The 57671-nt window shown below is 61.1% G+C and carries 51 protein-coding genes, 1 tRNA gene, 2 rRNA genes and 1 pseudogene (2 of these 55 cut by a window edge); 28 read left to right on the top strand and 27 right to left on the bottom strand.

All coding sequences use genetic code 11. The annotated features are described in order from the left end of the window. The 5 genes from QEO92_RS24160 to fhuB all read left to right on the top strand — a co-directional run. Window positions 1-253, top strand: partial view of an SDR family oxidoreductase gene (locus QEO92_RS24160; RefSeq protein WP_037152045.1) — the final stretch only. Its footprint begins 476 nt before the window's first position; only the last 253 of its 729 coding nucleotides appear in the window; the start codon falls outside the window, past its left edge; its stop codon occupies window positions 251-253. A 2-nt stretch (window positions 254-255) separates the two neighbouring features. Beyond that, window positions 256-1887 carry an FGGY-family carbohydrate kinase gene (locus tag QEO92_RS24155; RefSeq protein ID WP_227704700.1) on the top strand — a complete coding sequence of 544 codons (1632 nt, stop codon included), beginning with the start codon at window positions 256-258 and terminating at the stop codon, window positions 1885-1887. Window positions 1888-2004: 117 nt separating this feature from the next. Next, window positions 2005-2823, top strand: a complete 819-nt coding sequence (locus QEO92_RS24150; protein WP_407722166.1) for an ATP-binding cassette domain-containing protein — start codon at window positions 2005-2007, stop codon at window positions 2821-2823. Next, window positions 2813-3733, top strand: coding sequence for an ABC transporter substrate-binding protein (locus QEO92_RS24145; protein ID WP_227704699.1), 921 nt, complete (start codon window positions 2813-2815; stop codon window positions 3731-3733). Before QEO92_RS24150 ends, QEO92_RS24145 begins: the two co-directional genes overlap by 11 nt. After that, on the top strand, window positions 3730-5715 hold the full coding sequence (fhuB, locus tag QEO92_RS24140; RefSeq protein WP_227704698.1) for a Fe(3+)-hydroxamate ABC transporter permease FhuB: 1986 nt from the start codon (window positions 3730-3732) through the stop codon (window positions 5713-5715). The genes QEO92_RS24145 and fhuB overlap by 4 nt, the downstream gene beginning before the upstream one ends. A gap of 25 nt (window positions 5716-5740) precedes the next feature. Here the strand turns inward: fhuB and fhuF are convergent, their stop codons facing one another. After that, window positions 5741-6547 (bottom strand): siderophore-iron reductase FhuF, encoded by an 807-nt coding sequence (gene fhuF / locus QEO92_RS24135; protein ID WP_227704697.1) that lies wholly within the window; start codon window positions 6545-6547, stop codon window positions 5741-5743. A 4-nt stretch (window positions 6548-6551) separates the two neighbouring features. Further along, window positions 6552-8636: a TonB-dependent siderophore receptor gene (locus QEO92_RS24130; protein WP_227704696.1), complete on the bottom strand. Its 2085-nt coding sequence runs from the start codon at window positions 8634-8636 to the stop codon at window positions 6552-6554. Between the two features lie 440 nt (window positions 8637-9076). On the opposite strand from QEO92_RS24130, the gene QEO92_RS24125 reads away from it, so the two are divergent. The 9 genes from QEO92_RS24125 to QEO92_RS24085 all read left to right on the top strand — a co-directional run bounded on the left by QEO92_RS24125 (window position 9077) and on the right by QEO92_RS24085 (window position 17690). Further along, window positions 9077-9337 carry an acylphosphatase gene (locus QEO92_RS24125; RefSeq protein WP_037152036.1) on the top strand — a complete coding sequence of 87 codons (261 nt, stop codon included), beginning with the start codon at window positions 9077-9079 and terminating at the stop codon, window positions 9335-9337. A 167-nt stretch (window positions 9338-9504) separates the two neighbouring features. Continuing rightward, complete coding sequence (locus QEO92_RS24120; RefSeq protein WP_037152034.1) at window positions 9505-10158, top strand: Rieske (2Fe-2S) protein; 654 nt, start codon at window positions 9505-9507, stop codon at window positions 10156-10158. Further along, complete coding sequence (locus tag QEO92_RS24115) at window positions 10155-11000, top strand: aromatic ring-hydroxylating oxygenase subunit alpha (RefSeq protein ID WP_037152032.1); 846 nt, start codon at window positions 10155-10157, stop codon at window positions 10998-11000. The genes QEO92_RS24120 and QEO92_RS24115 overlap by 4 nt, the downstream gene beginning before the upstream one ends. Next, complete coding sequence (locus QEO92_RS24110; protein WP_227704695.1) at window positions 10997-11656, top strand: glutathione S-transferase family protein; 660 nt, start codon at window positions 10997-10999, stop codon at window positions 11654-11656. The genes QEO92_RS24115 and QEO92_RS24110 overlap by 4 nt, the downstream gene beginning before the upstream one ends. A 1-nt stretch (window position 11657) precedes the next feature. After that, on the top strand, window positions 11658-13037 hold the full coding sequence (locus QEO92_RS24105) for an amidohydrolase (protein ID WP_227704694.1): 1380 nt from the start codon (window positions 11658-11660) through the stop codon (window positions 13035-13037). A 20-nt stretch (window positions 13038-13057) separates the two neighbouring features. Next, window positions 13058-14158, top strand: a complete 1101-nt coding sequence (locus QEO92_RS24100) for a BMP family ABC transporter substrate-binding protein (protein WP_227704693.1) — start codon at window positions 13058-13060, stop codon at window positions 14156-14158. Window positions 14159-14161: 3 nt separating this feature from the next. Continuing rightward, on the top strand, window positions 14162-15685 hold the full coding sequence (locus QEO92_RS24095; protein ID WP_227704692.1) for an ABC transporter ATP-binding protein: 1524 nt from the start codon (window positions 14162-14164) through the stop codon (window positions 15683-15685). Further along, window positions 15682-16782 carry an ABC transporter permease gene (locus tag QEO92_RS24090; RefSeq protein WP_227704691.1) on the top strand — a complete coding sequence of 367 codons (1101 nt, stop codon included), beginning with the start codon at window positions 15682-15684 and terminating at the stop codon, window positions 16780-16782. The genes QEO92_RS24095 and QEO92_RS24090 overlap by 4 nt, the downstream gene beginning before the upstream one ends. Next, a complete protein-coding gene (locus QEO92_RS24085) occupies window positions 16779-17690 on the top strand; it encodes an ABC transporter permease (RefSeq protein ID WP_227704690.1) in 912 nt (303 codons plus the stop codon). The genes QEO92_RS24090 and QEO92_RS24085 overlap by 4 nt, the downstream gene beginning before the upstream one ends. Here QEO92_RS24085 and QEO92_RS24080 read toward each other — a convergent pair. The 8 genes from QEO92_RS24080 to QEO92_RS24045 form a co-directional block, all read right to left on the bottom strand. Continuing rightward, a complete protein-coding gene (locus QEO92_RS24080; protein ID WP_227704689.1) occupies window positions 17687-18976 on the bottom strand; it encodes an amidohydrolase family protein in 1290 nt (429 codons plus the stop codon). The genes QEO92_RS24085 and QEO92_RS24080 overlap by 4 nt on opposite strands. Window positions 18977-18997: 21 nt before the next feature. Next, window positions 18998-19942 carry an ABC transporter permease gene (locus tag QEO92_RS24075; protein WP_227704688.1) on the bottom strand — a complete coding sequence of 315 codons (945 nt, stop codon included), beginning with the start codon at window positions 19940-19942 and terminating at the stop codon, window positions 18998-19000. Next, the gene (locus QEO92_RS24070; RefSeq protein WP_227704687.1) at window positions 19939-20988 is read right to left on the bottom strand and encodes an ABC transporter permease; all 1050 of its coding nucleotides are present in this window, start codon (window positions 20986-20988) and stop codon (window positions 19939-19941) included. Before QEO92_RS24070 ends, QEO92_RS24075 begins: the two co-directional genes overlap by 4 nt. Further along, window positions 20978-22501: an ABC transporter ATP-binding protein gene (locus QEO92_RS24065; protein ID WP_227704686.1), complete on the bottom strand. Its 1524-nt coding sequence runs from the start codon at window positions 22499-22501 to the stop codon at window positions 20978-20980. Before QEO92_RS24065 ends, QEO92_RS24070 begins: the two co-directional genes overlap by 11 nt. Beyond that, on the bottom strand, window positions 22498-23913 hold the full coding sequence (locus QEO92_RS24060; protein ID WP_227704685.1) for an amidase: 1416 nt from the start codon (window positions 23911-23913) through the stop codon (window positions 22498-22500). Before QEO92_RS24060 ends, QEO92_RS24065 begins: the two co-directional genes overlap by 4 nt. Before the next feature lie 11 nt (window positions 23914-23924). Then, a complete protein-coding gene (locus QEO92_RS24055) occupies window positions 23925-24911 on the bottom strand; it encodes a BMP family protein (RefSeq protein ID WP_227704684.1) in 987 nt (328 codons plus the stop codon). A 98-nt stretch (window positions 24912-25009) separates the two neighbouring features. Beyond that, a complete protein-coding gene (locus QEO92_RS24050) occupies window positions 25010-25261 on the bottom strand; it encodes an enolase C-terminal domain-like protein (protein ID WP_280107478.1) in 252 nt (83 codons plus the stop codon). Window positions 25262-25337: 76 nt separating this feature from the next. Continuing rightward, window positions 25338-26093 (bottom strand): helix-turn-helix domain-containing protein, encoded by a 756-nt coding sequence (locus QEO92_RS24045; protein ID WP_227704682.1) that lies wholly within the window; start codon window positions 26091-26093, stop codon window positions 25338-25340. 122 nt (window positions 26094-26215) lie between these two features. On the opposite strand from QEO92_RS24045, the gene QEO92_RS24040 reads away from it, so the two are divergent. After that, entirely contained in the window at window positions 26216-27163 is a 948-nt protein-coding gene (locus tag QEO92_RS24040; protein ID WP_227704681.1) for a DUF6282 family protein, read from the top strand. Between the two features lie 25 nt (window positions 27164-27188). Beyond that, window positions 27189-28211 carry an NAD(P)H-quinone oxidoreductase gene (locus QEO92_RS24035; protein WP_227704680.1) on the top strand — a complete coding sequence of 341 codons (1023 nt, stop codon included), beginning with the start codon at window positions 27189-27191 and terminating at the stop codon, window positions 28209-28211. 52 nt (window positions 28212-28263) lie between these two features. Here the strand turns inward: QEO92_RS24035 and QEO92_RS24030 are convergent, their stop codons facing one another. Together QEO92_RS24030 and QEO92_RS24025 are read right to left on the bottom strand one after the other, a co-directional pair. Beyond that, entirely contained in the window at window positions 28264-29175 is a 912-nt protein-coding gene (locus QEO92_RS24030) for a cupin domain-containing protein (protein ID WP_227704679.1), read from the bottom strand. Window positions 29176-29260: 85 nt separating this feature from the next. After that, window positions 29261-30154, bottom strand: coding sequence for a beta-keto acid cleavage family enzyme (locus QEO92_RS24025; protein ID WP_227704678.1), 894 nt, complete (start codon window positions 30152-30154; stop codon window positions 29261-29263). A 219-nt stretch (window positions 30155-30373) separates the two neighbouring features. Between QEO92_RS24025 and QEO92_RS24020 the strand changes: the two genes are divergently transcribed. From QEO92_RS24020 to QEO92_RS23980, 9 genes are all read left to right on the top strand, one after another. Then, window positions 30374-31147 (top strand): HpcH/HpaI aldolase family protein, encoded by a 774-nt coding sequence (locus tag QEO92_RS24020; RefSeq protein WP_227704677.1) that lies wholly within the window; start codon window positions 30374-30376, stop codon window positions 31145-31147. A 174-nt stretch (window positions 31148-31321) separates the two neighbouring features. Further along, entirely contained in the window at window positions 31322-32083 is a 762-nt protein-coding gene (locus tag QEO92_RS24015) for an SDR family NAD(P)-dependent oxidoreductase (protein WP_227704676.1), read from the top strand. 245 nt (window positions 32084-32328) lie between these two features. Continuing rightward, complete coding sequence (locus QEO92_RS24010; protein ID WP_227704675.1) at window positions 32329-32790, top strand: tripartite tricarboxylate transporter TctB family protein; 462 nt, start codon at window positions 32329-32331, stop codon at window positions 32788-32790. A gap of 18 nt (window positions 32791-32808) precedes the next feature. Then, complete coding sequence (locus QEO92_RS24005) at window positions 32809-34314, top strand: tripartite tricarboxylate transporter permease (RefSeq protein WP_227704674.1); 1506 nt, start codon at window positions 32809-32811, stop codon at window positions 34312-34314. Between the two features lie 87 nt (window positions 34315-34401). After that, window positions 34402-35025 (top strand): nuclear transport factor 2 family protein, encoded by a 624-nt coding sequence (locus QEO92_RS24000; protein ID WP_227704673.1) that lies wholly within the window; start codon window positions 34402-34404, stop codon window positions 35023-35025. A gap of 136 nt (window positions 35026-35161) precedes the next feature. Continuing rightward, complete coding sequence (locus QEO92_RS23995; RefSeq protein WP_227704672.1) at window positions 35162-36136, top strand: Bug family tripartite tricarboxylate transporter substrate binding protein; 975 nt, start codon at window positions 35162-35164, stop codon at window positions 36134-36136. Between the two features lie 107 nt (window positions 36137-36243). Further along, window positions 36244-36723, top strand: a complete 480-nt coding sequence (locus QEO92_RS23990; RefSeq protein WP_227704671.1) for a (2Fe-2S)-binding protein — start codon at window positions 36244-36246, stop codon at window positions 36721-36723. Further along, complete coding sequence (locus QEO92_RS23985) at window positions 36723-38828, top strand: xanthine dehydrogenase family protein molybdopterin-binding subunit (protein WP_227704670.1); 2106 nt, start codon at window positions 36723-36725, stop codon at window positions 38826-38828. Before QEO92_RS23990 ends, QEO92_RS23985 begins: the two co-directional genes overlap by 1 nt. Before the next feature lie 78 nt (window positions 38829-38906). Continuing rightward, the gene (locus tag QEO92_RS23980) at window positions 38907-39587 is read left to right on the top strand and encodes a glutathione S-transferase family protein (RefSeq protein WP_052182878.1); all 681 of its coding nucleotides are present in this window, start codon (window positions 38907-38909) and stop codon (window positions 39585-39587) included. 77 nt (window positions 39588-39664) lie between these two features. Here the strand turns inward: QEO92_RS23980 and QEO92_RS23975 are convergent, their stop codons facing one another. The 4 genes from QEO92_RS23975 to QEO92_RS23960 form a co-directional block, all read right to left on the bottom strand. Then, on the bottom strand, window positions 39665-40600 hold the full coding sequence (locus QEO92_RS23975) for a pirin family protein (RefSeq protein WP_037151976.1): 936 nt from the start codon (window positions 40598-40600) through the stop codon (window positions 39665-39667). 171 nt (window positions 40601-40771) lie between these two features. After that, a complete protein-coding gene (locus QEO92_RS23970; RefSeq protein ID WP_227704669.1) occupies window positions 40772-41647 on the bottom strand; it encodes a LysR family transcriptional regulator in 876 nt (291 codons plus the stop codon). Between the two features lie 4 nt (window positions 41648-41651). Next, window positions 41652-42683, bottom strand: a complete 1032-nt coding sequence (locus QEO92_RS23965) for an LLM class flavin-dependent oxidoreductase (protein ID WP_037151970.1) — start codon at window positions 42681-42683, stop codon at window positions 41652-41654. Window positions 42684-42863: 180 nt separating this feature from the next. Continuing rightward, window positions 42864-43523, bottom strand: coding sequence for a hydrolase (locus QEO92_RS23960; protein WP_227704668.1), 660 nt, complete (start codon window positions 43521-43523; stop codon window positions 42864-42866). Window positions 43524-43676: 153 nt separating this feature from the next. Between QEO92_RS23960 and QEO92_RS23955 the strand changes: the two genes are divergently transcribed. Continuing rightward, window positions 43677-44561: a LysR family transcriptional regulator gene (locus tag QEO92_RS23955; RefSeq protein ID WP_227704667.1), complete on the top strand. Its 885-nt coding sequence runs from the start codon at window positions 43677-43679 to the stop codon at window positions 44559-44561. A gap of 58 nt (window positions 44562-44619) precedes the next feature. Here the strand turns inward: QEO92_RS23955 and QEO92_RS23950 are convergent, their stop codons facing one another. The 4 genes and pseudogenes from QEO92_RS23950 to istA all read right to left on the bottom strand — a co-directional run bounded on the left by QEO92_RS23950 (window position 44620) and on the right by istA (window position 50053). Next, window positions 44620-45576, bottom strand: coding sequence for a quinone oxidoreductase family protein (locus QEO92_RS23950; RefSeq protein ID WP_037151962.1), 957 nt, complete (start codon window positions 45574-45576; stop codon window positions 44620-44622). A 176-nt stretch (window positions 45577-45752) separates the two neighbouring features. Next, window positions 45753-47514 (bottom strand): annotated as a pseudogene (locus QEO92_RS23945) (monovalent cation:proton antiporter-2 (CPA2) family protein). Between the two features lie 190 nt (window positions 47515-47704). Beyond that, on the bottom strand, window positions 47705-48481 hold the full coding sequence (istB, locus tag QEO92_RS23940) for an IS21-like element helper ATPase IstB (RefSeq protein ID WP_227704226.1): 777 nt from the start codon (window positions 48479-48481) through the stop codon (window positions 47705-47707). Between the two features lie 18 nt (window positions 48482-48499). Further along, complete coding sequence (gene istA, locus QEO92_RS23935; RefSeq protein ID WP_227704227.1) at window positions 48500-50053, bottom strand: IS21 family transposase; 1554 nt, start codon at window positions 50051-50053, stop codon at window positions 48500-48502. 861 nt (window positions 50054-50914) lie between these two features. On the opposite strand from istA, the gene QEO92_RS23930 reads away from it, so the two are divergent. Both QEO92_RS23930 and QEO92_RS23925 read left to right on the top strand, forming a co-directional pair. Then, window positions 50915-51901: an alpha/beta fold hydrolase gene (locus tag QEO92_RS23930; protein ID WP_227704666.1), complete on the top strand. Its 987-nt coding sequence runs from the start codon at window positions 50915-50917 to the stop codon at window positions 51899-51901. 131 nt (window positions 51902-52032) lie between these two features. Continuing rightward, window positions 52033-52383 (top strand): ethanolamine utilization protein, encoded by a 351-nt coding sequence (locus tag QEO92_RS23925; protein WP_037151957.1) that lies wholly within the window; start codon window positions 52033-52035, stop codon window positions 52381-52383. 221 nt (window positions 52384-52604) lie between these two features. On the opposite strand, the gene QEO92_RS23920 is transcribed toward QEO92_RS23925, so the two are convergent. From QEO92_RS23920 to QEO92_RS23890, 7 genes are all read right to left on the bottom strand, one after another. After that, the gene (locus QEO92_RS23920) at window positions 52605-52742 is read right to left on the bottom strand and encodes a hypothetical protein (RefSeq protein WP_227704665.1); all 138 of its coding nucleotides are present in this window, start codon (window positions 52740-52742) and stop codon (window positions 52605-52607) included. 481 nt (window positions 52743-53223) lie between these two features. Next, a complete protein-coding gene (gene tnpC / locus QEO92_RS23915) occupies window positions 53224-54843 on the bottom strand; it encodes an IS66 family transposase (RefSeq protein WP_227703531.1) in 1620 nt (539 codons plus the stop codon). 75 nt (window positions 54844-54918) lie between these two features. After that, the gene (tnpB, locus tag QEO92_RS23910) at window positions 54919-55263 is read right to left on the bottom strand and encodes an IS66 family insertion sequence element accessory protein TnpB (RefSeq protein WP_227704663.1); all 345 of its coding nucleotides are present in this window, start codon (window positions 55261-55263) and stop codon (window positions 54919-54921) included. Beyond that, window positions 55260-55646: a transposase gene (locus QEO92_RS33275; protein ID WP_407721842.1), complete on the bottom strand. Its 387-nt coding sequence runs from the start codon at window positions 55644-55646 to the stop codon at window positions 55260-55262. Before QEO92_RS33275 ends, tnpB begins: the two co-directional genes overlap by 4 nt. A 183-nt stretch (window positions 55647-55829) precedes the next feature. After that, a tRNA-Met gene (locus QEO92_RS23900) sits at window positions 55830-55906 on the bottom strand. Between the two features lie 263 nt (window positions 55907-56169). Continuing rightward, a 5S ribosomal RNA gene (gene rrf, locus QEO92_RS23895) occupies window positions 56170-56284 on the bottom strand. A 274-nt stretch (window positions 56285-56558) separates the two neighbouring features. Further along, window positions 56559-57671 (bottom strand): 23S ribosomal RNA (locus QEO92_RS23890); it runs 1837 nt beyond the window's last position.

Genomic DNA, 57671 nt, shown 5'->3' with positions numbered 1-57671 from the left:
GGTGCAGGCGTTCGTTCACACGGTACGACGCCAGGTGGCCAGGCACGGTATTCGCGTTGGAGCCGTGGCGCCTGGACCGGTCATCACGGCGTTGATCAGCGATTGGCCTCAGGCGAAGCTCGATGAGGCAATTGCCGCGGGCGGATTGATGGAGGCGACCGAAGTGGCCGAAGCAGTCATGTTCATGCTGACCCGGCCCCGCAACATCACCATTCGCGATCTGGTAATCCTCCCACTCAGCACGGATCTCTGACCATGACCCGGTTTTTCGTCGGCATCGATGTGGGAACAGGCAGCGCCCGCGCCGGCCTGTTCGATGAGAATGGCAATCTGAAGGCGTCGGCAAAGCGCCCGATCACCATCTGGCATGAGGCCGGCAATATCGTTGAACAATCGAGCGAACAGATATGGAAAGCGGTCTGTGAGAGTGCTCGGGAAGCCGTCAGTGCGGCCGGAATCCCGCCCTCGGCCGTTGCTGGAATCGGCTTCGACGCAACCTGCTCGCTGGTTGTCGTAGCCCCTGACGGTGCACCGGTCGCGGTCGGCCCGTCGGGTGATGCTCAACGCAATGTCATCGTCTGGATGGATCACCGCGCCGCTGGCGAAGCCTCGGAAATCAATAGCGGGGCACACGAGGTTTTGCGGTATGTCGGCGGGCGTATCTCGCCGGAAATGGAAACACCGAAGCTTCTCTGGCTGAAGCGTAACCTGCCCGGCTCGTTCACTGGTGCAGGGCATTTTTTCGATCTCGCCGACTATCTGAGCTGGCGCGCGACGGGATCGCTTGCACGCTCGGCGTGCACGGTCACCTGCAAATGGACTTATCTGGCGCACGAGAAGCGATGGGATGCGCAGTATTTTCAAGCCATCGGCCTTAAGGAGCTTGCAGATGAAGGCTTTAAGCGGATCGGCACAGATATCGTCGATCCCGGAACGCCCCTGGCAAACGGTCTGACGGAAAAGGCAGCGGTCGATCTTGGCCTGCCTGCAGGAATACCTGTCGGGGCAGGCCTCATCGACGCACATGCGGGTGGCGTCGGGACGCTGGGCGGCAGGGACGCGCGCGGCAGCACAGATGTTCGCAACAGGCTGGCCTATATTTTCGGAACCTCCGCATGCTCGATGGTATCCAGCAACGATCCGGTATTCGTCGACGGTGTCTGGGGTCCCTATCATTCGTCAATGGTCCCCGGGCTGTGGCTGACCGAAGGCGGCCAATCGGCAGCGGGCGCGGCCCTCGATCATCTTGCCACAATGCATCCAGCCTCCGGGGAGGCGCGGGTGAAGGCGGAGGCCGCCGGCCTTTCACTGGTTGCCTGGCTCGATCGAGAAGTCACGAGGTTGTGCCCGGACCTTTCGCATTCCGTGGAGCTTGCTGGCTCGATACACGTCGTGCCCGAGTTCATGGGTAACCGGTCGCCACATGCTGACCCCGACGCGCGGGCGATCATTGCCGGTCTGGGACTGGAAGCCGACATTCGCAGCCTGATTTCCCTCTACGTCGCAGGACTTTGCGGTATCGGCTATGGTCTCCGGCAACTCCTGGAAAAACTGTCCCAGAACGGCATCGTGCCCGACACGATCGTTGCGAGCGGCGGCGCGGTCCAAAGCAATCTCGTGCGACAGGTACTGGCGGACACCACCAATCTGCCTGTGGCCGTTGCTGACAGCGAGGAGCCGGTTCTGCTGGGGGCTGCAATGCTTGGGGCTGTCGCTGCCGGCAGATATCAATCATTGACTGAAGCCATGGGAGCGATGTCGCGCCTGTCGAAGCAATATGAACCCCAAGGAGGTGCAACCCGCGAATTGCACACGCATCGATACCTGGCCTTCGGACTTCTTCAAGCGGCCGGCAGACAGATCCGATCAGTTATCCCGAAGAGCTAGCGCTGACTGAGAGGCTCGCCCGCTCGCTCATTCGATGATCTTGCAAAATATTATTGACTAAAAGTGTCATGTTAATTTATTGGCCCACCTATCCCTTCTCCCAAGGCATGGGGCGCTATCGTGTATTCTTTGAAAGCAGAGGTCGAGCAGACGAGCGGGGCAGCCAAGGCATTCACCCTCTCGGGGATCTCCTTTTCCGTCGAACACCGCGATCTGCTCAAGAACGTGAACATTGCTTTCGGCGCCGGTGAGATCTCGGCCCTGGTCGGTCACAACGGCTCGGGAAAATCGACGCTGCTCAAGCTGCTGGCCCGTCAGATGATCCCGTCGTCGGGCGAGATCCGATTCGGGGGCCATAAACTCAGCGAATTTGACCAACGCACCTTCGCCCGCTCCGTCGCCTATCTCCCGCAGGAGGTTTCCGCGGCCCCTGGCATGACGGTCCGGGAACTGGTGGCATGCGGACGTTATCCTTGGCACGGCGCGCTTGGCCGCTTCACGGCAGGCGACAGCGCAAAGGTCGAAGAGGCGCTGGCGCTCACCCATGTCGAAAGTTTTGCCGATCGGCTCGTGGAGACCCTTTCGGGCGGGGAACGTCAGCGCGCCTGGATCGCCATGCTGATGGCGCAGGATGCCGAATACCTTTTGCTCGACGAACCGACGTCTGCCCTCGACATCGCCCATCAGATCGAATTGCTCAGCCTCATCCAGCGTCTTTCCCGGGAAAAGGGGTTGAGCGTCGTAATCGTGCTGCACGACATCAACATGGCGGCACGCTTCTGCGACCGCATCTACGCCTTGAAAGCCGGCGCCGTCGTGGCGGAGGGCCGCGCCGCCGACATCCTTCGATGCGAGGTGCTGGAACGCATGTATGGCGTCAGGATGGAGGTGATGCCGCATCCGCATCTCGGAATTCCGCTCGCTTATGTCTGCTAAATCCGAAAACATGCGGGTCAAGGGCCTGAGCCGCCGCTCTCTTCTGTCTGCGGCCGCAGTGGCGCCGTTCGGTCTTGCCGCCCCGGCCCGCGCCGCATCCCCGGCGCCCGTGCCAAAGGTCGCAAGCCTGGATTACGGCCTCGCATCCACGCTGATGAACCTCGGAATCACACCGACTGCGATTGTCTCCCTCGCAGATTGGGACAAATGGGTCATCGAACCGGAAATCCCTGCGGGCGTTGCCGATCTCGGCAATGGTTGGGAAATCAATTTCGAAGTCCTGGCGATGCTCAAGCCCGATCTGATTCTGACCACTCCTTATCTCGACGCATTGAAGCCAAGGCTAGAAACCATGGGCAAGGTACTTCGCCTTGAAATTTACGATGCCAGCGGCGGCGCCGTTCTGTCCAAAGCCTATGCGGCCACGCGTGCGCTGGCACAGGCCGTCGACCGGGTGGCGGAAGGCGATGCCTTTCTCGCGCGGGCGGACATCTTCTTCGACGATTGCCGGAAAAGGCTGGCGCTGATCGGCGCCCCGCCGGTTGTCCTCATGGGTTTCCTGGACGCCCGCCATGCGCGGGTCTACGCAACCCCCGGCCTCTATGACAATGTGCTTTCCCGTATCGGCGTCGAGAACGCCTGGAAGGGCCAGGGAAACTACTGGGGGTTCGAAACCATCGGCATCGAGGATCTGGCACGTGTCACCGACCCACGTGCTCGTCTGATCGCCTTCGAGCCCGTACCGGGCGACGTCCTGCCGAAGCTTGCCGAAAGCCCGCTGTGGAAGGCGCTGCCGATATCGCAGCCAGGCCGTTTCTCGGTGATCCCCGGTGCCCTGATGTTCGGTATGGTCAACGACGCAATGCGTTTCGCGCGTCTCCTGACCGAGCACCTGGAGAATACGGCATGACTGCGACTGCCGCCGCGCACGGCCGCCTTGCCGGCCCGCTCCTCGTCGCGATCATCATCGCCCTTGCTGCAGCCGCATTCGCCGTCCTCCGGCTGGAGCCGGAACTTGCTGCCATCGGCCAGCAGGCCCCCGGCTACGATATCCGGCAAGTCGTGCTCCTGTATTCGACCCTGCCGCGGATGGCTACGGCGCTTCTGGCGGGGGCGGCGCTCGGCCTTTCGGGCGCGCTGTTCCAACAGGTGCTGCGCAATCCTCTGGCTTCACCGACGACGCTCGGCGTCTCGGCCGGAGCCAACCTCGCGCTGGCGCTCGCGACGCTTTACGTACCGGATCTCCTGGGCTTCGGGCGGGATCTGGTGGCGCTTGCCGGCAGCGCAATCGCGGCCGGACTTGTGTTTCTGCTCGGAGCCAGACGCGGTTTTTCACCCTTTTCGCTCGTGCTGTCGGGCCTGGTCATCAGTCTGTGGTGCGGTGCGCTCTCGGCCGTCCTTGTCATGCTGAATGACCGTTGGCTGGCAAGCCTCTTCATCTGGGGCGCGGGTTCGCTTTCACAGCAAAGCTGGGTCATCCCGCTTTCGCTGTTGCCCAAGGTGGCAATCGCCGGGCTTCTCGCCTGGCTGATCGTCAGGCCGCTCGCGCTGGTCGAGCTCGGGGAGGCGGGTGCGACCGCACTCGGCGTCGACACATCGCGACTGCGGCTGCTTGCCATCGTTGTCGCTGTCGCGCTCGCCGCCTTCATGACGAGCGCCGTCGGCGTCATCGGCTTCATCGGCCTCGTCGCGCCTATCATCGTGCGACTTTCCGGCGCACGCCGGGCCGGTTCCGTGCTCCTATGGTCCGCTCTTATCGGGGCAGCGCTGCTGTGGCTCGCCGACGGCGTCGTCCAATATCTCGCCGGCGCATTTTCCGACTTCCTCCCGACCGGCGCGGTGACTGCGGTTTTTGGTTCTCCATTGCTCCTCCTGCTTCTGCACCGGCTCAAAGTGCGCCACCGCGTCATGCCTGAACAAGGCAGGATATTCAGCAGGCGGCTTCAGGCATCCCCTGGCCTCACACTTGCGGCGATCGCAGGGCTTGCCCTGCTGGTCGCTGCAGCGCTTCTTGTGGGACGCACGGCCAACGGCGATTGGGCTCTTCTTCACCCCGATCTTTACATCGACATTCTGCCCCTTCGGTTTCCGCGGGTTCTGGGGGCACTTTCGGCGGGCGCCATGCTGGCAATAGCGGGTACGATCCTTCAACGCCTGACCGGAAACGAGATGGCGAGCCCTGAAGTGCTTGGTATAGGCGCCGGTGCCACGATCGGCGTGACGGTGACGATCTTCATCGTTGCCGCGCCGGGATTTGGCCTGCAGATCACTTCGGCGGCGGCCGGCGCGCTCGCGGTGCTGGGGCTTGTCGTCGGATTTTCTTTGCGCGGCGGGCTTCTGCCTGAACGGGTGCTGCTTGCGGGCATAGCGCTCAGCGCAATGGTCGATGCCGTGGTGGGCGTCCTGTCCTCGACGGGCGATCCCCGGGCCATGTTTCTCTTGCGCTGGATGAGCGGCTCCACCTATGGCGTGGAAACGTCCACCGCCCTTGCGGTTGCGGCTGCGGCCGTCATGCTCGTGACAGCAGCGGCATCGATGCATCGTTGGCTTGATATTCTACCGCTCGGCCCCGCGCCCGCCGCCGGCCTGGGCCTCTCGCTCCCTCGTTCGCGGCTGCTTCTCTTCGCGCTTGCGGGGCTTGCCTCGGCGGTGGCAACGCTCTGCGTGGGACCGTTGAGCTTCATAGGACTGATGGGGCCGCATCTGGCGCGGGAATGCGGGCTCGTGAGGGCACGGCCGCAAATTCTTGGCGCGGCGCTGCTTGGTGGCGGGCTGATGGTCGTCGCCGATTGGCTCGGCCGCACGATCATCTTCCCCTACCAGATTCCGGCGGGGCTGGTGTCGGCCCTCGTCGGCGCACCGTTCCTGATGCTCTTGATGCGGCGGAAGTGAAGACCGGAAGCGCTCAAGAGCGCGCCTACTGCCGTCCTTCCGGCAGAGGGCAACTCTGGCCGCAACCTCCAATCGCCGGCAGGCAGTAACGCAGGCAGCACACCTTGCGACGCTTGAACGCGACGCCATTCTCGTCGGTCATGGCCCGGAGCGTGCCGCAGAGAGGGTTTTTCGCACCGTCGGGAAATACCGCATCTTGAAACAGGGGGGCTCCTTCCGCAGCCAGCGCCGGATGGCTCTGGCGCCCCGCCTCCTCGACGATCCAGTCGAGATATCCGGCGGCATTTCCCCATAGCAGCTTGGTGCTGATACGCGTGTGGGCGGAGATCGCGCTGGCCAAAGGCTCGATATGCTGCCGCAGGAGGGGGTGCATCGCTTCATGGATGCCGAGTTCCCGCCGCTGGCCGAGACTGCGGACAAGGAAGGCCATGGGCACGCCTGTTTCCCGATCGAGACATACCGAGGTTTCATCAAGCGAGATCGGCAGGAGGCGCCGCAATTCCAGCCATGCGAGAGCGGTGTTGATGGTCAGGGTACTGAAATAATAGAGCGTCCAGAGCGACACGACGGCGCGACGGTCCGCATTCGGGAAAGCAGCTCCGTATCGATCGACAATGCGGTTGAAACAATCGGCCTCGCAGAGTGCGGAACACGGCACCGTCTCGCACCCGGCCGGCACATCGAGGACGAACTTTCCCCTGCAGAAAGCGTATTTCTCGCCGCCGCGCTGTATCAACAGCTCGCCGAGATCGCGACAGCCGCCCACATCGTCTGATGCGGGCGGCTCCGCTCCCTTTTCCGGAGAGGCGTGACTGGACGCGGTAGAGATCAAGCGATCACCATGTGAATTTCAGCGTTCCGACGATCTTGCGGCGATCGCCGTAATATTCGGTCCCGTAATAGCTGCTCGCCACATATTTCCGGTCGAACAGATTGGTCGCGTTCACCGAGAGCTTGACGTTCTCCGTCACCTTGTAGCTTACAGCGGCGTCGAAGACCGTATAGCTCGGCACCTTGACCGTGTTGGCGTCGTCGCCATAGGTCTCCCCGATGTAACGCACGCCTCCTCCGATCGTCAGGTCACCGCGCTGGCCGTCCCCCGGAATGGTGTAGTCAAGCCAGGCAGATGCGAGATGCTTGGGCACGCGCTGCGGTCGGTTGCCCTCGTTGGCACCTGCGTTCTCACGAATCTCGGCGTCCCAATAGGAATAGGCGAGCGTCATGTTCAGCCGGTCGTTGATCGCCGCCTTGCCTTCAAGCTCGATGCCGCGAACACCGATCTTGCCGACCTGCTCCTGAACCAAGGGGCTGACATAGGTCGGAACATTCGTCTGGGTCAGGTCGAAGAGCGCGAGCGTGAACAGGCCGTCGAAATCTTCGGGACGGTATTTCAGGCCGACTTCATACTGCTCACCCTCCTGCGGCTTCAGAGAGCCACTCAGCGCGTAGCCGTTCGCGCTCGGCGTCACCAAAGGCTGGAAGCTTTCCGAATAATTGGCATAGGCCGCAAGGTTGGGCGTGAACTTATAGGTGAGCCCGACGCGGGTGGTGAAAGCGCTGGCTGTATTGTCGTCCCTGGTACCGGTGTCGACATAGTCAGCCGTGGTATGCACATGATCCCAGCGCCCACCAAGCGTAATGACCCAGCGGTCATCAAAAGTCAGTTGCTCCTGGGCATAGATGCCGACCGCCTGCTGCTTGACACGCCAGTTTACATATGGATCGAGATCAATGCACGAGAGCCCGCAATAGACGGGGTCGTAGATATCGATCGGTTCCGCAGTGCCATACTTGATGTCTTCGCGCGTGTTGTCGCTGGTGTAGTCGACGCCGACCAGGGTCTTCGATTCAAAATTGTCCCAGCTTGTGTCGTATTGAAGCTGATTGTCGAAGGCCCAGCGGTTCGAAAGGCCATCAACGGAAAAAGCAGCGCGGTCGGCTGTCGGGTCGAGAGAAGCCCCGTAGACTTCCGCGTAATCCAGGCTGAGATGCGTGTAGCGGGCGTTGGACCGGAACGTCAGGCCGTCGGTGATTTCATGCTCGAACTGATAGCCGATATCGGTCTGACGCGTATTGAAGCGATTGAAGTCCGGCTCTCCGAGAAAGGTATCGATGTCGATATCGGCGCCGGTGGGAAAGCCACGGGCACCCGTGCCATCGCGCTTGTAGTAATCGGCAAGGATGGTGAGCGACGTGCCTTCTTCCGGCTTGATGGTCAAGGCCGGCGCGATATAGAAGCGGTCGTCGTTGGAATAATCCCAACCATTGTTTCCGTCCTTTCCAAGCGCGGTCAAACGATAGGTCCATACGCCTTCAGCATCGATCGGGCCGCCGAAATCCGTGCCGATCTCCTTGGTACCATCACCGTAGGAGGTGTAGATTTCTCCGTGCTTTTCGTCCAATGGACGCTTGGTGATAGCGTTGACGAGGCCACCGGGGGCGTTGAGGCCGAACAGGGTCGAGGTCGAGCCCTTCAGCACCTCCACACGCTGCAGGCCATAGGGTTCGAGCCGGCTTGCCGTGTACCAGGCGGGAATGCGGGCGGCGAGCCCGTCGCGATAGGTGCCGAGCGCCGTCTGATCGAAGCCGCGGATGCGAATATAGTCGTAGCGGTCGTCGTTGCCGAACTCATCGGAGAAAACGCCGGCGGTATAGGCGATGGCCTGCTGCAGGTTGTCCACATGGCGTTCTTCGAGTTCCTTTTCGGTGACGACCGAAACGGAAGCCGGAATGTCGATGATGGGCGTATCGGTTTTGGTGCCGGTGGCCGTGTCCTTCGCGACGATCGTCCTGTCGGGGCCTACCGCGCGGCTCGTCTTGCCGGTCAAAACGATCGTCGGCAGTTCGGTCGATATCTCTTGCGCAAAAATCGTCGTCGTCAGCGTCGAGGAAGAAAACAATACCAGGGCGCTGCTTGCCATCAGCCGCCTTACGGCAATACGCCGACTTGCGCACCTCAAGGACGTGCGTGATCCCGCCTGCCGGATGGCCTCCATGGCAAAGCATCTCCTGTCGTGTCATTTCAATTCCGCGCTATGCGTTGCTTTCAATTCGTCCCCGAAAGCGATGCTGCGCCGCCGGAAAATATAAACATAACAAAAATAGTCAACTTAAAATTCTGAAATAGATGCGACAAAAAACACCAAGGACCGGAACCATGGAAGTGTGCGCAATCCTGGCAGGCATCAGGTCGAGCGCGGGATAAAAGCTCCGGCACCTTTATCAGCAATCGCCATCTATCCACGTCCCTGCTGCAGCACCTAGATGCGCATGACACGAGACTTCTGCTACAGTCATCCTTCCGGGCGGCCGCTCATGCGCCATACCGGGCGACTGATGCGAAGGAATGGGAATTTCAACGATGCGGCAGCCACCTCAGATCCGGCTCAGGGAACGGATGACAATCCTCGGCAATCTGGATGCTTCCTCCTTCGTGCCCTGGATCCGGCGCCACGCAGCCAAACTCGGGCTTTCGCAAGACATAGCTCATACCGGGCCGGACCGTATTGAACTCGAGGTCGCCGGACCTGAAGAGTTGATCGACATGATGGAGATGGGATGTTCGCTGGGCCCGATTGATGTCTGGGTCGACACGATCGAACGCAGGCCCATCGACGACTGAAACAGGGTACCTTGAGCAACCTGCGCACCCGGCCGTGCACTTTATTTGGTCATCATTGCCAATGAGGAATATTTATGCAAACGTGCTGTCGCCGGGCAGCGGGCCGAGGGACGAACATGCCTCGCGTGCGTCCTGCAAGTTATTGATGACGCTCAGAAAGTCTACCCATGCACTCCGATACGACAGGCTCCTGGATGCCAGTCGCTCTTTCCGGTGACCTGCCTGCGGGAACCGTCATGCCGGCGCGCATTCCTGCCGGATCAGTTGCCCTCTGGCGCAGCGCATCCGGGCGCCCGGCAGCCTCGGCGGACCGCTGTCCCCATCGCGGAATGCGCCTCTCGCACGGTTTCGTGCGCGGCGAAGCCCTTTCCTGCATCTATCACGGCTGGAGTTATGGCCAGGCCGGAAACTGTCTCCGCATTCCGGCCCATCCGCGGCTTGCGCCTCCGGAGACAATCCGCGTCACAACGCATCGGGTTGAAGAATCCGACGGGCTGATCTGGATTGCCGTGGGCAACCCTCTCTCCCAGCCGCCGCGGCTAACTGATTTTGTTCCCCTACGTTCCTTGACCGTACTGGCGGGTGTCGCTGCCATTGAAGCTGCTGCCGGCGCAAAGGCTAACCTTGAGGGTCTTCTTGAGGTGGGCGAAGACGCCGGGAACATCTGTCTCCTGCTTTCTCCCCGGGACGACGAGGAGACGCTGACCCATGTCCTGATCAAAGGCGAGGCCGGCCCGGCGGAATGCACCGCCGCCTCGCGTACCGCAGAGAGCCTGCGCCGCAAGGCGGAGGGTCTTCAGAAAAAGGAGATCACGCAATGACCGTGAAAGCGATGATCGACGAATGGTACCCGGTCGGCCTCCTCAGCCAGCTCGACCTAAAGGGGCGAAAGACCGCGCTGATGGACGAGCCGATCGACGTGGCGCTTGATGCCGACGGCAGCGCCAGGGTGACGGGCGGAAACGGGCGGACATTACCCGTACGCGTACGCTATGGCCATGTCTGGGCATCTCTCGGAGAGCCGAAGAAGGAACTCTTCGACATTCCAGAGGCCGATCAGGCGGGGCGACGCTTCGTCGATGTCGGCGTGGTGCGTGTGCGCTGCTCCCCGCTCCGCGCCGTCGAAAACTTCCTTGACATCGCTCATTTTCCCTTCGTGCATACGGATATTCTGGGCGCCGAACCCCACACGGAAGTCCAGAACTACAAGGTCGAGATTCGCGAGGAAGAAGACGAAGTCTGGGCGACACAGGTGAAATTCTACCAACCCCAGGCGGCCAAATCGGCAAGCGGCGGCATCACGACGGAATATATGTACCGCGTGCCGGCGCCGACCTGTTCGATCCTCTACAAGACCTGCCCGCCCCGCCCGGGAGAATGGGATGTCATCACCCTCTTCGTGCAGCCGCTTGCCGAGGATCTATGCGACGTCTGGCCGTGGATGGCGCTCTTCGACGAAGAAAGCTCCATGACTGACCTTATCCATTTCCAGCAAACGATCTTCCTTCAGGACCGATCGATCCTGGAAAACCAGATCCCTCGGCTCTTGCCGCTCGATCCGGGCATGGAGATCCCGACCCGTGCCGATCTCACCTCGGTTGCATACCGGCGCTGGCTGAAACGCCACAATTATACCTATGGCGCACAGTTGGTGGCGCAATGAAGCTCTATGACTACATCCTCTCACCCAGCTGCTACAAAGTGCGCCTGATGGCATCGCTGATGGGTGTGAAGCTCGATATCCGCCCTGTGGATTTCCACCCCGGCAACGAACATCGCAGCCCCGAACTCCTGGCGCTCAATCCGGCAGGCTCGATCCCGATCCTGGAGGACGGCGAGCTGATCCTGACTGAATCCTCTGCCATGCTCGTCTATCTCGCCGCCAAGGCTGCCCCGGGATGGCTCGCCAGCAACAAACCAGAAGAAGCGGCGCGCGTGCAGCAATGGCTGTCCTTCTCGGGCCGACTAACCGCCAGTCTCGGCGGTGCGCGGCTTCATGAAATGCTGCTGCGCCCCGGCGACATCCGTGCGCTGCAAACTCAAGGCGTTGCCGCTCTGCGTGAGCTGGAGGCCGGCCTCTTCGAACAGAGCCTGCGCGGCATGCGCTTCCTCGCCGCCGACCGGCCGACGATCGCCGATATCGCCTGTTTCCCCTATGTGGCGCTCGCAGCCGACGGAGGCGTCTCGCTTGATCCATATCCCACGATACGGCTCTGGTCCCGTGCCATCCGCTCGCTCGATCAATTCCTTGAGATGCCGGGCATTCACCGGCTCCACGAGTTGAAGCCCGAGCCCCACGTCGAAGGGAGCGAGGCGTGACATGGCAGGTTACCTCCTGAAGAACTGCGCAGCGGTCATCGTCGACGAGGGCAAGGGGCCGACCGTCTATCGCGATGTCGACGTTCTCACGAACGGCCCCGCAATCCAGTCGATCGGCGAAAATCTTGGCGCAGGCGACCTGCTCAATGGCACGATCACACAGGATGCCACCGGCTGGTTCGTCTATCCCGGCCTCATCAACACCCACCATCACTTTTTTCAATGCTTCGTGCGCAACCGCGCGGACCTCGATTGGACGAAACTCTCGGTCATCGAGTGGCTGGACCGCATCTATCCGATCTTCTCGCGGCTTAACGAGGATTGCTTCTATCACTCCTCGCTCACGGCCATGGCCGAGCTGATCAAGCATGGCTGCACCACGGCCTTCGACCACCAGTACAATTTTCCCCGGCACGCCGGAAAGCGGCTGATCGACCGTCAATTCGAGGCGGCCGATCTTCTCGGCATGCGCTTCCATGCCGGCCGCGGCGGAAATACGCTGCCGAAATCGGAAGGCTCGACCATTCCGGACGAAATGCTGGAAACGACGGACGAATTCATCGACGATTGCGCACGCCTGATCGACACCTATCACGACGCCGGCGAATTCAGCATGCGCCAAGTCGTGGTCGCACCGTGCCAACCTGTCAATTGCTACAGGGAAACCTTCGTCGAAGCCGTCGCGCTGGCGCGAGATCGCCGTGTCATGATGCATACCCATGTCGGCGAGGGCGAAAGCCCCGTCGTCGAAGCCCGACACGGGATGCGCACGGTCGACTATCTCGATAAACTCGGCTTTGCCGGCCCAGACGCCTTCTACGCCCATTGCTGGGAGCTGACTCACGACGAGCTCAGGAATATGGCGGCCAGCGGCACCGGCGTTTCGCACTGCCCGGAACCCGTCTATCTGGTCGGCGCCGAAGTGACCGACATTCCCGCCATGTCGGCCTTCGGCCTGCGCGTCGGCCTCGGCTGCGATGGTGCTGCCTCCAACGACAATTCGAACCTCATGCACTGCCTGCACTCGGCCTATATGCTGCAGTGCCTCGCTTCATCCACCCGCGTCCATCCGGTACCACCTCCAGCCGATTTCCTCGGTTATGCCACGACCGGCGGCGCGAGCCTGCTCGGTCGGCAGGACATCGGCCGGCTTGCGCCCGGAATGGCGGCCGACCTGTTTGCCATCGACACCCGCCGCATGGACTATGTCGGCACCCGGCACGACCCGTTGAGCCTGATCGCCCGTGTCGGCATCGGCATGCCGACCGACATGACCATGATCAATGGCCGGATCGTCTGGCAAAAAGGCGAGTTCATCGGCCTGGACGAAGCGCAATTGTTCGCCGAGGCCGAGGAGGCACTCGCCACTGTGGAATTCTAGAACCAAAAGAGGGAACCTATATGCTCGATAACCTGACCCGCAGAACATTGATGAAAGGCCTTGCGGCCACCGGCCTTGCCGGCGCACTCGGCAGCCGCCTTGCCGTCGCGGCGGACGAACCCCTCGGTATTACCCTCGTCGTACCCTCGCCGGTCGGCGATGTCGGCTGGGCCCACGCGCTCGCCGCTGGTCTCGATCCGATCAAGGCCGCCTACGGCGATAAGGTGAAGGTCACCGTCATCGAGAACATCCCCGAAGGCCCGGATGCCGACCGCATCATGAACAAGACGGTCGCCGACGGAAACAAGTTCCTGATCGCCGGCTCCTTCGGTTACCAGAATGGCGCTCTGCAGATCGCCCGTCGAGATCCGAGCGTCACCGTGCTGCATGCTTCCGGATTTCAGGTTGCCCCCAATTTTTCGCCTTTCGCCGCAAAATACTTCCAGGGCACCTATCTGCTCGGCATGGCGGCCGCCGCCCTTTCCACGACCGGCAAGCTCGGCTCCGTCTCAGCCTTCGCGATTCCCGAACTGATCACCTCCATCAATGCCTTCGCGCTTGGCGCTCAGGCCGTGAAACCTGATATCGAGGTCTCGGTCGTCTGGGTGAATTCCTGGTTCGATCCGGCCAAGGAACAGGAGGCGGCAAAGGCTCTCGTCGCCCAGAAGTGCGACGTGATTTTCTCCAACGCACAGGATACGCCCTCCGTCATCGCAGCCTGCGAGGAAGCCGGCATCTATGCCTTCAACCTCAATTCGTCGATGAAGAAATACGCACCGAAGACCTATCTGGGCTGCGTGGCAACCGACTGGTCTCCCTTCTTCAAAGCCTCAGTGGACGCCCATCTCGCCGGCACGTTCAAGGGCGCCAACACCTTCCTGGGCGTTTCCGACAAGGTCGTGGAAGTGGTCGACTGGAATCCCGACGTCCCGGCAGACACGATGGCCAGGATCAAGGAGATCGGCGCCAAGATCGCCGACGGCAGCTTCTCGCCCTTCACCGGGCCCATCACCAAGGCCGACGGCAGCGAGAGCGTCGCTTCCGGCAAGACCATGGCCGATGCCGAGATCGTCGCCATGAACTGGCACGTCAAGGGCGTGACCACGCCGCTGCCGAAGTAAGCCATGTTGCAACCCCTCCTGTCTCTCCGCGGCATCTCCAAAAACTACGGTGCAATCAGGGCCAACCAGGAGATCAACCTGGACGTGGCTCCGCAGTCGATCCACGCGATCCTCGGAGAGAACGGGGCTGGCAAGTCCACGCTGATGAAGCTCATCTACGGCGTCGAACAGCCAGATGATGGGACCGCTGCCTGGGAAGGAGAACCTTTGAGCCTGGCCTCGCCTGCCGAAGCCAGGCACAGGGGAATCGGCATGGTCTTCCAGCACTTCTCGCTGTTCGAAACCCTGACGGTCGTTGAAAACATCCAGCTCGTCGTGCCAGGCCGGAAGGCCGAGCTGACCGAACGCATCCGCACGCTCGGGCGGGATTTCGGCCTCGAAGTCGACCCCCTTGCCCATGTGCATGCGCTGTCCGTAGGCGAACGGCAGAGGGTCGAAATTATCCGCTGCCTGATGACCAATCCGAAGCTTCTGATCCTCGACGAGCCGACGTCCGTGTTGCCGCCGCAGCTCGTCAACAAGCTCTTCGACACGCTGCGGCGCCTGCGCGATGGCGGCGTCTCCATCCTCTTCATTTCCCACAAGCTGGAGGAGATCCGGGCGATCTGCGACCGGGCAACCATCCTGCGTGGCGGGCGCGTCACCGGCAATGTCGATCCTCGCGAACACGATGCCCACGATCTTGCCCGCATGATGATCGGCCGCGACATGCCGGAGCCTATTCCGGCGCTGCCGCTATCGGGTGGCGAGAGACGGCTCGAAATCATTGGGCTCGACTACACGCCGGACGACCCATTCGCCGTGCCGCTTTCCAGCATCAGCCTGACGGTGCGGGCCGGCGAGATACTGGGCATCGCCGGCATTTCGGGCAACGGCCAGAGCGAGCTTTCGGCACTGATTTCCGGCGAAACGGTGCTGAAGCGCGAGCAGGCGGACCGCATCTTCATGATGGGCAGGGACGTGGGCACGCTCGATCCCGCCGCCCGCCGTGAACTGGGCTTCGCCTTCGTGCCCGAAGACCGGCTCGGCCGTGGCGCGGTACCCGAAATGTCGCTCCTGCTCAACAGCCTGCTGACCGCCCATCCGCTGAAGCTCCTGAAACACGGCCTTATCAACAGAGCACGAGCAGCCGCCTTCACCAATGACTGTATCCGCCAATACGATGTACGAACGCGCGGCCCGGATGCCGAAGCGGGTTCGCTTTCCGGCGGAAATCTTCAGAAATTCATCGTCGGGCGCGAGATCATGCTGGCGCCCAAGCTCCTCTTCGTCGCCCAGCCTACCTGGGGAGTCGATGTCGGTGCGGCTTCGGCAATCCGCCAGCGGCTCATCGCGCTGCGCAATGCCGGCATGGCAATCCTCGTCATCTCCGAGGAGCTGGAGGAACTGTTCGAGCTCAGCGATTTCATCCAGGTCCTGCATCACGGCACCTTGAGCCCTCCGCTCCTGGCCCTGAACACGAAGCCGGAGGAGATCGGCCGATACATGATAGGGGCGGAACCTGCAGGCGAGAAGGCCTCCGCATGAACCGCCCCGCCCCCGCCCTCCTGCCTACTCTCGTACGTCGGGACCGCGCTTCTCTCACGGCGACCCTGTTTGCTCCGCCCGTGGCGCTGGTGGCGGCCCTTATCCTCAATCTGGGCCTCTATGTGCTCCTGGGTCGCGACCCCGTCGCCGTCGTCCATGCGATGCTCCTCGAACCCTTCCTCTCATGGGCATCATTTTCGGAAGTGCTGCTGAAGACCGGACCGCTGCTCCTCATCGCCCAGGGACTGGCGATCGGCTTCCGTGCCAAGGTCTTCAACATCGGTGCGGAGGGCCAATTCATCCTCGGAGCGATCTTCGCTTCCGCCATCCCGATCTGGTTTCCGCAGGCGACCGGGGCGTGGATCTGGCCGGCCATGCTGTTGCTCGGCGCGATCGGCGGCGCGCTTTGGGCGTCGATCACTGCCTTCTGGCGCGTCAGGCTCAATGCCAACGAGATCCTGGTATCGTTGATGCTGAGCCTGGTGGCGGCGCAATTGCTCTACTACCTGCTGCTCGGACCCTGGAAGGATCCGAACGGCTTCAATTTCCCCCAGTCGGTCATGTTCCAGTACGACGCGATGGTGCCGACCCTGATCCCCGGAACGCGCGTGAACGCCTCACTTCTCATTGCTCTCGCCCTCTCCGCCGCAGCGTGGATCTTCATGCAGAAGAGCTTCATGGGCTACAAGCTGCAGGTCGGTGGACTTGCGCCGCGCGCCGCCGGCTATGCCGGCTTCAACCAGGGCCGGGCAATCTGGCTCTCGCTGCTGATCGGTGGTTTCGCCGCAGGCCTTGCGGGTGCTGCCGAAGTGGCGGGACCGCTCGGCCAGCTGCAGCGGTCGATCTCCACCGGTTACGGCTATGCCGCCATCATTGTCGCCTATCTCGGCGGCCTGCATCCGATCGGCATCGTCGTCTCCGCCTTTTTCATGGCGGCGCTTTATATTGGCGGGGACAATGCCATGGTCTCGGCCAACCTGCCGATCGCCGCCGTGCGCGTCTTCCAGGGCAGCCTCCTGCTCGCCTATCTCGTCGCCATTACCTTCGTGCGCTACCGCCTCGAGTGGCGTCATGCCGGCCATCGGAGCACATCATGAACGCCATCCAGTTCATCCTTGCGGGCATGCTCGCGGCCGCGACGCCTTTTCTGCTCGCCGCACTCGGCGAACTGGTGGTCGAACGCGCCGGCGTACTCAATCTCGGGGTCGAGGGCTTGATGGCACTGGGCGCGGTCATCGCCTTCATCATTGTCTATCACGGCGGTGGGCATCTGATCGGCTTCGTCGCTGCAGGCATCTGCAGCGCACTGTTTTCGCTCGTCTTCGCCATCATCGCACTGGTTTTCCGAGCCAATCAGGTGGCGGTGGGCCTTGCGATCGGCATCCTCGGCCAGGGTCTTTCGGCGCTATTCGGCAAAACCTATGAAAGCCTGACGGTCAAGGGCCTGCCGAAGCTCGCCCTGCCCTGGTTTTCAGAGCTGCCGGTCATCGGTGGTCTCTTCACCCAGGATATCGTCGTCTGGTTTTCGCTCGCCGCCACGCTCGCCATCTGGGCAATCTTTACCTTCACCAAGACCGGCCTTGTTATCCGCGCCGTTGGCGAAAATCCAAAGGCTGCGCACGCTATCGGCTATCCGGTAATCCTCGTCCGCATCGCTGCCGTCGCCTTCGGGGGAATGATGGCCGGCTTTGCCGGCGCGTATGCCGCGGTAGTCTATACCCCGCTGTGGGCCGATGGCATGATTGCCGGCCGCGGCTGGATTGCGATCGCGCTCGTGGTTTTCGGCACCTGGCTTACCGGCCGCATCTTCCTCGGCGCCTGCCTCTTCGGCGCGGTTTCCCTCATGGGGCCTGCCGCCCAGGCGACAGGGTTAGACGTACCATCTCAACTGCTTTCCAGCCTGCCATATATCGTCACGATCATCGTGCTCGGGATCATCTCCGCCGATCGCCGCCTTTTAAAGCTCAACGGTGTCGCTTCGCTCGGCGAACCCTTCGAGCGCTAACGACGAGCCGTGGGGTTGTATCCCGCATCGATACGTTCCGGTCGTCCCTCGATCTGCAGTTCGGTGATCTTCGGCACCGTGCGGGCGATGACCTTTCCCCGCCGCAGGACGGCAAGTCTGGTCGGCTTCATGCGCAGGGCCTCGAGCACATCCTCGGCCTGCAATATCACGAGGTCGGCATGGCATCCGACATCGAGGCCATAGTTTTCGAGACCGAGCGCCCGTGCAGAATTGACCGTCAGGGCATCGAAGATTTTCTTCTTGTCCTCCAAACCCGACATCTGCGCGACATGGATCGCCATGTGCCCGACTTCCAGCATGTCGCCCGAGCCCATCGAGTACCAGGGGTCCATCACGCAGTCGTGGCCAAAGGAGACGTTCAGTCCTGCCGCCATCAGTTCGCGGACCCGCGTCATCCCGCGCCGCTTCGGATAGGTGTCGTGACGACCCTGCAGCATGATGTTAATCAGCGGGTTGGGAATGACATTGATCTCCGCCTCCGCCATGAGCGGAATGAGCTTGGAGACATAGTAGTTGTCCATCGAATGCATCGACGTAAGGTGCGAGCCTGCAACGCGTCCCTTGAGCCCGAAGCGGACGGTTTCAGCCGCCAGCGTTTCGATATGCCGGGACATGGGATCGTCGGTCTCGTCGCAGTGCATGTCGACCGGCAGGCCGCGATCGGCAGCGATCCGGCACAGCGCCTCCACCGACATTGCCCCCTCCTGCATCGTCCGCTCGAAATGCGGAATGCCACCGACGATATCGACCCCCATGTCGAGCGCGCGCTCCAGCGATTCCACGCCTTCCGAGGCGCGGTAATAGCCGTCCTGCGGGAAGGCAACGAGCTGCAGGTCGATGTAGGGTGCCACGCGCTCCTTTACCTCCAGCATGGCCTCCACGGTGACGAGACGCGGATCGGAGGTGTCGACATGGGTGCGGATATGCAGAAGCCCCTGGCCGACGGCGAGATCGCAATAAGCCAGCGCACGTTCGACGAGCGCCTCCCGGGTCAGCAACGGACGCAGCTCGCCCCAGAGCGCAATCCCTTCCAGAAGCGTGCCAGAAACGTTCATGCGCGGCAGGCCGAGGGAAAGCGTCGCATCCATGTGGAAATGCGGATCGACAAAGGACGGGCTGATCAGGCGGTTCGTCGCGTCAATGACCTCGCGCGCCTCCCCCGGCAGTCCCGCCTCCACGGCAGCGATCTTTTCGCCCGCAATACCGATATCGATGCCCCTGCGCCCGTCCGGGAGGTTGGCATTGCGAATGATCAGGTCGAACATGGAGAACTCCTCGGGCCTCGGTCAGCGCTCGCCGCGCCGATAGGGTTGCATCAATGCCTGCGGAACCCTTGCACGCCGCGCCATCGCGGCAAGCGCCGCGATCGACAGCAGATAAGGGATCATCAGGAAGATTTGATAGGGCACCACGCCGCTCAGCACCGTCTGAAGACGCAGCTGAAAGGCATCGAAGAAGGCAAAAAGCAGCGCACCGAATAGAGCTCGCTCCGGACGCCACGAAGCAAATACGACGAGCGCGATGCAGATCCAGCCGCGCCCCTGCACCATGGTCGGGAAGAAGCTGTTGAAGGCTGACAGCGTCAGGAAGGCACCGCCGACGCCCATCAGCGCGCTGCCGGCAATGACGGCGCCGTAGCGGATCGCCATGGGATTGATGCCTTGGGCTTCCGCCGCATGCGGGTTCTCACCCGTCATGCGGATGGCAAGCCCAACCGGAGTACGCGAGATGAGATAGGCCAAGACGACAGCAAGCACGATCGCGACATAGGTCGGCGCGGTCTGCGTGAAGAAGGCAGGCCCCAGGAAGGGGAGCGAAGAAAGGCCCGGAATGTCGATGGGCTTGAAAGGCTCGATGGTCGGCGGCGTGCCGGCGACCGGCACCATCAGCCGGAAGACGTAATAGGCGAAACTCGACGCAAAGAGCGTGACGCCGAGGCCGGAGACGTGCTGCGACAGGCCGAGCGTGACCGTCAACACAGAATGCAGGAAGCCGAATACGGCACCGCCGAGCGCGGCGATCAATACCCCCGTCCAGAGATCGGCCCCGTTGTAGACCGCCAGCCAGCCGATCATGGCACCAAACGTCATGATCCCCTCGATGCCCAGATTGAGCACGCCCGATCGCTCGGAGAGCAGCGCTCCGAGCGTGCCCAGGATCAGCGGAGTGGCAATACGCAGAACGGCAGCCCAGAGACCGGCAGAGGCAAGGATGTCGATCAGGGCGTTCATCGGCGTATCCTGTATTGCGTGAAGAAGACGGCGATCAGCATGGATAGCAGCGAAAGGGCGACGGTGACGTCCGCGATATAGGTCGGGATGCCCACGCTGCGGCTCATGCCGTCCGCGCCAACGAACATGGCGGCCGTGAAGAGGGCTGCCAGTACGACGCCGAGCGGGTTCAGGTTGGCGAGCATGGCGACGACGATACCTGAATAACCATAACCGGGCGAAAGATCACTGGTCACGTATCCCTTGACGCCCAACACCTCGATCGTGCCGGCGAGGCCGGCAAGGCCGCCGGAAATCATGGCGACGATCACCAGCGTGCGTCCGAGCGGCACCCCAGCAAAGACGGCGCCTGTCGGATTAAGCCCTGCGGCACGTGACCGGACGCCGAAAACAGTACGCGACTGCACGAAATGGATGGCAAAGGCGATCGCGACGGCCATCACCAGACCGATATGCAGGCGCGAGCGTGCCAGAAGTTTCGGCAGACGCGCAGCGGCATCCACCGCCTCCGACTGCGGCCAGCCGAAGGCCAGCGGGTCTTTCAGCACGCCATCGATCAGCATGGAGACAAACAGGAGCGAGACGAAGTTCAGCAGCAGTGTCGTAACGACCTCATCCACTGAAAAGCGCAGTCTCAGCCAGAGCGGGACCAACAGCAACAGCATCCCGGCTACGGCGCCGATGATGAAGAGCAGCGGAATCTGCGCGGCGGAGGGCCAACCGTCGAAGAGCTGGGCGCTTGCAGCGGCAACGGCAATGGCGCCGAGATAGAACTGCCCTTCGCCACCGATATTCCAAAGTCGCGCCCGAAACGCTACCGCCGCTGCAAGGCCGGTCAGGATGAGCGGGCTGGCGCGGGTCAGCGTTTCCGTTACCGAAAGGCGCGAGCCGAAAGCACTCGTCAGGATTTTCCAGTAGGCTTCGAGCACCGGAGCACCCGCCAATGCGATCAGGACACCGGCAACGGCGAGCGCCGCTGCGACAGCAATCAGAGGCGCTGCGACGACAAGCGCTGCAGGTCGATGTTCACGCCTTTCAAACCGCATCGGCCACCTCGCGTCCCTCCCATTCGCCGGCCATCATCAGGCCGAGGCTGCGCGCATCGGCATCCTGCGCATTCACGGGTGGTGAAAGCCTGCCCCCGACGATGGCCTGGATTCTGTCGGCCAGCGCCATGACCTCATCGAGATCTTCGGAGATGAGCAGAACGGCCGTTCCCGCCCGACGGGCCTCCAGAATTCTCTGGTGCACCGCAGCCACCGCACCTTCATCTAAGCCGCGTGCCGGCTGGGCGGCGAGCAGAATGCGCGGGTGCTCGATCAGGTTTCGGCCAAGGATGAGCTTCTGCATGTTGCCGCCGGAAAGCAGCCGGACACGGCTGACCGGCGACCCACCGCGCACATCGAAGGCCTCGATGATCCTGGCGGCAAAGGCGATACCGGCCTTCCGGTCCACAAGTCCCCATCGTGAAAAGCGTGACAGACGTTCAAGGATTGCATTTTCCCAGATCGTCATCTCGCCGATCACGCCCTCCCGGTTGCGATCCTCGGGAATACGGCCGATCCCGCTGGCAACGGCGTCCACGACCGTGAGGTCGGCTGTTTCCTCGCCGAACAGGAGAAGGGATCCCGCACTGCGCTGCGCCGTGCCGCTCAGCAACTGCGCAAGCGTCGCCTGACCGTTGCCGGAGACGCCGATGATCCCCAATACCTCGCCGGCATGCAGCCGGAAGTCCACCGATTTCAGCCGGTCGACACCGCCCGCCCGCACCGTCACGCCGATCGCTTCAAGCACGACCTCGCCCGGGGTCGAGGCGTCGCGCACCGGCCGCTTGACGGCCCGGCCAATCATGAGTTCGGCAAGCTCTGCCTTGCTGGTCTCTTCCGTCTTGCGCTCCGCCACCAGCCTGCCGCCGCGCAGCACGACGATCCGGTCGGCCGTCGCCATCACCTCGTCGAGCTTGTGCGAGATGAAGATCAGCGACAGTCCCTGGCGTGCCATGTCCTTGAGTGTCGAGAACAGCTTGTCCGCCTCAATCCTGGTGAGCACCGCAGTGGGTTCATCGAGAACGAATATACGCGCGTCGTTATAGAGCGCCTTCAGGATTTCCACGCGCTGCCGCTCGCCCACCGAGAGATCGCCGAGGCGCGCATCCGGATCGACCTTCAGTCCGAAACGCTCTGATATTTCCAGAAGCTTCTTGCGCCCGGCGGCAGCATTCGAGGCCGGCAACCAGAGGCTTTCCGTGCCGGTCATGACATTTTCCAGCACCGTGAGATTGGGCGCCAGCGAGAAATGCTGGTGGACCATGCCGACGCCGGCCCGGATTGCCGCCCGCGGCTTACCCGGCGGCAACTCCCTGCCCATGACCGTGACCTTGCCGGTATCCGGCATGTAGTGGCCGAAAAGAATGCTCATCAGCGTCGTCTTGCCGGCGCCGTTCTCGCCAAGCAGGGCGACAATCTCACCTTTCGCGAGGTTCAGCGAAATATCGTGGTTGGCAAGATTGTCGCCAAACCGTTTACTGATGCGGTCAAGTTCGAGCACCGGGCCGGTCATGAATTCAATCCTGCCAAGCGATAGCGGTGCTGCCAACGGTCTTCCTTTTCCAGACGGCTTGCAAGGTGAAGAAGCAAGCGGTCATGGCCCATCGGCGCGATCAGCTGCACCGGGAGGGGCAAGCCTTCGGCATCGGCGCCGAACGGCAGGGTCAGTGCGGGAAAGCCGGTGATGTTGGCAAGCGCGGCAAGTGGCGCGAAATCCGTCATGCGACGGATCTGCAGATCCGGATCGCCGTGGTCGAAAGGCAATGAGCCGAGCGTAAGCGGCGCTATTGCCAGCATCGGCGCGACAAGAAGATCGAAATCCTTGAAGATGTCCCAGAAAGAGCGGCTGGCGTGGACCGCGCCATCCATTGCCGACCACAGCTCGCTACCGGTCATCGCCGCGCCACGGCGGATAAAGGCCCTTGTCAGCGGCTCTGCCAGTTCCACATCAAGTCGGGCGCCCGCGACGTGGGTCGCCAGGTTGACGGCAATGATGTCGCGAAGCGCGATCGCACTCGCGGCTACCGGGCCGGCGAAATCTCTCCAACCGAGAGAGACAACAGCGTGGCCATCCTTTTCCAGCGATCTGGCAGCCGCCTCGACGGCTTCGCTGCGGGAGGGGTCGGTCGGATGATCGTTACCCGTTTCGGTGAGCAGCCCGATGCGCAACGGTCCGCGCTTTACGGGGGCCAGTTCCGGATCGGCGAGAGGACCGCGTACGCCGCCAAGCATGGCTTCGAAGATCATTGCAAGATCGCGAGAGGAACGGCAGACGGCGAGTTCACCGGCAATTCCACCAAGGTGATTGCCGAATCCCGGCCCGGCCGGCATTGCGCCGCGCGTCGCCTTCATGCCCAAAAGCCCGCAACAAGCTGCGGGCACGCGGATCGACCCGCCTGCGTCGGTCGCATGGGCAATCGCGACGATCCCGGCGGCAACCGCTGCCGCGGCCCCTCCGGACGAGCCGCCCGGCGTTCGCAGCGGATCGAGCGGGTTGCGGCAGGTCGGCCCGGCTGCGGGCTCGCAGGACAATGAAAGCCCCATCTCCGGCACGGTGGTCAACCCGAAGAAACAGAGGCCTGCCGCTCGCATGCGGGCGGCTAGGTCGGAGTCCGGACAGTTCTCGTTACCGCGGCTCAACATGCGCGAGCCTGCAGCGACCGGAAGGCCCGCAAAAGGACCGCCCAGGTCCTTGACGAGGCTGGGCACCCCGATGAAAGGCGCGAAGTTCAGACGATCATCCGCTTGCACCAGCCGTGCATCGATCATCCGCGCCGCTTCAAGCCCGGCTTCGGCTTCAAGATGAACGATCGCACCGAGGCCGTCCATCTGCTCCGCACGGTCCAATGCGGCCTGCATGGCCCCGGAAGCAGTAAGGCGACCTTTACGGATCGCCTCCGCCAGTGCCGTAGCATCGTCGGGCATGGAAGCGTCCGCTACTTCGGCTCTTCCATGTTGCGTGGAACCTCGAACGTGCCGGCCTTGATCTCGGCACGCCTGGCTTCCATCGCCGCTTCGGCGTCAGCCGGAGCGACGCCTTTCACATAGGCGATATCGCTGCCACCTTCCTTGAGAAGACCGAATGGTGTGTAGTCCTTACCGACCGGCTTGCCGGCCGCAACATCGGCGAGTGCTGCATTGAGGATCGGACGGAAACCCCAGAGCGCGTTGGCGAAGACAGTGTCAGGGTAACGCGGCGTGTAATCGATCAGCGAGCCAACGGACTTGATGCCACGCGCCTTGGCGGCGTCCGCCGTACCGATCCGCTCACCGAACAGGATATCCGCACCGGCATCGATCTGGGCAAGTCCGGCTTCGCGGGCCTTCGGCGGATCGAAGAAGGTTCCGATGAAGGAAACGAGGAGCTTCGCATCCGGATTGACGGCCTTCACGCCTTCTCCGAAGGCATTGATCAACATGTTGACCTCCGGGATCGGCATGGCGCCGACGGAGCCCACGACATTGCTTTTTGTCATCTTGCCGGCGAGCATACCCGCAAGATAGGCACCGTCATGATTCCAGGTACCGAAGACGCCGAAATTATCTCCGGCCTCCTTGCCGCTCGAACCGAGCACGAAAGCCGTTTCCGGGTAGTCGGCGGCGACTTCGCGGGCTTCGGTTTCGACAGCATAGGCTTCGCCGATGATCAGTTGGTGTCCTTGTTCGGCATATTCGCGCATCGCCCGCGCATAGTCCGTCCCCGACACTCCTTCGGAGAAGACATATTCGATCACGCCCTCCGCCGCGGCGTCCTGTAAAGCCTTGTGAAGGACCGAGTTCCAGGCATTTTCAACAGGTGAGCCATGTATGCCGGCGACCTTGATGGGAGCCGCCGCGCGCGCAGCCGATAGGAAAGTTCCGGCACTGAGAACCGCGGCTGAAGCAAGCAACGCACGGCGAGATAGACGTATTTCGGTTGTCATGGCTGAAGCCCCTCATTTTTGCCGGTTGGTCAAAAATTTCTATGGGCCGCCCAAAACTGTGTCAAGCGATGGAGATGCACAATCCGTAAGCAAAGCACCTAGAGAGCATAGCGGCTGACGGCGTCCCGATCCAGGGACATCCCCCAGCCCGGCGCATCGGGGATGCGGGCTACCCCGTCGGCAAGCTCTATCTTTCCTTCATACAGCGGCGCAAACCAGTCCATGTATTCGAGGGAATGGGCCGTCGGTACGTGGGACAGCAGTTGCAGGCTCATTTCCGGGAAGAGATGCGACGAGATCGGCAGGTCGAAGCTTGCCGCCAGCGCGCCGACACGCGCGAATTCGGTCACGCCGCCGACCCTTTGGAGATCCGGCATCAGAATGGAGGCGGCACACGTTCAAATAGCAAAGCTGTTCGACAAGCGATCAAGATCTTCCGAGATTGCCGCCGCTGCCGACTGCAGAATTGGAACATAGCGATCGCAAGCCTCCCGCTCCGAACTGAAAGCCGATTTGAAATAAGTTAGTCCTATGCTCGCTATCACTCGCCCCCCCCTGCCCGACGATGGGAACGCCGATGGTATTGGAGTTCTTGGGCTCCACAAGCGACGAGCGTGTTGCATAGCCGGCTTCGCGTACCTTTCCGACAAGCCTTTTCAGTTCATTGGGGTGATGGCTCAGCGCGTTCTCCGGATCATCCGACCTCTTAAGAATATCGATGATCATGTCGAACTCGTCCTTGTCGAGAAACGCCAGATATGCCAGCCCAAGTCCGCGCGTAAGCAGGCACAGACGCTTGTTCACGGTGCTGTGGAAGGGGGAGATCAAGCTATCGGGAACCGTGCTGAAGCGCACCACCATCCCGTCATAATCCGGCAGGGCGATCGCGATCGGCCATTTGTGCTTGCGGGTGATCGCGATGGCCCATGCACGCCCCGCCTCCACGACCAGCGGCCCCTTGTGAAAGCCGGAGCTGAGGGACGTCACCAGCGCACTGACACAGTATCCCCCCTGCCGCACATCATTCTCAACGTATCCTGCATCCTCAAGCGTGCGCAGGATACGCACGAGAGTGGGCTTCGGAAGCTTCGTTCGGGCATGCAGTTGGGCAATCGTGTTGATTGGCTGCAGATTCAGCTCTTGCAAAACATTCATCGCGCGCTCGATCGCTCGAATACCCATCGATCTTCCTCCCCCTGGAATCGCTGCCACACATTTCGACTGGCGAAATGCGTGGGATGATAGGTTGTCGCTTTCCGGTGTCAAGTTTTAGGGGAGTCGTCGGACGCAAGCAGGGGAATGTCATGGCTTCGACAGACGATGCGAAACGCAACAGGGAAGAAGTGAGACGGCTTATGGCCGGCATAGATGATGCCAGGGCAAATGCCTTGCTGAAAGGCGCCATCGATCTTCACGTTCACTCCGGGCCGTCGACCATGCCTCGGCAGCTCGACCATATGGAGGCGGCCGAAGAAGCCGCGGCGGCAGGGATGCGCGCCATCCTTTTCAAGGATCACCACTATTCGGTTTCCCCGGTCATACCGATGATGGAACGCATTTTCGCAAACCCGGACTTTGCGATGTACAGCGGTCTGGTCCTCAACAATTCCACCGGGGGGCTGAACCCGTTCGTCGTCGATGCGCAACTGAAGATGGGCGCCAAGTTGATCTGGATGCCGACGGCCCAAGCAGCCAACCATATCCGTAGCGCTCACCGCAAGACGCGGCTTGCCTCGAACGTCCAGCTCAGAAACTCGCCGGCCCTGACGGTCGTTGATCCATACGGGGAAATCCTGGACGAGGTGAAGCAGATCCTCGATCTCATTGCCGAATTCGATGTCATCCTGTCCTCGGGTCATCTGCATGTCTGGGAAATCTGGAAGCTCTTCGATGAAGCGCGTGCGCGCGGCGTCAAGCGGCTGCTTGTCAATCATCCGATGTACGGACTGCACTTCACCTATGACGATATCCGCGAACTGGCGCAGCTCGGCGCCCTGATCGAACAGTCTGCCGGGCTCTATGTCGATTCCCGCTTCAACACCTATACGCCGGAAGATCTCAGGGAGCATATTCTTGCAGCTGGGGTCGAACATTCCTCGATCGGTTCTGACCTTGGGCAGGTCGACAATCCCACACCGGTCGAAGGCATGCGTCAAGCCATCAAGCTCTGCCTGGCGCTCGGCTTCACGGACGCGGACGTGCGGACCATGGTGGCAGACAATCCGGCTCGCCTGGTCGGATTAACGTCATGAACCCTTTTGGCATGGCGGATGAGACATGCAAGCCGTCATGATCGAAAGGCCGGGAGGGCCTGAAGTTCTTCGGATCGTCGAACAGCCGCGCCCCCGGCCAAAGGCCGGGGAGGTTCTGATCCGCGTCGCGGCTGCCGGGGTCAATCGCCCCGATGTCCAGCAACGGCGAGGTCTCTATCCACCCCCGCCGAACGCCTCCGAAATCCTCGGCCTCGACGTTGCCGGCATCATCGACGATGTCGGCGAAGGCGTTGACGGGCAATATGTTGGCAACCCCGTCTGCGCGCTCGTCAACGGCGGAGGATATGCAGAGTTTTGCGCCGTCCCGGCTGTGCAATGCATGCCTATTCCGAACGGCTTGAGCTTCATAGAGGGAGCGTCGCTCCCGGAAGTCTTCTTCACGGCCTGGAATAATCTGATCTGGCTTGCCAGGCTGGAACATGGAGAAACGCTGCTGATCCATGGCGGGACGAGCGGGGTCGGTATGGCGGGCATCCAGATCGCCAGACATCTTCGCGGTGCGACGGTTTTCGCCACTGCCGGCACCGAAGAGAAGCGGGCCGTCTGCGAGGCCATCGGCGCCCAAGCAGCCGTCGATTACCGCGGCGCCTGGGACGAGGGCATCCGGGCGTTGACGGGTGGCGAGGGCGTCGATGTCATCCTCGACGGCCAGGCCGGGGCCAACACGCAGCGCCAGTTGGATCTGCTGAAATACGACGGTCGGCTCGTCTTCATCGCCAGCCATCAAGGCAGTACGGCCGAGGTGAATATCCGCACGCTCGTGCGCCGCCGGTTGACGATAACCGGATCGACGCTCCGGCCACGCCCTCCTGCCTACAAGGGGCGGCTCGCCAGAGAACTGGTCGACCACGTCTGGCCGTTGTTTGAGGATGGGCGCATCACGACCCGTATCCACAAAGTCGTTCCATTCACCGAAGTGCAGGAAGCCCATCATATCCTGGACGAAAACCAGCAGATCGGGAAAGTGGTCCTGGCTGTGGACCCGGCGCTTGCCGCAACCGTTCCCTCATCCGGCAAGCGATTTTGATGTTCAAGGTGGTAGCCGCCGACATTCGAGGCGAAAGCCGGCGGCAATCTCTTTAACGATGGGGCATTGGATAATCGTTCTCGTTGAGCACCCAACCCGGCTTTTCCGAAAAATCGAAACGGGGTGGAGCGAAGATATCGACCAGTTGGTTGACGCCTGTTCCTTCGGCGGTGGTCGTATGGATGGCCGGCGGCGGAATGACGCAGATCGAGGGCGACTCGCAATAGAGATGTTCGTCCTCGCGCCAGATGTTCATGTTCGTCGTCCACGGCCAGCGCAGATGGTGCGTGAAGGTACCGCTCAGCGCCAGGGAGCACTGCTCGAAATCGTCGTGATGATGCGGTGAGACCTTGTCCCGCTCGCGCGGGCCGATACGCGGCACGAGGTAGTTGATCATGAACGTCGTGCAACGGTAGATCCGGCCGAACCGTGAAGGATCGTCAGGGACGTCCAGAGTGTACCATTTCAGCTTGAGGCCGCCGGGAGGTTCGGGCCAGGCTTCGAACGGCGGCACATTGGGATGCGGCCCGCGATACGCGTCAGCATTCGAGGCGGCCTCCGCCAAATCCGTCGACTTCGGCGTGAAGAGCCGGACGATGCTGCCGGCGGTCAGCATCCGGATGGAGCTCTTGCCCGGTGGCACGAAGGCGACCGAATAGCCGGGCACGGTCGTGGTACCCTCGGCGGTGGTGATTTCGACCGAAGTCTCCTTGTCCGGAATGATGACGGCATATTCGTCGGGCTGCGCGTCGCGGGAGAAGGCGCCGCCTTCCTTGCCTTTGGTATAGGCGACGACGAAGTTCTGGCCTCGACTGATCCAGGTATCTCCATTGGCGTCCTTGATGTGGGGCTTTTCCTTGTAGAACAGCCCCAGCTGCGAACCAAAATAGCTGCTGTGGACCCTGGCGCCCGCCGGCTTCGCATTGCCCTGCAGGCTGGATCGTGGGTCGTTCCGATCGTACATCCGTTCCTCCGCTTGTCTTTGTCGAAATGTCGGTAGAGCCCAAAGCCGCAGGCCGGGCGCGCGGATCAGCCGCTGCGCCCGGCCCCTAGCCGGCTTTGGGAACCTGTTTCTTCAGTCCCAGGATTTCGCGCGCCTCGCCCGGAGTTGCGACGGTGCCGCCGAGTTCCTTCAGGATGCGCACGGCCTTCTTGACGAGCACGGTATTGCTTTCGGCGAGCACGCCTTTTTCGAGATAGATATTGTCCTCCAGCCCGACCCTGACGTGGCCACCCAGAAGCCAGGCCTGCGCGAGCATGGGAAATTCCCAGCGCCCGACGCCGAAAGCCGCCCAGCGCGAACCTGCCGGAAGCAGCGATCGCATGTAGAGAAGGGTCTCGGGCGTGGCGATTGCGCCGTAACGGACGCCAAGCACGATCTGGAAGAGCGCCGGCGCATCAAGCCGCCCTTCCTGAATGAAATGGTTGGCGAGCTGGATATCGCCCGTGTCGAAGACTTCGAGCTCGGGGAGGACGCCTGAATCGCGAATAATATCGGCCATGACGGCCAGATTGCGCGGCGTATTGATGACCACCGACGAGCCGGAATACATCGTGTTGAAGTCGAGGCTGCAGATTTCGGGCCTCAGTGCCGCGATATGCTCGACGCGGCGCTCAGGTGGCATGAGCGTCGTGCCCGGTGCAGCGACGCTCGGATCGTCTTCGCTGGGGATGAAGCGACCGCCGGGGCCGGTGGTGAGATTGATGATAACGTCCTCTTCGGCAGCGCGCAGGCGTTCGACGACCTCCCGGTAATGCGCCAATTCCATGCTCGGACGCCCATCCGGATACCTGACGTGGATGTGAACGATCGCCGCACCGGCGCGCACCGCATCCAGACAGGCATCGGCGATCTGTTCCGGCTTTATCGGCAGATAGGGGGTCTGGGAGGGGCTGGTTATATTGCCGGTGACGGCGCAACTGATAATCGTTGGATTGGCCAAAGCTCTCGCTTTCCTCATTGGGCGCGGTCAGAGCTGACCTCGCACTGTCATGAAGCTCTGGCTCGCATCCAACGTCGCTGACCTCAATCGTTATCACCGGCCGTTTCGCGAGAAGAAACGCAAGGTGGAAAGGCTGTGTTTCGCAGCGAGAAACGTCGCGGCAATTGGCTTCGTGCTCTGCGAAGGAGCCGCTAGGAACGGCTAACGAAAGGCAGCCATATGACAGAACAGCGTCCCGACTTCACGACATTCCGCGAACGATTACTGACGCGCCAGCGAATGTTCGGCACATTCCTCAAGCTCCCGACGACGCAGGTCATCGAGATTCTCGGAACGATCGGATACGATTTTGTCGTCATCGATCAGGAGCATGCGCCGCTCGATCGCAACATCACGGACCTTATGATTTTTGCCGCGAGGGCCTCCAACATCGCACCTCTGGTCCGTGTCGGCGAATTCACGGATGCGAACATTCTATCTGCGCTCGACTGCGGCGCGATGGGCATCATGGTTCCCCACGTGACCACCGTGGAAAAAGCACAGGCAATAGCCCGCAGTTGCCGTTATGCGGGCGGCAATCGCGGTTTTGCGGGACTGACTCGGGCTGGCATGTGGGGCAGCGTTGGCGGCATCCGCCATATGGCTCAGCAGGACCGTCAGATTGCCTGTATCGCCATGATCGAGGATGTCGAAGCGGTCGATCGCGCCGAGGAGATTGCCGCGGTGGATGGTATCGACGCACTGTTCATCGGCCGGGGCGACCTGACCGCATCCTTTGGCGACGACCCGCAGGCACAGGCCAAGGTCGCCGAAATCAGCAGGAAGGTTGCCGCTGCGGCCCAAAAGGCCAACGTCCCGCTGCTGATGCTGCCTACCAGCAAGGCCGATCTTGCCTTCGCAAAGGAACTCGGCGCCTCGGCTATGCTTCTGTCCAGCGACCACGGCTTCATCCGCTCGGCGGCAAGCGCGACGCTCGCGGATTATTCCGACTGAGAAAGTCGGCGGACGCTTACGCACTGAACCGGCGGGGCTTGCCGGCGGCGATCCGTCAGATTTGCTGACATGATCGTGTGCAAAAGAAACCGCTGGCGTGGAACCATATAATCACATCAAACTGTTGAAGGCTTCGGTTGCCGCGGAAATGCGGGAAGTCTGTCGGGGAGAAACATGACTGCCATCGAAATTCCGGAGTTGACGATCCCGAAAGTGGCCCTCGTCACCGGTGGAAACAGCGGGATCGGACGGGCGATTGCCGCGCGCCTCGCCAGCATGGGTACAATCATCGTGGTCGGCTATAAAAGCCGCCGCGAGATGGCGGATAAGGTCGTGGGCGCGCTTCAAGGCAGCGGGCATCTTGCCATACGTATCGCGATCGATGACGCAACCTCCGTCGCCGATGCCGCCGCCGTGGTCCGTGAACGGTTCGACGGTCTCGATGCCCTAATCAATTGCGGCGGCGCGACAACACCCGTCGCCGCCAATGATCTCGATGCTCTGACCGATGAAATTTTCGACCGTGCCGTCGCGATAAATTTAAGAGGCCCCTTTGCCATGGTTCGCGCTTTCCGGCCGCTGCTTGAACGCAGAGACCGTGCGGTCATCGTCAACATTTCCTCCATTGCCGCGCGGACAGGTGTCGGAAGCAGCCTTGCCTATGTCGCGGCAAAAGGTGGGTTGGATGCGCTTACCATCGCGCTTGCCAAGGTGCTGGCACCGAAAATCCGTGTCTTCTCCGTTTCACCCGCCGGAGTCGATACGGATTTCGTTCCGCATCGTACCCGTGACCAACTGCAGAAAACCGCAGAAAGACTTCCTCTCGGAAAAGTCACGACCCCCGACGACGTCGCACGGGCGGTGATCGCCTGTATCGTCAACCTCACCAGCTCGACCGGGATCGTCGTTCCGGTGGACGAGGGCCGTCACCTCTAGCAATTGAAGGACGCAATCGCTCACGTCGTTCGGATCAAGCTCCAGCCGCAGCTTCGCGCCTCGCTCTTCGTCTGACGAAACATACTTATTTATCAGGTTGCCAGCATACGGCAGTCCTGAATTGATAGTGACATGGACAACTTGCGACGTTTCTTACGAGCATTCGGCCGCTTGCCGAGCGAATCTTCTGACGCCGAGTTGTGATAGAATGATCACTTCTTCTTATGGTGTCGGGAGGACCTCGGATGAAGCTAAGCCAAGGCGTTTTGCTTGGACTCTTTTTTTCAGTCATCGGTGCCGTGTCGGCATGGATCGCGTGGAGCTATCCCTTCGGCACCTCCAGTCGGATGGGACCCGGCTATTTTCCAATCATCGTCTCGAGCCTGCTCTTGTTTACAGGCCTTCTCGTCCTCCTTCGCGCGCGGTTGGCCGGATCCGAGCCGATACCGACGATCCGGTGGAGGCCGCTCGTTTTGGTGCCGGTGGCGATTCTCATTTTCGGCCTGATGATGGAGAACCTCGGGCTGCCGCTTGCCGTCCTCCTGCTGGTGATCTTGAGCGCTGCGGCGAGCGTCAAATTCCGGCTCGATTGGAAAGCCTTCGCAGGTTCTCTCGTCTTTGCGGGACTCTGCTCCGTTGTCTTCGTCGAACTGCTCGGCCTCCCCATGCCAATCATCGGGAACTGGCTGCAGGGTCTTGGTTTCTAGTCGGTTCACGGGTTTGACATGGATATATTCAACGGACTTCTTCTGGGCCTTTCGACTGCAACCACGCTATCGAACTTCGCCTATTGTTTTATCGGCGTACTTCTCGGCACCGCAGTCGGCGTTCTGCCCGGTCTGGGGCCGATCGCCACCATTTCGATGCTCCTGCCCTTTACGTTCGGACTGCCGGTGGATACGGCGCTGATCATGCTCGCGGGCATCTTCTATGGCTCGCAATACGGAGGCTCCACGACGGCCATTTTGATGAACCTCCCCGGGGAGGCCTCGTCCGTCGTCACGACACTTGACGGCCATGAAATGGCCAAGCAGGGCAAGGCCGGGCGCGCATTGGCAGCCGCCGCGATCGGCAGTTTCTTCGCCGGCACCGTGGGCACACTTTTTATCGTGATTTCGGCACCTCTGCTGGCAAGCCTTGCCCTTACCTTCGGGCCTGCGGAGTATTTCTCGCTTATCGTGCTCGGTCTCATCACCTCTATGGTGCTGGCCAGCGGATCGTTGCTGACGGCTTTCGGCATGGCGCTGTTCGGCGTCATTCTCGGCCTGATAGGAACCGACGTCAATTCAGGTGCGGCGCGCTATACATTTGGCACGCCTTATCTGCTCGACGGGCTGGATTTCGTCATCGTCGCCACGGGCATATTCGGCCTCGGCGACGTTCTCGCGAACCTGGAGAATGAACACAAACGGATTGCCAGCGTGACGCACGTCACCAGCTTGTTCCCGACCCGCGAGGACTGGCGCCGGATGTCCATGCCGATCTTGCGCGGCACCGGCATCGGGGTGCTGCTGGGCGTGTTGCCGGGCGCCGGCGTCTTGCTTGCATCCTTCTCGGCCTATGCGCTGGAGAAGAAGATCTCGCATCGCCCGGAGGAATTCGGTAGAGGCGCGATCGAAGGTGTCGCGGCACCCGAGGCGGCGAACAACGCCGCGGCGCAGACCTGTTTCATTCCGATGCTGACGCTCGGGCTTCCCGGAACGGCGACCATGGCCCTGATGATCGGAGCACTGGTCGTTCAGGGCGTCCAGCCGGGTCCCGATATCCTCTCTCAACAGCCGGCACTGTTCTGGGGCCTTGTCGTGTCCATGTGGTTCGGCAACCTGATGCTGCTGTTCCTGAACCTTCCGCTGGTCGGCTTGTGGGCAAAGCTGATCTCGGTACCCTACCATTTCCTGTTTCCGACGATCTGCGTCTTCATCGCAATCGGCGTTTACAGCATCAACAACAGCGTCTTCGACGTATACATGATGGCCTTGTTCGGCGTGCTGGGATACTTCTTCAAGAAAACAGGAGCAGAACCCGCGCCTCTGATCCTGGCCATGATCCTGGGCCCGATGGCCGAGGAATATCTGCGTCGGGCACTTTTGATCTCCCATGGGGACGCAAGCGTCTTCTTCACAAGCCCCGTGAGTCTCGGGACGCTGACCGTCGCTGCCCTCCTGCTCCTGTCGATCGTGTCCCCACGCTTCCGAAAAGTGCGTGAGGAAGGGTTGCAGGAAGCCGACTGACAGACGGTCTTCAGTTCTCCGGCACCTTTTCTCATCGGCGGAGCCCAGCCATTGACCGACGCACGAACCCAGCCCCAGGAGCAACCCATGCAGCAGGACAGCAACAGTCGCCTTCAGGCCCTTCTTGATCGCGAAGAACTCTTCGATCTCGTGCGCCGTGAGCGCTTTGCACGCGATCAACGCCGTTTTGACGTCATGAGCGCGTGCTTCCATCGCGACGCCTATGTCCGCACGAGCTGGTATGACGGACGCGGAGGTGAGGCGTATGTGGACGCCACCCGCAAATGGATGAGCACGACGGGCAACAGCAAGCACTGGGTGTTTCCTGCGTTCGCCCAAGTGGCCGGTGATCGGGCAACGGTGGAAAGCCCGGCGATGATCTTCAACCGTGCGACGATGAGCGGCGTCGAGGTTGATTTTCACGTCTTCTGCCGATTCTTCTCGCGCGCCGTACGGGAATCCGGGACCTGGAAGCTATTCAGCTTCGAGGTTCTGTTCGAGAGGGACGTCATGAAGCCCGTCAACCCATCCGAAGCGCTTCCTGTTGACTGGATGCTCCTGTCGACGATGCGGCCATCTTACAAGTTCCTGGCATATATCCAGTACACGCGAGGGGTGAAGGTTAACCCCGACTTGCTGGGTGACGATCGGCCGGATCAGCTCGCCGCATTTCACGCGCGGGAAGAACTATGGCTCGCGGGGGAGGACTGACAGCCGTTCGTGCATATGAAGGCGCTACCGTTTCAAGAGGCGGAATGACCATAGTCAGCAGTTCTTTGGAGAGACCGGACAGGCTAAGTCTCGTCAGAATGGAGCTCGATCAAAACGAGCGGGAGGAGGAGTGAGGATGAACAGACGTGAATTTATCGTGCTCGGGGGAACAGCCGCCGTGCTGGCTTCCAGCAAAATCGCGCTGGCTGATAAATGGCCGAGCAAATCGGTCATGGTAATCTCGGCCTACCCTCCGGGTGGCACAAGCGACATCGTCGCCCGTCTTGTGGCCGATCTCCTGACGGCAAAGTTCGGTCAGCAGTTCGTCATCGCGAACGTGGCCGGCGCGGCTGGCGCCCTCGCAGGCGGCAAACTCGCACGCTCGGCGCCGGACGGCTACACAATCCTCGTCAGCGGCAGCGCGCCGATTGCCGCCAACAAGGTGGTGCAGGCGAACCTTGCCTACGATCCGCAGATTGACTTCACCCCGATTACCGTCGTCGCGGAAAGCCCTGCGCTGCTCACCGCGAGCGCCAATGCGCCCGCGAAGTCGCTTCAGGAACTGATCTCCTATGCGAAAGCCAACCCGGGAAAGGTCAATATCGGAAATCCTGGCGCGGGGACCAAGGGCCATATCTGTGCTGCGATCATCGGTCTCCAGACCGGTGTGGAAATCAACCACATCCCCTATAAGGGGTCGCCGCCGCTGCTGGCCGATCTGCTGGGAGGACATATCGACTTCGCGATCGATGCTCCGTCGAATTACCTTCCGCACATCAAGGGTGGGAAAATCCATGGGGTTGCCGTGACGTCGGCAAAACGCATCGGCGAGATACCTGAGGTGCAGACCGTCGCGGAACAGGGCCTTGACGGCTACAATCAGGCCCTCTGGTTCGGCGCCGTCGGTCCGAAGGGCATGTCCCCGGAGATCGTGACCGCCATTCACCAGGCCATCAAGGAGTGGAGCGAAACGCCCGCAGCAAAGGAAAAGCTGACTTCGCTCGGCCTCACTCCCGTTGTCAATTCACCCGAGGAGATGCGTGGTTCGATCGAGCGCGAAATCGAGTCGATCAGACCGCTGGTCGAGGCGGGACTTGTTCAACCGAGCTGATTGCGACTTGATTGAGCGGCAGAAGGCGGCCGGAACGGGGAAGCCGGATGTCCGGCTCGGGGTCCGGCCGCCTTTTTCTGCATACGATATAGGAAAGACTGCATCGCATGAGCAAAGCTCTAACCCTGACCGTCAATGGCCAAGATCATGACATCGACGTGCCGCTGACAACGCCGTTGCTCGACGTGCTGCGCAACCATCTGGGGCTGAAAGGAAGCCGCTATGGCTGCGGCTTGGAGCAATGCGGCGCGTGCATGGTGCTGATCGATGGCATGGCCACCTATTCCTGCAGTCGCGAAGTCGGCACACTCGCCGGCCGCGCCGTCACGACGATCGAAGGTTTGGGCTCGGCGGCGGCGTTGCATCCGCTTCAGCAGGCCTTCCTCGACGAACAGGCGGGACAATGCGGCTATTGCCTGTCGGGCATGCTCATCGCGGCAAAGGCCTTTCTCGACCAAAACTCCCAGCCGACCCGGTCCGAGGTCGCCGCCACGCTGGATGCAAATCTCTGCCGCTGCGGATCGCATCCCCGCATCCTGCGTGCCGTGCTCAAGGCTGCGGCAAAGATGCACCCTCGGGTGGATTGATGACCGGGCTCACCTTCAGTCTCAAGGACAACCCACGGCTCGACCGCTGGCTTCGTTTCCAGGATGACCGCACCGTGCGGATAGGCACCGGCAAGGTCGAACTGGGTCAGGGCGTCCTAACGGCGCTTGCCCAGATCGCGGCCGAGGAACTGGACCTCGACATCCGCCAGATACAGATGATGTCGGGCAACAGTATAGAAGGTCCAGCCGAAGGCTATACCGCGTCAAGCTGGTCGATCGAACATTCCGGCGCCGCAATTCGTCTCGTCGCGGCCGAGGTCCGTGCGCTCGCTTTGGCGCGCGCCGCCCTGCGCCTGAATGCAGCCCCCGACGAGCTGATGATCGTTGAAGGCGCTTTCCTGAGGAATGGCGCACCGAGCGACATCGATTACTGGAGCATCGCCGGCGAGATCGACCTCTCCGCCGAAGCCACGGGCGCGGTTCCGCCGAAACCCAGGAGCACTTACCGCCTTGTCGGCACCTCGGTGCCGCGGATCGACTTGCGGGCCAAGCTGACCGGGTCCGGCTTCATCCAGGATATGGCGCTACCCGGAATGCTGCACGCCCGCACCTTGCGTCAGCCCGGCCGCGGAGCGACCCTGATCGGCCTGGATGAGGATGCCATCCGGCGCAGGGCCGGAGCCGCTATCCAGATTGTGCGCATCGACAACTTCGTGGCTTTTGTCGGTATCGACGAAACGGCCGTCCGCACTGCAGCGATAGCCGCGGCAGAGTGCGCCGTCTGGGAAAATGCCAGGGCCTTGGACCCCGAACAGGCGATGCCCGACTGGGTCGCATCGCAGCCTTCAATTGACCAGCTTGTTGGAGATCCGCTCCCCGAGCCGGCGCCAGACCGCGTCTCCGCGCGCTTCACTCGCCCCTTCCTGTCTCACGGCTCCATCGCCCCCTCCTGCGCAATTGCACTTTCCTGCGATGACATACTGACCGTCTGGTCGCATGCCCAGGGCATGCATCCGTTGCGGGAAAACATCGCAAAGACCGTCGGCCTGTCTCTCGACAAGGTCGCGTGCCACCATATGCAGGGCGCCGGCTGCTATGGGCATAACGGCGCGGATGACGCAGCGCTGGATGCCGCTCTCGTGGCCCTTGCGCTTCCCGGCCAGCCGATCCGCCTCATGTGGCGGCGCGAAGAGGAGTTTGGCTACGAACCGCTCTCCTCCGCCATGGCGGTTACCGTACATGCGGCGCTCGACCCGGCGGGCCGTCCCGTCGACTGGACGACAGAAATCTGGAGTGCCACCCATGGCCAGCGCCCCGGCGTGGGGGGAGCCTATCTGCTCGCAGCCGATGCGTTGAAGGAGCCGCCGCCGGAACGCAGGCCTTTCGATATCCCCCTGGAACGTGGCGGCGGCGCCACCCGCAACAGCATTCCGCTCTACGACATGGATGCCAAACGGATAGACCTGCATCTGATCCATGACGTGCCGGTGCGGACCTCGTCGCTGCGAGGCCTGGGGGCGACTTTGAACGTTTTCGCCATCGAGGGCCTTCTTGATGATCTGGCAGTACGCACAGGCGAGGACCCCCTCTCCTATCGACTGGCCATTCTTTCCGACCCGCGCGCCCGCCGTGTTCTGGAAAAAGCCGCAGCTATGGCGGACTGGTCGTCACGTGACGCCGGCGGCGCCGGAAGCGGGCTGGGCCTTGGGTTGGCCCGCTACAAGAATTCTTCGGCCTACGCTGCCGTCGTCGCCTCGGTCCAGGTTGACGAAGCAGTGCGCGTCACCAACGTCTGGTGCGCCGTGGATGCAGGCCTCGTCATCAATCCCGACGGACTCGTCAACCAGATCGAGGGCAACATTGTCCAGGCCATCAGCTGGGCATTGATGGAAGAAGTCCGCTTCGGCCCGCAGGGTATCGCAAGCCTTGACTGGGAAAGCTATCCGGTCATCCGGTTTTCGGACATGCCTGAAATCAGCGTTGAGCTTGTCGAGGCCGGAGAACACCCGCCGCTCGGCGTCGGCGAATGCGCCGGCGGACCGACTGCCGCCGCGATTGGCAATGCGGTTGCCCATGCGCTTGGCACCCGCATCCATGATATGCCGATGACGCGAGACCGGATCATGACTGCCCTGATGGCATGAAGCGCGCGAGCGGCACGGTAGATGGCTCTTGGGGCATCCCAGAATGCTTCCTCGAGCGAATAACAGGGGGAGTTCAAGATGACTGATGGACTTGCGGTTTCGGGTAAGACTTCGGAACTGACGGGCGAGTTGATCCTGTTCCATAGTCCAGGCGCCTGTTCGCTGGCCCCACACATCGCGTTGGAGGAAACGGGCAAGCCATTCAGACCCGTGGAAACGCTTCTGTCGAAGAACCAGCACCTCACGCCGGAATACCTTGCCGTCAACCCTCGCGGCAAAGTGCCGGCGCTTGTCGCGCAGGACGGCCGGGTGATCACGGAAAACACTGCCATCTTGACATATATAGGCTTGACCAATCCGGAAACCGGCATGTTTCCGACCAATATCGTCGAGCAAATGCAGTGCATCGCACAGATGGCCTGGTTCTCGAACACCCCTCATATCTTCCAGCGCGCGAAGTTCCGGCCTTACCGCTTCGCCGATCGTGAAGAGGCGTATGAGGACATTCGCGCCAAGGCGGTATCATCCTATTGGGAGAGCATGCAGGAAATCGACAGCCTTATTGCCGGCAACACGTGGATCATGGGGAACCGGTACACCGTGGCGGATCCCTACGCACTTGTCTTCTACGGCTGGGGCAGGACCAACGGGTTGCCGATGGACACGCTGAAGGATTTCACGAGACACATGAACCAGATGCTCGAGCGACCAGCCGTAAGATCTGTGCTGGAGCGGGAGAACAATCCTCACTTTAAATAAACGCGCCTTCTCGTCTCATGCACTCGATAACGGGGGCAATCTTCTGCAATTTGTCATCCGATGAAAGGCCGCCCTCATCACTCTGGAAGCGGGATGTGCTCATTCCGGTCGTCGACCGGAAGATCGAAGCGGCCCTTGCCCCAGTTTTCGGCGCGCCACTCGGCCTTTGCGGCTTCGATACGCTCCTGCGACGAGGCAACGAAGTTCCACCAGATATATCGGGGTCCGGCGAGTGTCGCACCGCCCAGGATCATCAGCCGCGCGCCTCTCTCGCCAGCCGCGACCGTAATCTTGTCGCCTGGACGGAAGACCATCATCTGAGGCGCTTCGTACTCCTGACCGGCTATCGAGATCGTGCCTTCGACGATGTAGATGCCCCGGTCTTCATGGTCGTCCGGCATTGGCAATCGGCTTCCCGCTTCAAGCGTTACGTCGGCATAAAATGTCTCGGACAGCATCGTGGCAGGCGCACGCTTGCCATACGCGTTTCCAAGGATAAGCCGAACCGAGACCCCATTGTCCTCGATTGTCTGCAGCGCCTCCTTGCCATGATGTTCGAATACGGGCGCCATATCCTCGTGGCTTTCGGGCAAGGCCACCCAGGTCTGAATCCCGAACAAGCTGTTCGGGCCGCTTCGCGCCGCCGCCGTGGTCCGCTCCGAATGGGTCACACCGCGCCCGGCAATCATCCAGTTCAACTCGCCGGGGCGGATGATCTGGTCCGCGCCGGTGCTGTCGCGGTGATGAAAATCACCGCGAAAAAGGTACGTAACGGTCCCCAGACCAATATGCGGGTGCGGCCTGACATCGACGCCTTGCCCGCTCAGGAGCTCGGCCGGTCCCGCCTGATCGAAGAAGATGAATGGTCCAACCATTTGCCGTTTTGACGCCGGCAAAGCGCGCCGAACCTCAAAGCCGCCAAGGTCGCGGGAGCGCGGAACGATGAGCGTTTCGATGGCATCGATGCCGACCTCGTCAGGACAGCCTGGTTCGATTGCAGGGTTCCAACTCATACGCGTTCACCTCTCCTCTTCGCCTGGCGATCCCCCACCCGCGTAGAGCGCAGGAGCCTTTGCATGGTCCAGGTGACTAACAGGTGAGCGCGATTACGACTAGCTGCACGGCGCGGAGAGCTGTGTCGCAAAAAGCGGAACGTGCAGTCGAAAGCATCGACTCCCTGCGCCTCACAAATGAAGATTTTTTTCGAACGATTCGACCAGGAACTCGGAGAGGATACGCACCTTTCGCGACGGGTGCGGGCTGGGCGGCCGCACGATGTAGACCCCACCCACCGGCAGCGGATAGCGGGTCATGATTGGAACGAGCGCGCCGGAGACAAGATAGTCATGGGTGACACAATCGGGGAGCCACGCAATACCAAGCCCTGCTGCGGCTGCACTGGCGAGCGCCGCACCGTTGTCGGACCTGAAACGGCCTTGCGGTTGTACAGTGATGATCTTCTCACCATCCATGAACCGCCACGTTTCGGCACCAACCAACGCTTGGTGGGCGACGATTTCGTCCGGTGTTTCAGGCGAACCATGTATTCTGATATAGTCCGGGCTCACCACCAGCTTGCCGTAGATCTGACCAACGCGTCTTGCAATCAGGTTCGAGTCGCGGAGGGCGCCGACCCGGATCGCGCAATCGAAGCCGTCCGCGATCAGATCGACGAACCGATCACTGTATTCGGCGTGGATCTGAAGCTGCGGGTGGTGGCGCGCCATCTCCGCAAGCACGGGCGCAAAATGCACCGGGCCTGATGTGAGCGGAAGGGCCACCCGCAGGCGCCCGCGAAGGTCGCCGGCAGGCAGTATCGTTTCTCGCGCAATGTCGATCTCCGCACAGACCCTTGCTGCATGTTCCCGAAACGTCGTCCCGGCTTCCGTGAGACCGGCGCCACGGGTCGTTCGCGCAAGAAGCTGGATGCCGAGCGCCCCCTCGAGCCGGATGAGACGCCGACTGACCATCGACTTGGATATCCCCAGTCGACGTGCTGCGGGAGAAACGCCCCCGGCATCGGCGACCTCGACGAAGGTCCGCAGATCTTCGATATCCATTCGGCTACCGCGCTTCCCGGATGATCGGCGCGACCTCAGTGCCAAGAAGTTCGATCGATCTCTTCATCGCTGCCGTATCGAGAGAGGCCGTGCTCATCTGGAAGGTGATGCGCGAAACGCCGCCAAGCGCTTCGCTGACCTGCAGCATCTTGGCTGCGACGGTCTTCGGGTCACCGACCAGGAATGCGCCCTCCGCACCTGCCATAGCTTCGAACTGCTGGCGCGTCGGCGGCGACCAGCCGCGTTCGCGACCGATCTTCGTCGTCAGTTGCGCCCATCCCGGAAAGAAGGCATCCTTCGCTGCCGCGCTGGTCTCGCCCACGAATCCCATCGCGTGGACGCCGACCTTGAGCTTCTCCGGACTGTGCCCCGCGCGCATGCCGGCCTCACGATAGAGATCGACGAGCGGACGGAAGCGCTCGAAACTCCCTCCGATGATTGCGATCATCAGCGGCAGGCCAAGCGCTCCGGCGCGCGCGAAGGATTGCGGCGTGCCGCCGACTCCGATCCATACTGGTAGCTGTGCTTGATGGGGACGCGGAAAAACACCTTGCCCTCTGAGGGCCGGACGGAAGCGACCTTCCCATGTAATATTGGTCGCCTCGCCAAGTTTGAGAAACAGGTCAAGCTTCTCCGCAAAAAGGTCGTCATAATCCCGCGTATCCAGACCGAATAGCGGATAGGCTTCCACGAACGAACCTCGGCCGACAACGACTTCCGCACGGCCTTTGGAAATCAGATCGAGAGTTGCGAACTCCTGAAAAACCCGCACCGGGTCGGCGGCGCTCAGAACGGTCACCGCGCTCGTCAATCTGATCCGGCTGGTCCGGGCGGCTGCCGCGGCCAGAATGACAGTTGGGGCAGAATCAAGAAACTCGCCGCGATGATGCTCACCTATGCCAAAGATATCGAGCCCGACGCGGTCCGCGACGACGACCTCCTCGATGAGTTCGGCCATACGCTCGGTCGCCGAAGGAAGCTTGCCTGTGGCCGGATCCGGGAGGATGGCTGCAAAACTGTCGATTCCGATTTCCATTTTTGGTCCCTGGTTGTTTATCAGTCTACGCCGGCGACTGACGCTGGAAATTCATCATGCGCACAATCAAGCCGGTGCTTCAGATACTTCGACCCGTCATGAAAAAGAGACAACGAGGTTCAACGCACCGTCCGGACTCTTGCGACACGTTCATCGAGAACCCCGTCATCTCGTTAGGTTTTAGTGCCCGCTTTGGGTGGTCGGCACCGGCGTGTTGAGAAGCTGCTGCTCCCAAAGATATGCGATACCGCTGCCGCCGAAGTGCTGGATGAGAATCTCGGTCAGCTCCTCGACATGCTCGGTGCGCGCCCAATCGCGTTGCCATTCGCCAGCAAGCGCCATCACGGTCATCACGTTCGCGCCGGCCGCAATCATTCGCTGGATGGCAACTTCGTGAGACTCCTTCGAAATCCCGCCCGACGCGTCGGTGATCACGGTCACGTCCCAGCCTTCGCCGGCGGCCTGGATGACAGGCATTGCGACGCAGACCTCGGTCCACAGGCCGGCGATGATCAACTGCTTGCGGCCGGTCGCCTTGACGACGTTCACCACATTCTCGTCCTGCCAGGTGTTCACCCAGGTGCGATCGATGACTTCCTGGCCAGGGAACACTTCGGTGATCTGCTTAAAGAGAAGTCCACCGCGCGCCGCGATCACGCTGGTCAGAATGGTCGGAACATTGAAGGCTTTTGCCAGCTTCGCCAGCGCGGTCGTGTTGTTGACCACCATATGAGGATCATGGCTGTTCAGGTTCGCCAGTTGGTAAGGCTGATGATCGATCAGGACGAGGACGGAATCTTCGGGGCGGAGAAGTGAGTCAAGGCCGTTACGAAAGGTCATGGTTTCATCCTATGTTGGCGGTTTATTGAAGCGCGTTTGCTCAAAAGACATGCGCCCTCCGAGGCGCTGCCGCGGGACGAAACTTGTCATTCCTGTTTGTGATGCGGTAGTCCTTGTCTGTGCTAAGCTGTGTCGCAGAATGAGGAACGCTGAATGGATATCGAAGATCTCCGGACATTCGTCGAAGTTGCCGATGCGGGAGGCGTCACATCGGCCGCGCTACGCCTTGGCATCTCCAAGTCGATGGTCAGCCGACGGCTTGTACGGCTTGAAGCAGAGCTTGGTGTCCAACTTCTGGCCCGATCCACACGCGGGGCTTCTCTGACAGAGGCGGGCGCAACCTTCCGCGACTACGCAGCGAGGATTTCAGCCGAAATCGATGTGGCAAGGGAAACCATCCTGCCGGCCGGTGAGCTCCGCGGCCGCTTGCGGCTTGCCGCACCGCTATCCTTTGGCCCTACGCATTTCGCAGCGGTGATTGCGCAAATGGCACGCCGCCATCCTCATCTCCAGATCCAGACCTGTTACAGTGATCGTTTCGTGGATCTGATCGCAGAAGGCTACGATTGCGCGATCCGCGTTGGCAATCTTCAGGACTCCAGCCTGATCGCAAGACGCGTCGGTCCCCTCTATGGGAGTTTCGTCGCAAGCCCCGATTACATCAAAATCCATGGTGCGCCGGAGACACCGGACGAGCTTGTCACCCATCAGGCTCTCATGCAAGGCACGGAAACCTGGCAGGTGATGGATGGGGACAAGATTATAACCATTCGCCCGCAGGGGCGCTTCAAGGCCGACAACGGGGCCGCTCTCGCCGTCGCTGCAGTAGCCGGCTTGGGCATCGCCGCGCTCCCTGACGACCTTGTAAAAGATTATCTGGCCTCAGGCGAGTTGGTTCCGGTCATGAAACACCATCCGCCACCTCCGGCCGGCATATATGTAGTCAGACCGCCGGGGCAGCGTCCTGCAAGAAAAGTCCGGGTGCTGACCGAGATGCTGATCGAGTGTTTCAACCACGGCCCGGAGTCGACAAGATAGCGCTACAGCTCTACTCCGTCTTCGGAAGACATGAGACCGAGTGCCGATATGCCAAAGGTCACGGTATCATCACGACGCGACCCAACGGTTTAGCTGTTTCTGCGTACTCATGTGCCTTCGATGCATCGCGCAGTGGAAACACCCGGTCGATCACGACTTCCAGACGTTTTTCCGCCGTTGCCCTGAGAAGTTCGTCAACCGTGCCATGCACGGCAGGCCTCTCGAACAGCGCCCCCATGAAGACGCCGTGAAGCGTCTGATTATTCTGCATTGGTTGCCACAGTTCGACATTGAGCTCCCCGCCGCCGGCATTCCCGACGAACACGAGGCGGCCCTCGGGAGCAAGTGCGGATAGCGAGGCCTGCAAGGTCGAGCCAACTGGATCGATGACGAGGTCGACCCCGTCGCCGCCCGTCAACCGAAGAACCTCTTTGACCACGTCATTTTCCAGGCGGTCGAGGACATGTGACGCACCCAGCGCAGTCAGGCGTGCCTGTCGCTCGCCACCGCTCGCTACGGCGATCACGGTAGCACCCAGCCCGTGCGCCAGTAGGATAGCGGCCAGACCGACACCGCCGGCGGCAGCCTGGATCAGGATCGTCTCACCTTCACGCAGGCCGCCTCGAGTGATCAGACAATGATATGCGGTTCCGAACGAAATGGGCAGCGCGGCGGCTTGGCCCATCTCCAGACCATCCGGAACCAGCCATGTACGCGTGGCAGGCACCGACCAGAGTTCCGCATGCGATCCCAGCATATCGAAGGCAGCCACCCTTTCTCCGACTGACCGATCGCGAACATTTTCACCGATCGCCACCACGGTTCCGGCCGCAGCATAGCCGACGACCCAGTCGGACTGCTGTGGTGTCGATCGCCGGTTGATAAGGTCGCCACCCTCGATCGAAATCGCCTCGACAGCAATCAGGACATCATCTGGCCCACAGACGGGAGCGGGCACATCGACATATCTCAGGACCGCTGGAGGGCCAGGGTTGTTATAGACCGCGGCTTTCATGTGCATTTCCTTTGCGAAGAGTGAAGCGTGCCCCGCCTGATGCGTCGGGACCGTCCATCCATCGCGCGTCATCAAGCACGAGGCATGTCTACGCGCGTGGGTTGCAGGGAAAGGGAATGCCTGCGGCCGCGTCGCCACCTGCCAGGCCAGGCCGGTGCGACGCAGCATCAGGCTGTCTATTTCGACGCTGCGACTCCGCTTAGCGGCTCGGGGACGGGCCGAATGTGCAGGCGATCCCGTCCAGACATGGCGTCTCCTTGCACCTGCTCGGACAGTCGCTCATTGTCCCGTTGACGGACATTCGGCAGCTTCCTCCACATCAAGCTCGGCATAACCCAACGCTCGCAGGCCTTCCGCTCCCATCAGATAGGCGGATTCGACCGTCTCTCGGATCTGATAGTCCACGCCGGCGCGGATCAGATCCACGGCATGTCCGCGATCATAGCTGCGCACCAGAATCTTTGCCTGCGGAAATTCATGCTGCGCCAGTTCAGCGATCTGTATTGCGGCTTTGGGGTCGTCGATGCAGATCATCAGTGCCTCGGCGGAACCAGCCCCGGAGTGGCGCAGAGTATCAAGCCGGGTGCCGTCACCGAAAAAGACCTTGAACCCAAATCGTCCCGCCTCGCGGATACGGTCGGGATTCATGTCAATCACCGAGAGACTGACACCTTTGGAAAGCAGCAGTTGCGAAGCGATCTGTCCGAAGCGGCCGAAACCGATAATGAGCACACGTCCATTGAGATCCCGGGCCACCTCAACGCCCTCCATCGATGCCTCGCTTCGCAGCAGCCTGTCTGCCGCGATCATGAGAAGCGGCGTCAGGGCCATGGAGAAGATCACGACGGTGGTAAACAGTGCATTTTCGCGCGCATCAATCACGCCGCCTGTGGTCGCGGCAGCGTAGAGCACGAAGGCGAACTCGCCGCCCTGCAGGAACATGGAGGTGCGGTGCAATGCCTGATGACTGGAACTGCCAAATGAACGTGCAACCGCATAGACCACGACGCCTTTTGCGACGATGAAGGCGCACAGCATGGACAACAGGAACCACCATTCCGCGGCAACCACGGAAAGATCGAGCGACATGCCGACGGCCATAAAGAACAGGCCCATAAGCAGGCCGCGAAACGGCTCGATGTCGCTTTCGATCTGATGCCGGTAGCTGGAGCTCGACAGCATCACCCCGGCAAGGAATGCGCCCATTGCCATGGAAAGACCAGCGCCGGCCATCAGCAATGCTGCTCCAAGCACGACCAGCAGCGCACCCGCCGTCATCACTTCGCGCGTTCGCGCCCGCGCCAGCAGCGCGAAGAACGGGTTCAGGCCCCATCTTGATACACCCAAAAGAACGAGCAACGCGCCAGGCGCCAGCAAAACGTCCATCCATCCCGACTGTCCCTGGGACAGAGGCGACAAGAAGGCGACCACCGCCAGGAGCGGCACGATCATCAGGTCTTCGAAGAGGAGGATGGAGACCGATTTCTGGCCCTCGGCGCCGGAAATCTCGCCGCGATCCTGGAGGACCGACATGATGACGGCCGTCGAGGAAAGGACGAAACCTGCCCCGGCAATGAAAGCCACTGGGCCGGAAAGGCCAAAGACCAGCATGCCCGTCAGCGTCAGGGCTGCGGTTGCCGCCGCCACCTGCATGAGGCCCAGTCCGAAGATCTGGCCACGCATGGCCCACAGCTTGTATGGGCGCAACTCCAGTCCGATGACGAACAGGAACATCACCACCCCGAGTTCCGAGAAATGCAGAATGGACAGGGCATCAGTGAACAATCCGATCACCGACGGACCAACAAGCACGCCAGCAGCAAAATAGCCCAGAACCGACCCAAGGCCGAGCCGCCGAAACAAGGGCACCGCGACAACCGCTGCCCCCATCAGGACGATCGCAGGCCCGATCGTCTGCCCCAAGCTCGCTTCAGCCATGCATTCGCCCTTCCGATCTCACATGCTTGAGCAGCCGGGCGCCGGCCAAAAATAGACCCCGTCCCGCCATTCAGTGTTCTTCACTGCGGATTTCGGATTAACGGGACATCGATTCCGGTAAATCCCGGACAGTCGTTTCACTAAATCGCGGACAGTCTGGCGGGATCGACTTTCGTTCGCCTGGTTGATGTCATTGGTTATTGATTTCGGCGTTTTGCGCTTCGGTCAAGAGCGGTCTTGGTTTTTGCTTCCTCATGCTGTCTCCCTCGAGCGCAATTCGATGGGCGTTATGGACGATACGATCGAGGATGGCGTCAGCGATCGTTGGTTCGCCGATCATCTCGTGCCACTGCGCGACGGGAAGCTGGGCAGTGATCAGAGTGGATTTCCGGCGGTAGCGCTCTTCGAAGATTTCCAGGAGATCGAGCCGCTGCTGATCGCTGAGCGCGTGGGTTCCCCAGTCATCAAGGATGAGCAATTGAACACGCGCGAGCTTGTCGACCAATCGGGGAAACCGCCCGTCGAGGCGCGCCAGCGCCAAATCCTCGAAGAGACGGGGCATGCGGACATAGAGAACGGAATAATCGAGGCGGGCCGCCTGCCGTCCGATGGCGCAGGCGAGCCAGGTTTTGCCCGTTCCCGTTTGTCCGGTCAGGATCAAGTGCTCATGGGCTTTGAGCCATTCGCCTTGGGCAAGCGAGAGGAGCTGTCGGCGGTCGAGGCCGCGATGGGCGGCGAAGTCGATATTCTCGATGCAAGCGTCGGGGAAACGCAGTTTGGCGATTGCAAGCCGGTTGGTCAGGCGCTTGTCGCCGCGCACGGCCATCTCCCGATCGAGCATCAGGCCGAGCCATTCATCGCGGTTGAGATCGATGCCCTCAGTTTGATTGGCAAGGTCGCGATATGCTGCCGCCATGCCGGATAGGCCGAGCGCATGCATCTGGTCGAGGGTTGGATGTGTGAGCATGTGAGTATCTTCCTTTCTTCACTGGTAATAGGAGCTGCCGCGGATGTTGCCATGCACCGGGGTGGGCTTGACCGGCTCAACACCAGGCGGGGTCTGATCGAGACCGGATTTGAGGATGGTGCTGACGGAGGAATAGCTGAGCGCATTGATCGTCAGTGCCCGATCGCACGCCGCTTCCAGACGCTCGGGGCCGTACCGGCGCGCAAGCGATAGAACGCCTTGAGCGGCGCGGTATCCTTGCTGAGGATGAGGTCTATCGCGCATCAGCCGCTCGATCAGGATTGCAGCGTTGCGGCCAATCTTTGCAGCTTGCTTGATGAGGCTCGCAGGTGTCGTGTTGGCATAATGCTGATGTGTCTTCGGCATGTGCTCGTTGACGGTGACATGACCGCCCCGCTGCGACGTCCGGCGGTGGCTGGCGACGCGTTGGTGATCATGGAAGATCTCGACGATCCGGCTTGTAAGCCGGACATTGACCTTGCGGCCGATCAGGCGGTGCGGCACGGAATAGAAGGCCTTGTCGACCTCGACATGGTAGTCGGGATGAACCTTTGCCGACTTCCATTCGGAGTATTCGAATGGCGTTGCCGGCAAGGGCGCAAGCGCGTCTTGCTCGATCTCCTCGAAGAGCTGCCGCCGGGATTTGCCAACCCGGCGCATCGGCCGGCTATTGAGATCGTCGAGAAGCTGGCTGATCCGCACGTTGAGATCGACAAGGCTGAAGAAACGGTCGTTTCTCAGCCGCGCCAGGATCCAGCGCTCGACGATGAGAACGCTGCCTTCGACCTTAGCCTTGTCCTTCGGCCGTTTCGGACGGGTCGGCAGGATCGTCGTGTCGTAATGCTCGGCGAATGCCGCAAAAGTGGCGTTGATGGTCGGCTCGAACCACAAGGGCTTGGCAACGCCGGCCTTGAGGTTGTCGCAGACGATGGCTTTCGTCACACCACCGAAGAAACCCAGCGCCCGCTGCTGACCCTCGATCCAGTCCGGCAACCGTTGAGTGAAGCTTGCATAGGCGAAGGTGTACAAGGAGGCTGGCAGAACCGCGACGAAGATCTGCGCCAGCCGGATTTCGCCCGTCACCGGATCGATCACCGGGACGGTTTGGCCGGCGTAGTCGGTCTGCATCGCCGCGCCGGCTGTGTGGCGATTGCGGAAGGTGGCGTTGGCGCGCTGTTCGAAAGCGGCGAACCGCTCGCAGAACCACGTGTATCCGTAACCGTTGGGGTGCCGTTCGCGATATTCCTGCCACAACAGCGTCAGTGTCACGCCCTTCCGCTTCAATTCACTGGCGATCTTGCCCCAGTCGGGTTCGTGCATGTCCTGGGGCGGACGGCCGCGACGATGGAACAGGCGGCGCTGCAGAATGCCATCATCGTCCAGCCCAGGCGGCAACGGCCAGCCTGTCAGCCCGGCCTCACGCGCCCGCAGCAGGTAGGTCGAAATGGTCGTTTTGCTGATCTTCAGCCGTTCCGATATCGCACGAACCGAAAGCCCCTGTTCGTACGTCAGTCGCAATATCGATCGAATGTCCTTCACGTCAGTAAGTCTCGCCTGCTTCCGTCTCGCCATTCATCAGCCCCTCGTTCAAATCGAGGTCCAGAATGGCAAAACGGCGCGTGCGAAAGTCGATCTCTTTATCCCGAAAGACTGTCCGGGATTTACCGGAATCGCTGTCCGCGAATTAGCGGAAATGCTGTCCCGGATTTAGTGAAATTGCTGTCCGGGATTTAATGGAATCCCTGTCCGCGAATTACCGAAACCCGCATTCTTCACCGCGTTTGGTATAGTTGCAGTTTGAGGCTGAATAGCCTCCACATTCGCAAAACTATGTCGCAAGAAGCGGAACACACAACCCGTGGCTTCAGCGATACAACTCCGCAAAGAGTCGCGAGTACAACGATAAGAGTTGAGATGACCTAATTTACGGCACCCGGCTTTTCCACAAGGATTGGGGCACCGGCCAACCTTCGCCCGACCATCATCGAGCGACCACCAATTGCATTGCGCTTTCACGAAAGCGCTCCGCTGTCCACAGTGAGGATCGTCCCGGTGATCTGCCGGGCGGCAGGAGTCGCGAGAGGATCGCTGGACGTGCGCAGTCGCGGCAGGTGATCTGAACGGCCAGACAGCGATGTCGGCGATCCGACTGCATGATCTGCCGATTCGGAGGCGTGAGGCCAAATCCGTTCGGTGTTCCGCGTTTGGCGACACAGCTTCCCGCCATGGCGGACTATCGCATCGCTTGTCGAGATGCCATCAAGTCTTCCGACAACACTTGGGAGCATGTCTGCCGGCAAACCTAGACACTGGAAGGTCAGCCATGGGCACACCCACGACCCTTCTAACCGCACATCCGTATACGAGCCCGTCGCCGAGGCCGCCGCGCATGATCGCAACCTTCGCCTTTGGATTAAACCACGGAACGTCTCCATGCCTCCAATCTCTACCCAAAACCTGCCGCTCAGCCGCCGCGATGCCCTGACCTCGGCCGCGGCACTTGTCGCAAGCTTCACATTACTGCCGGGCATCGCGCGTGCCGGCGAACCTGTTACCCTCAAACTGTCAGAAGGAGGACTCACCATGGGCTTTGTCACGACCGACGACAACGTTCAGATTTTCTACAAGGACTGGGGTCCCAAGGATGCACAGCCCATTCTATTCCACCATGGTTGGCCGCTCAGTTCAGACGATTGGGACGCGCAGATGCTTTTCTTCCTGTCGAAGGGCTATCGCGTCGTCGCGCATGACCGGCGCGGCCACGGACGATCGGAGCAGGTTGCCGAGGGGCACGACATTGATCACTATGCAGCCGACGCCTTTGCCGTCGCAAAAGCGCTGGATCTGCGGAACGCGGTTCATATCGGCCATTCCACCGGCGGTGGGGAGGTCGCACGCTATGTGGCACGGCATGGTGAACCGGCCGGCCGGGTGGCCAAGGCTATCCTCGTCGCCGCGATTCCGCCGCTGATGCTGAAAACCGACAGCAACCCCGAAGGCACGCCGATGGAGGTCTTCGACAGCTTCCGGTCGGCGCTGGCAAGCAACCGCGCCCAGTTTTTCCGCGACGTTCCGGCAGGCCCCTTCTACGGTTTCAACCGTGACGGTGCAGCGGTCCATGAAGGCCTCATCCAGAACTGGTGGCGGCAAGGCATGATGGGTAGCGCCAAGGCCCACTACGATGGCATCAAGGCTTTCTCGGAAACCGACCAGACCGAGGACCTCAAGGCAATCACCGTACCGACGCTGGTATTGCACGGCGAGGACGATCAGGTCGTTCCGATCGCCGCCTCGGCCACCAAGGCGGTCAAACTGCTGCCGAATGGCACGCTGAAGACCTACCCCGGTTATTCTCACGGCATGTTGACGGTCAATGCAGATGTGCTGAACGAGGACATTTTGGCGTTCATCGCCAACTAACGCGCGTGCGGGACAGGGCGCTATGCTCTGTCCCGCAGTTCAGTCGAGCCATCGCCCCCCGGCCCCGCGGCGTCGGTCCGGAGGGGCATGCCGCATTCAATTCCCTCAGCCAATTTCGAAGGAGCTAGTCCATGACCGTTCACAGGTTCACCATTGCCGACGCAGCGCTCGAACGCTCGCCAGGGCAGGATGGCGACATCTTCACCGGCAACCTCCTCGACCAGCGTCACGGTGGGCCGGTCACCATCGGTTTTGGGCGCTATGGGCCGGCCCAGACCCTGGAAGAGACTATGGCCGTGCACGACACAATGGTGATCCTTGAAGGAAAGATCACCGTCTCCGACGGCCACAAATCGGTGACGGCAGGTCCCGGAGAGATCATCGCCATGCAGAAAGGCGACAGGGTGATGATCCGCTCCCACGAGGATGGTGCCGTCACCGCCTATGTGACCTATCCTCATTGGCAGCAGCCAGAGGCGTGATCGGCGACCGGTTACGCTTGGAAGAGGGCAGACCGCGTCGGGTGACAGCTTTCAAACCAATCGGACTGTGGATGTCGTCCTGCCAAATTCTCTGATGCCGAACAATCTAAGGCGGCCACGATGGCTGCACCGGTAGCGACAGCCCGCGCACCGACCTTTTCCGTCACTACGGCCGAAGCGATGATTGCGGGCGCAATAGCCGGCGAAGGAGCCGCCGGAAATCACCCGCTCAGTGTCGAGCCGAAGTCGAACTCGCCATCGATCTGCGGCAGAAACAGGCCGAACGCAAAACGGGCGAACCCATAACACACGGCAATCAGGCCAAAGCCCGTAGCGCCGATGCGGACAGTCGGAGTCATGACCGCGCCGCCTGAACAAGAAGTGCTGCCGCGGTCCGTGCGGCCGAAACCGCTTAGGAACTCATGTAAACCGCCGCGTGGGTTGCGCCTTCGAAAAGGATCATCACCTGCTCAACCAAGACTGGACTGTCGCGACCAATATCTGCCGCAAGGATTCGCGCACCCGCCTGCTGAACTCGGTTTTATGTGCCTTCACGGCCTTGTTGATCCCGGCGTCTCGCCGCCGGTCTCGGGCCGGGCGCGAAGAAACAGGCATCCCCGAGCGCCTTCGACGCGGATCCAGTCTTCCGGCGCGGAGAAGAGAAAATCCACGCTTTGTACATTGATGCGCCGCATGAACCGAGGGGCCGTTCGTTCAGCGCGGCGACCATGAGCTGCGCCTTGCTGCGGGCGTGCTTGTAGAGTGCCCGGCTTGACATGTCCGAAGCCTCTGTCGGTCGGTCCATTCCCGTTGCCACATATCCGTGCCTATCGTAAGCGGTCAGCCGATGGCGTGGGACTTGAAGTTCCAGGGCATGAGCGCCTCGATTTCAGATACGGGCCAGCCTTGAGCGATGCGGTTCAAGGTCTGGGAGAGCCAGTCAAGCGGATCGACGTTGTTCATCTTGGCTGTCTGCAAGAGGGTGGCGACCGTCGCCCAAGTGCGTCCACCACCCTCGCTGCCGGCGAATAGACTGTTCTTTCTCGTAATTGTTTGGGGCCTGATCGCGCGCTCGACGATATTGGAGTCAATTTCGATCCGGCCGTCCGTCAGGAAGCGCTCCAGTGCTTCGCGCCGGGTGAGCGCGTAGCGGATCGCTTCGGCGGTCTTGGACTTGCCAGAGACCTTGCCCAGTTCCTTTTCCCAAAGATCAAAGAGGCCGGAGACGATGGTTACAGATTTTTCCTGACGCAGCATGGAACGGCTGTCGGCATCCCGACCGCGGACCTCATCCTCAATGCGCCACAGCTCGATCATCGCGATGATCGTGTCCGTTGCAGCCTTTGAGACACCACTGATGTGGAGGTCGTAAAACTTGCGGCGTAGATGCGCCCAGCACCCTGCGAGCCGGATCGTTTCATTGCTGCCGGCCTTGGCACGCGTCTTGGCGAGATTGGTATAGGCCGAGTAGCCGTCTACCTGCAGGATGCCGCCAAATCCGGCGAGATGACGCGCCACGCAATCAGCGCCCCTGCTGTCCTCAAACCGATAGGCCACCATCGGCGGGCTGGTTCCGCCATAGGGTCTATCATCGCGAGCATAAGCCCAAAGCCAGGCCTTCGTCGTTTTCCCCGAACCGGGCGCAAGAGTGGGCAAGGTCGTTTCGTCGGCGAAGACCCTTTCGCCCTCCTTGACGCGCTCAAGGATGTAGTCGGCGCATATCTGCAGTTCGAAGCCCAGATGCCCCATCCATTGGGCCATCAGTGATCGGCTGATCTCGACACCGTCGCGTAGATAGATTGCCTCCTGCCGGTAGAGCGGAAGGCCGTCGGCGTATTTGGAGACGGCGATATAGGCGAGCAGCCGCTCCGTCGGCAGGCCACTTTCGATGATGTGTGCCGGTGCCAAAGCCTGGAGCACGCCATCGTTGCCCCGGAAGGCATATTTGGGGCGACGCGTCACGATGACCCGGAACTTCGGCGGCACGACATCCAGTCGTTCCGAGCGATCCTCACCGATCAGGACCTTTTCCAGCCCCTCGCAGCCGGCCGGGATCTCCGGCTCGATCACTTCCTCGATGCGTTCGAGATGAGCGGCAAAACCCTTGCGCGGACGTGGTGCTCGTTTCGGCTTGTCTTTGGCCGCATGATCAAGCTCGCTCTGGATTGCCGAAAGGCCGGTCTCGACTTCCTCGAAGGCAAAGGACACCTGTTCGTCGTTGACGCCAAGCCGCAATCGCTCGGAACGGGTGCCATGTTGGGTGCGCTGCAGAACCTTCAGGATCGATGTGAGGTTGGCAATCCGCTCGTTGGCACTCTTCTCCACCGCCTCCAGCCGCGCGATCTCAGCTTCAGCGGCCTTCAGCCGGACTTCTTTCGCAGCCTGCTCGCGCGCCAGCGCGAGAACCATCGCTTTCAGCGCGTCAACGTCGTCCGGCAGGTCGTGAGGGGGCAAATCCATGGGAAGGATTAGAGCACAAAAACAGCCGTTTTCCCAACCATTACAGCGGCATGATTCATCTTGCCGCAGGCGCGGTCAGCCCGTCAACAAGGGTCGCCTGACCTTGTTCGGGCGGATCTTTTTCCAATCCATTCCGGCCAGCAACGCCATCAGCTGAGAATGGTCCAGACGTATCCGTGCCGCCGATATGCCCGGCCAGCAGAAGCCTTGATCTTCCAAGGTTTTCGAATAGAGGCAGACACCGCTGCCATCCCACCAGACAATACGAATACGATCGGCTCGTTTCGACCGGAAGACGTAAAGCGCGCCATTGAAGGGATCGAGACCGCCATCCCGCACCAGCGCCATCAACGACGCGGCCCCCTTGCGGAAGTCGACCGGCTGGCACGACACATAAACCACCACACCGGAGGCGATCATGCCTTGCGAGCCGCCCGTAGAACCCTCACCAGATGATCAGGGTCAAAATCGCCGCCGACGCGCACCACCATATCTGCAACAACAATATCCACCGAGCCGCTGCTTACCGTTTCAACGCGCGCGAACTTGATCTGCTTGCCCGTTCCCTCCGTCAGGGGCGCAACAACTCCCGATGCCAGTGCCTTGCGACGCCACTCATAAAGCTGCGAGGGATCCAAGCCTTCAGACCGGGCAACCGCCGAGACATTCGCCCCAGGCTGCAGCGTCGCGGCGACGATCCGCGCCTTTTCGTCATCCGACCAGGCACGCGGCTTGCGTCGTCTTCGCACGGGCTCCGCGGTCAAAATCTCAAAGGTTCGAGGGTGATTCACACTGTCGCTCATAGAATTCTCCGCATGACTCATGCAGAAAATCGCCGATCAGCAGTACGAAAGATACGTGGGGTGGTCTACGCGCTTACGAACAGACGGCAGTCCTTAAGGAACTGATGGGAGAAGCTGCGGTTTCCGGCACCCAGAAACGCAAAAAGCCCCACGGAGGGGGCTCTTTGGGATCGCAGGGATCGTTGGTTGCGGGGGCAGGATTTGAACCTGCGGCCTTCAGGTTATGAGCCTGACGAGCTACCGGGCTGCTCCACCCCGCGCCAAGCGTAAATCCCTTTGGGATTTATCGCGGTGATGTAAGCGCGAAGCGCTTGCATCTTCTGCCTGATCAACTTGGTTTTGCCAAGTTGTTTCATGTGAGGGACGCACCGGTGATATAACGGGACGTTTTCCTCATATTCACATCAGTTCTGCAAAGCAGAAAGGCCGCTTTGCGGGCGGCCCTTGGGATCGGCATGGGCCGTTTGTTTTCGTGATGAGAAGATTGTTTGCTTTGTTTTTTCAGCGGCATTGCCTTTAGCAGACCTGGCAGCGACCTACTCTCCCGCGTCTTGAGACGAAGTACCATTGGCGCAGGGGTGTTTCACGGCCGTGTTCGGAATGGGAACGGGTGCAGCCACCCCGCCATGACCACCAGGTCGGCTAAGGGCAATGCTCCGGCCGTTGAGGCCGGAGATTGTTGAGAAGCTGGTTCACTCCGACAGTGATTGGTGAACTGTCGGTAGTGATTGGTTTTTATGAACACGTCGATTGGGACGGATTTCGTACTGCGGTGCGTATGGCACCCATACAGGACGCTAGTCCGTCGCCGGTCGTCCGGCGCCCCCGCGGAGCGCAGCCCGAAGGGCGTACGCGCGTGAGCGCTGAACAAAAGCATCATCAAGCTCCGCTTGATGAGCATGGTCAATGAGAACGATCAAGCCGATCGGGCGATTAGTAAGGCTAAGCTTCATGCATTGCTGCACGTCCACACGCCTCCTATCAACGTGGTCGTCTTCCACGGCCCTGATAGGGAATACTCGTTTTCAGGGGGGTTTCCCGCTTAGATGCCTTCAGCGGTTATCCCGTCCATATATAGCTACCCTGCTATGCCCTTGGCAGGACAACAGGTCCACCAGAGATATGTCCATCCCGGTCCTCTCGTACTAGGGACAGATCCTGTCAATATTCCTACACCCACGGCAGATAGGGACCGAACTGTCTCACGACGTTCTGAACCCAGCTCACGTACCGCTTTAATTGGCGAACAGCCAAACCCTTGGGACCTGCTCCAGCCCCAGGATGCGATGAGCCGACATCGAGGTGCCAAACAACCCCGTCGATATGGACTCTTGGGGGTCATCAGCCTGTTATCCCCGGCGTACCTTTTATCCGTTGAGCGATGGCCCTTCCACGCGGGACCACCGGATCACTATGACCGACTTTCGTCTCTGCTCGACTTGTCAGTCTCGCAGTCAGGCGGGCTTATGCCATTGCACTCGACGAGCGATTTCCGACCGCTCTGAGCCCACCATCGCGCGCCTCCGTTACTCTTTCGGAGGCGACCGCCCCAGTCAAACTACCCACCATACACTGTCCCGGACCCGGATGACGGGCCGCGGTTAGACATCCATGACGATAAGGGTGGTATTTCAAGGATGGCTCCACGAAGACTGGCGTCCCCGCTTCAAAGCCTACCACCTATCCTACACATGCCGACACGAATGCCAGTGTAAAGCTATAGTAAAGGTGCACGGGGTCTTTCCGTCTAACCGCAGGAACCCCGCATCTTCACGGGGAATTCAATTTCACTGAGTCGATGTTGGAGACAGCGGGGAAGTCGTTACGCCATTCGTGCAGGTCGGAACTTACCCGACAAGGAATTTCGCTACCTTAGGACCGTTATAGTTACGGCCGCCGTTTACTGGGGCTTCGATTCAGAGCTTGCACCCCTCCTCTTAACCTTCCAGCACCGGGCAGGCGTCAGACCCTATACGTCGTCTTTCGACTTCGCAGAGCCCTGTGTTTTTGATAAACAGTCGCTAC

Source organism: Neorhizobium petrolearium, from assembly GCF_029854435.1.
Taxonomy (GTDB): Bacteria; Pseudomonadota; Alphaproteobacteria; order Rhizobiales; family Rhizobiaceae; genus Neorhizobium; species Neorhizobium petrolearium.
Note: the sequence above shows the minus strand (reverse complement) of the source record. Positions and strands in the feature narration are given on the sequence as shown.

Coding starts and splice junctions, on each gene's coding strand:
- QEO92_RS24155 (WP_227704700.1), top strand. CDS start 256: ATGACCCGGTTTTTCGTCGGCATCGATGTGGGAACAGGCAGCGCCCGC.
- QEO92_RS24145 (WP_227704699.1), top strand. CDS start 2,813: ATGTCTGCTAAATCCGAAAACATGCGGGTCAAGGGCCTGAGCCGCCGC.
- fhuB (WP_227704698.1), top strand. CDS start 3,730: ATGACTGCGACTGCCGCCGCGCACGGCCGCCTTGCCGGCCCGCTCCTC.
- QEO92_RS24130 (WP_227704696.1), bottom strand. CDS start 8,636: ATGGCAAGCAGCGCCCTGGTATTGTTTTCTTCCTCGACGCTGACGACG.
- QEO92_RS24125 (WP_037152036.1), top strand. CDS start 9,077: ATGCGGCAGCCACCTCAGATCCGGCTCAGGGAACGGATGACAATCCTC.
- QEO92_RS24120 (WP_037152034.1), top strand. CDS start 9,505: ATGCACTCCGATACGACAGGCTCCTGGATGCCAGTCGCTCTTTCCGGT.
- QEO92_RS24115 (WP_037152032.1), top strand. CDS start 10,155: ATGACCGTGAAAGCGATGATCGACGAATGGTACCCGGTCGGCCTCCTC.
- QEO92_RS24110 (WP_227704695.1), top strand. CDS start 10,997: ATGAAGCTCTATGACTACATCCTCTCACCCAGCTGCTACAAAGTGCGC.
- QEO92_RS24105 (WP_227704694.1), top strand. CDS start 11,658: ATGGCAGGTTACCTCCTGAAGAACTGCGCAGCGGTCATCGTCGACGAG.
- QEO92_RS24100 (WP_227704693.1), top strand. CDS start 13,058: ATGCTCGATAACCTGACCCGCAGAACATTGATGAAAGGCCTTGCGGCC.
- QEO92_RS24095 (WP_227704692.1), top strand. CDS start 14,162: ATGTTGCAACCCCTCCTGTCTCTCCGCGGCATCTCCAAAAACTACGGT.
- QEO92_RS24090 (WP_227704691.1), top strand. CDS start 15,682: ATGAACCGCCCCGCCCCCGCCCTCCTGCCTACTCTCGTACGTCGGGAC.
- QEO92_RS24085 (WP_227704690.1), top strand. CDS start 16,779: ATGAACGCCATCCAGTTCATCCTTGCGGGCATGCTCGCGGCCGCGACG.
- QEO92_RS24080 (WP_227704689.1), bottom strand. CDS start 18,976: ATGTTCGACCTGATCATTCGCAATGCCAACCTCCCGGACGGGCGCAGG.
- QEO92_RS24075 (WP_227704688.1), bottom strand. CDS start 19,942: ATGAACGCCCTGATCGACATCCTTGCCTCTGCCGGTCTCTGGGCTGCC.
- QEO92_RS24070 (WP_227704687.1), bottom strand. CDS start 20,988: ATGCGGTTTGAAAGGCGTGAACATCGACCTGCAGCGCTTGTCGTCGCA.
- QEO92_RS24065 (WP_227704686.1), bottom strand. CDS start 22,501: ATGACCGGCCCGGTGCTCGAACTTGACCGCATCAGTAAACGGTTTGGC.
- QEO92_RS24060 (WP_227704685.1), bottom strand. CDS start 23,913: ATGCCCGACGATGCTACGGCACTGGCGGAGGCGATCCGTAAAGGTCGC.
- QEO92_RS24055 (WP_227704684.1), bottom strand. CDS start 24,911: ATGACAACCGAAATACGTCTATCTCGCCGTGCGTTGCTTGCTTCAGCC.
- QEO92_RS24045 (WP_227704682.1), bottom strand. CDS start 26,093: ATGGGTATTCGAGCGATCGAGCGCGCGATGAATGTTTTGCAAGAGCTG.
- QEO92_RS24040 (WP_227704681.1), top strand. CDS start 26,216: ATGGCTTCGACAGACGATGCGAAACGCAACAGGGAAGAAGTGAGACGG.
- QEO92_RS24035 (WP_227704680.1), top strand. CDS start 27,189: ATGCAAGCCGTCATGATCGAAAGGCCGGGAGGGCCTGAAGTTCTTCGG.
- QEO92_RS24030 (WP_227704679.1), bottom strand. CDS start 29,175: ATGTACGATCGGAACGACCCACGATCCAGCCTGCAGGGCAATGCGAAG.
- QEO92_RS24020 (WP_227704677.1), top strand. CDS start 30,374: ATGACAGAACAGCGTCCCGACTTCACGACATTCCGCGAACGATTACTG.
- QEO92_RS24015 (WP_227704676.1), top strand. CDS start 31,322: ATGACTGCCATCGAAATTCCGGAGTTGACGATCCCGAAAGTGGCCCTC.
- QEO92_RS24010 (WP_227704675.1), top strand. CDS start 32,329: ATGAAGCTAAGCCAAGGCGTTTTGCTTGGACTCTTTTTTTCAGTCATC.
- QEO92_RS24005 (WP_227704674.1), top strand. CDS start 32,809: ATGGATATATTCAACGGACTTCTTCTGGGCCTTTCGACTGCAACCACG.
- QEO92_RS24000 (WP_227704673.1), top strand. CDS start 34,402: ATGCAGCAGGACAGCAACAGTCGCCTTCAGGCCCTTCTTGATCGCGAA.
- QEO92_RS23995 (WP_227704672.1), top strand. CDS start 35,162: ATGAACAGACGTGAATTTATCGTGCTCGGGGGAACAGCCGCCGTGCTG.
- QEO92_RS23990 (WP_227704671.1), top strand. CDS start 36,244: ATGAGCAAAGCTCTAACCCTGACCGTCAATGGCCAAGATCATGACATC.
- QEO92_RS23985 (WP_227704670.1), top strand. CDS start 36,723: ATGACCGGGCTCACCTTCAGTCTCAAGGACAACCCACGGCTCGACCGC.
- QEO92_RS23980 (WP_052182878.1), top strand. CDS start 38,907: ATGACTGATGGACTTGCGGTTTCGGGTAAGACTTCGGAACTGACGGGC.
- QEO92_RS23975 (WP_037151976.1), bottom strand. CDS start 40,600: ATGAGTTGGAACCCTGCAATCGAACCAGGCTGTCCTGACGAGGTCGGC.
- QEO92_RS23970 (WP_227704669.1), bottom strand. CDS start 41,647: ATGGATATCGAAGATCTGCGGACCTTCGTCGAGGTCGCCGATGCCGGG.
- QEO92_RS23965 (WP_037151970.1), bottom strand. CDS start 42,683: ATGGAAATCGGAATCGACAGTTTTGCAGCCATCCTCCCGGATCCGGCC.
- QEO92_RS23960 (WP_227704668.1), bottom strand. CDS start 43,523: ATGACCTTTCGTAACGGCCTTGACTCACTTCTCCGCCCCGAAGATTCC.
- QEO92_RS23955 (WP_227704667.1), top strand. CDS start 43,677: ATGGATATCGAAGATCTCCGGACATTCGTCGAAGTTGCCGATGCGGGA.
- QEO92_RS23950 (WP_037151962.1), bottom strand. CDS start 45,576: ATGAAAGCCGCGGTCTATAACAACCCTGGCCCTCCAGCGGTCCTGAGA.
- istB (WP_227704226.1), bottom strand. CDS start 48,481: ATGCTCACACATCCAACCCTCGACCAGATGCATGCGCTCGGCCTATCC.
- istA (WP_227704227.1), bottom strand. CDS start 50,053: ATGGCGAGACGGAAGCAGGCGAGACTTACTGACGTGAAGGACATTCGA.
- QEO92_RS23930 (WP_227704666.1), top strand. CDS start 50,915: ATGCCTCCAATCTCTACCCAAAACCTGCCGCTCAGCCGCCGCGATGCC.
- QEO92_RS23925 (WP_037151957.1), top strand. CDS start 52,033: ATGACCGTTCACAGGTTCACCATTGCCGACGCAGCGCTCGAACGCTCG.
- QEO92_RS23920 (WP_227704665.1), bottom strand. CDS start 52,742: ATGACTCCGACTGTCCGCATCGGCGCTACGGGCTTTGGCCTGATTGCC.
- tnpC (WP_227703531.1), bottom strand. CDS start 54,843: ATGGATTTGCCCCCTCACGACCTGCCGGACGACGTTGACGCGCTGAAA.
- tnpB (WP_227704663.1), bottom strand. CDS start 55,263: ATGATCGCCTCCGGTGTGGTGGTTTATGTGTCGTGCCAGCCGGTCGAC.
- QEO92_RS33275 (WP_407721842.1), bottom strand. CDS start 55,646: ATGAGCGACAGTGTGAATCACCCTCGAACCTTTGAGATTTTGACCGCG.